Below are 56,904 nucleotides of genomic sequence, written 5' to 3'. Positions count from 1 at the left end.
CCGGGGCGGCCCGGACAGCACCGGCTCGGCCGCCGGGCCGGGATGGGCGCTGGGCAGCAACCGGCTGGCCATCGTCGACATCGACGGCGGCGAGCAGCCGTACCGGCTCGGCGAGCACCTCACCGTGGTCTTCAACGGTGAGATCTACAATCACAACGAGCTGCGGGAACACCTGCGCGGGCTCGGCCACCGGTTCGCCGACCGGTGCGATGGCAACGTCCTGCCCGCGCTGTACCAGGAGTACGGGGAGTCCTTCGTGGACCACCTCGACGGCATGTACGCGATCGCCGTCCTCGACCGCCGTCCCGGCCGGGCGGTCCTGCTGCTGGCCACCGACGACTCCGGCATGAAGCCGCTGTACTACCGCTGGGACCCGGCGCACCGGTCGCTGCACTTCGCGTCGGAGATCCCGGCCCTGCTGGGGTTCCACGCGGTCGGCCGGAGCCGCTGGGACGCCGGCCTGGACGCCTACCTGGCCGGCAAGACCCCGTTCGGCGAGCAGACCATGTTCGCCGAGATCAAGGTCATGCCGCCGGCCACCCGGATGCGGTGCGTGGCCGGCGAGGTGCCGGTGTTCACCCGGCGTGCGGACCCGGGCCCGGAGCCGGTCACCGCCGGGCTCGACGAGGTCGCGGACGAGGTACGCGCCACGATGCGCTCCGAGGTTCGCCGGCTCCTGCACGCCGACGTCCCGGTCTCCGTGATCACGTCCGGTGGGCTGGACTCCGCCCTGGTCACCGCGCTGGCGGCGGAGCGGCAGCCGATCCACTCGTTCACCGTCGCCTACCGCGGGACGTGGCCGTTCGACGAGCGCCGGTACGCCGCCGAGGTGGCGCGCCGGGCCGGCACCACGCACCACGTGGTGGAGATCGACCCGGTGGACTTCCCGGCGCTGGCGCAGACCGTGGTCGCCCATCTCGGGCAGCCGAACGCCGATCCGATCACGCTGAGCTCGTACGCGCTGTTCGCGGCCGTCCGGGAGGCCGGGTTCACGGTGGCGCTGACCGGTGACGCCGCCGACGAGATGTTCGGTGGCTACGACCGGATGCGGGCCGCGACGGGCACCGCCGCGGCCGGTGGCGACTGGCTGACCGGGTACCTCGACGCCCTGGCCGTGCTGCCCGCGGCGCGGCGCCGGGCGCTGTACACCGAGGAGTACCGGCGCCGGCTGGGCGACCGGCCGGGGCTGCCCCGGGAGGCGTACGAGGCGCTGCGCGGGGGTCCGGGTTCGGTGCTGGCCCGGATCAGCGAGTTCGAGCGGCGGTTCCGGTTGCCGGCGTACCACCTGCGACGGGTCGACCACCTCAGCATGGCGAACTCGGTGGAGGCCCGGCTGCCGTTCTGCCAGCCGAGCGTGGTGCGGGCGGCCCGCGGGCTCCCCGACGACCTGCGCATCCGGGGAGACCAGGTGAAGCGGGTGCTGTACGGCGCGGGCCGCGGGCTGGTGCCCCCGTCGGTGCTGAACCGGGCGAAGCAGCCGTTCACGCTGCCGCTGACCGCGATGCTCACCCCCGGGTCCGCGTTGTGGGAGATGACCCGCGACGTACTGAGCCCGGACCGGCTGCGCGACGGCGGGCAGTTGTCCCCCGCCGCCGTGGAGGCGCTGTTCGCGGCGCAGGCCGCCCACCCGGCCGACGAGACCGCGCTGACGCTGTGGGCGCTGACGGTGCACGGGATGTGGCTCGACCTCACGGTCGCACCGCGGCGGGCCGCTTCCCAGGTGGGGGCGACACCGTGATCGGTCATCTCGCCTACGCGACCGGGAGCCCGTGCCCGACGCTGGTCCTGGACGCCCGCGCGATCCCCGACGACCCGGCGGGCACGATCGAACGGGTCACCGCGGCCCGGCGTTACCTGGACGCGGCCGGGGGCGGGCACGTCCTGAAGATCGCCCTGGTCAAGCCGTCCGATCATCCGATGTTCGATCTGGACTACCGGTTCGTGCAGGCGCTGCCCGAGGGGCTCGACCGGTTCGACCCGCGGGGTTCGTGCGGGCACTCGATCCTGGCCGCGGTGATCGCCGCGGAGCGCAGCTCGATGATCCCGAACCTGCGGGCCGGCGGGCGGGTCCGGGTGCGGGTGCTGACCACCGGGGAGAGTGTCATCTGCGAGATGGACCGGGTGGGCCGCTCGGACGCGGAGTGCACGGTGTACTTCATGCCGCCCGAGCAGACCCCGGTCGATCAGTTGCTGCTGACCGGGAAGCCGCGCACGACGCTGGTCACCGGCGGGGACGCGTACGACGTGTCGATGGTCTCGTGCGGTAACCCGTACGTCTTCGTCGATGCCCGTGGTCTCGGTCTGCACACGCCGGAGGCCCTGTTCGGCGCCGGTGCCGAGCTGTTCGGCCTGCTGGGCCGGATCCGCTCGGAGGCGACCGCGCATCTCGGCTGGCCGTCCGGCGGGGTCTTCCCCAAGATCGCCGCGCTGCTGCCCACCGCCGAGGCGATCGCGGTACGGGCGATCTCGGTGCCGTCGTGGCATCCGACCATCGCGCTGACCGGTGCGGTCTGCCTGGCCGCCGCGACGCGGATCCCCGGCACCGTCACGGAGCAGATCGCGCGGGACGCCGGCAGCCCGGACGGCACCATCACCATCGTCACCGCGGGCGGCGTCACCACCGCGTCCGCCACCACGCTGCGGACCGCCGGTCAGACCATGCTGGCCTGGTCGTCGGTCGGCCGGAAAGTCGTGACCTACCAAGGATCGTTCCTGATGGATTCCCCGGCGCACCAGCAATTCGAGGAGATCGCCCGATGCCTGGCCGAAACGGCGAAACCCCTGTGACCGCCCCCATGAGCCTCCCGCCCGTCCTCGTCGAGCAGCTGCGCGAGGCCGCCGAGCACAGCGCGGTGACCGGCGAGCCCGACCCGAAACTGCTGCAGCAGGTACGCGAGTCCGGGCTGCTCGCCACCGCGGTGCCCGCCGAGTTCGGGGGTGCCGGTGGCACAGCGGTGGACGTGAACCGGGTGGTGCGGCTGCTGGCGACCGGCAACCCGTCGCTGGCGATCATCGTGTTCCAGCACTTCGCGGTCTGTTCCCGGATCGCCGAGTGGGGCGACGACGAGCAGCGGGCGGCCCTGCTGCCGAGGCTCGCCGACGGCACCCTGCTGGCCGCCTCGGCCTGGAGCGAGCCCGGTGCCGGCGCCGCCAAGCAGCGGATCAGCACGGTGGGCCGGCGCCGCGACGAGGGCGGCTGGAGCATCACCGGCACGAAGGCGTTCGCCACCGGCGCCACCGTCGCGGACCTCTACCTCGTGCTGGTCCAGACCGGCGACCCCGGGCAGCCCACCGCCGGGTACGGCGCCGCCGGGCAGACGTTCTTCCTCGTCGAGGCCGGCAACCCGGGCCTGGTCGCCGACCTGGGCCTGGACCTGACCGGTATGCGGGGCTCGGCGACCGGGGTGGTGTCGCTGCGCGATTGCGTGGTGCCCGACACCGCCCGGCTCGGCCCGGAGGGCGCGGCGACGCGGATCATCGCCGGGGTCCGCGAGTCGGGGGCGACGCTCGGCGCGGTCGGGGCCGGGATCGCCGAGGCGGCGCTGGAGCTGCTGCTCGAGCACGCGCGCCGGCGGGGCACGATCACCGCGGCGGTGACCCGGCAGCGGCTGGTGGAGCTCGGCACCCGGGTCGAGGCGGTCCGCGCGGTGATCGAGCGGGCCGGTGCCCGGACCGCCGAGGACCCGGGCCTGACGACGTTGCACAGCAAGCTGTACGCGTCGCGGGCGGCGGAGGACATCTGTGCCGAGGTGGCCCGGTCGCTCGGGGCGTCCGGCTACGTCGTGGCGGCGCCGATCAACCGGCTGCTCGCCGATGCCCGCGCGGTGGCGCTGATGGGCCCGACCGACGAGCTGTGCCGGGACCTGGTGGGTGCCGCATGGCTGGGCTGAACGAGAAGGCCGATCTGATCGTCACCGGACGGCGGCTGGTCACCCCCGAGGGCGTACGGGCCGGCCGGGTGGTGATCGGCGGCGGCCGGATCCTCGCCGTCGGCGACGCGCCGGTGCCCGCGGACGCCGGGGTCCCGGTCGTCGACGCCGGGGACGACTACGTCCTGCCCGGGCTGATCGACTCGCACGTGCACTTCCGCACCCCCGGGCTGACCCACAAGGAGGACTGGGCGCACGGCGGCCGGGCGGCGGTCGCGGGTGGGGTCACCACGGTGATGGACATGCCGAACACCGTGCCGCCGACGTTCACCGAGCAGGACGTGCTCGACAAGGCGGCCATGGTGGACGGGCAGTCGCTGGTCGACTTCCGGTTCCACATCGGGGTGGACCCGCAGCGCCCGCAGGAGCTGAAGCACCTGGACCCGGCGATCGCCACCAGCGCGAAGATCTTCATGGCCGGGCACCACACGGCGCCGGCCGTGCTCAACGACCCGGACGCGCTCGCCACCGCGTTCGAGGCCGCCGCCGCCTCCGGGACCCGGCTGGTGCTGCACGCCGAGGACGGCCGGTTGTTCGACCTGCTGGACGGCTGGTGGGGCGAGCCGGACGGCTACCGCGACTACGAGGCCCGCCGGCCGCGCAGCGGAGGGATCACCGCGGTGGCCGCGGTGATCGAGCTGGTCCGCCGGTACGGCACCGCGGCGCACATCCTGCACCTGTCCAGTGCCGAGGAGGCCGACCTGGTGTGCGCGGCGGCCGCGGCCGGGTTGCCGGTCACGTTCGAGGTGACCGGGCACCACCTGTCGTTCACCGACCACGACACCTGCCGCACCGGGGCGCGGACCCGGTTGTCGCCGGCCATCCGGGGCCGGCGGGACCAGGACCGGCTCTGGGAGGCGGTGCGCCACGACCAGGTGGCGACGCTGGGCAGTGACCACGCGCCGCACACCGTGGCGGAGAAGACCCGATCGGTGGCGCAGTCCCCGCCGGGGTTGCCCGGGGTGCAGGAGCTGGCGGTCGCGGTGTGGACCGGGATGCGCCGCCGGTTCCCCGGGGAGCCGGCCGACGACGCGGTCCGCCGTCTGGTGCGCCATCTCGGTTCCGGGCCGGCGGATCTGTTCGGGCTGACCGGCAAGGGACGCCTGGCCGTGGGGGCGGACGCCGACCTGGTGTTCTTCGCCCCGGAGCAGACGTGGATGCTCTCCGCGGCGCAGGTCCGGTCCAAGTGCGGCTGGTCGGCGTACGAGGGCTGGACGATGGGCGGGCGGGTGCGGCGGACGTACCGTCGCGGTGCCCTGGTGTGGGACGCGGAGACCGAGGTCTTCGGTGCCCCCGACGGCCGGTGGGTGCGATGAGCGCGCGGACCGCGATCGTGGCCGGGGGCGGGATCGGCGGGCTGGCGGCGGCGGTGACGTTGCGGCGGGCCGGTTACGCGGTGGTCGTGGTGGAACGGTCGGCGCGGCTGGACGGCGCGGGGGCCGGGCTGCTGCTGTACCCGAACGGGGTGGCGGCGATCGACGCCATCGGTGCCGGGCTGGGCCGGGCGGTCCGCGACGCGGGGTACGTGACCGGGGCGGACGACGTCCGGGTGCTGATGGACGCCCACGGCACGGTCCTGGCCCGGGAGCCGATCGGTGCGCAGCAAGAGCGGCTGGGCCGGCCGCAGATCCCGATCCTGCGGGCGGCGCTGCGGCGCGCGTTGTGGCAGGAGGCGCAGTCGGTGGGCGCCGAGGTGGCGTTCGGTGCGGCGGTCACCGGGTACGAGCGGCGCGGCGAGCGGGTGTCGGTGCGGTTCGCCGACGGGGCGAGCCGGGAGGCCGATCTGCTGGTGGCCGCGGATGGGCTGCGGTCGGTGATCCGGGCGCGGATGCACGACGACGGCCCGCCGGTGTACCGCGGGTACACCTCGGTGCGGGGCTGGTCGGCGAGCCCGGATCCGGCGCTGGGCGCGGTCGTCGCGAGCGGCAGCGGGCTGCAGGTGTTCGTCGCGCCGGTGGGCGGTGGCGGGCACTACTGGACGGCGAAGATCACCGCGACGGCCGGGAGCTGGCCCGCGATGCGGCCCCGGGCGGCCCAGGAGCGGCTGCTGGCGCTGTTGGAGGGCTGGTTCCCGCCGGTGGCCGCGCTGGTGCGCCGCACGGCGGTGGCGGATCTCGCGGTCACCGACATCCACGACCGCGACCCGGTGGACCGGTGGGTGGACGGGCCGGTGGTGCTGATCGGCGACGCCGCGCATCCGATGGTCCCGGCGCTGGGCCAGGGCGCGAACCTGGCCCTGGAGGACGCGGTCGACCTCGGCCGGGCCCTGGTGGACGAGCCCGATCAGGTGGCCGGGCTGCGCCGCTTCGAGCGGGTACGGGTGCCGCGGGCGGCCGAGGTGGTCCTGCGCTCGCGCCGGCAGGGCGACGTGGACCAGGGCGGTGACCGGGACCGCGATCACCGTCGCGACCAGCGGATACGGGTGCTGGCGCGCAAGGACGAGGCGACGTTCGACGTCGTCGGATGGCAGCCGGCACCCGCCGGCGCGCCACAGCAGTGATGACCGAGAGGGAGTTGACCGTGACGGTGTTCGCAGTGGGTCCGATCTGGCGGGACGCGAATGTACGGACCGGCCCGGATCTGTCGAGTCCGATCATCGAGTTGCTGCTGCCGGGTGCGGTGGACGGCTACGACGCGGACGGCTGGACCGTGGGCGAGGAGGTCGTGGAGGGCACGATCGTCAGCTCGGTCTGGCTGCGGCTCGGGGCCGGGCGGTACTGCAGCGCGGTGAACTTCGACCAGGCGAGGGTGGCCGCATTGCCCGCGTCCGCCAAATTCTAATATCCTTTAGACTACTGGGAGGTTTGATGGTCCAGCCCGAGGCGGAGATGGGGTTGATACGGATGCTCGCCGAGGACCTGCGCACCGTCGTCGACCGCGACCCGTCGGTCCACGACCGGGCCGAGGCCCTGCTGCACCCGGCACTTCCGGCACTCTGGACCCACCGGGTCGCCCACCGCCTGCACCGGCGGGGCCTGCGCCGCACGGCGCGGCTGCTCTCGCTTCTCGCCCGCGGCTGGACCGGGGTGGAGCTGCACCCCGGCGCCGTCGTCGGGCGCCGGGTCCTCATCGACCACGGCTCCGGCGTCGTCGTCGGCGAGACCGCCGTCATCGGCTCCGACGTGACGATGTACCACCAGGTCACGCTCGGCGCGCTGGGCTGGTGGCGGGACAACGGCCGCGAGGCCGGCGAGCGCCGCCACCCGATCATCGGCTCGCACGTCGTGCTCGGCGCCAACGCGACGGTGCTCGGCCCGGTGACCGTCGGCGACCGGGCCGTGATCGGCGCCCAGGCCCTGGTGATCCGCGATGTCCTCGCCGACACCCACGCGCTGGCGCCGGCCGCAGTCAGCATGCCCGGGGCCGACCGGCGCTCCGCCGTCGAGCTCATGCGCACCAGCGCCTCCGCGGGGTGCTGGTGATGGCTCCCCCCACGAACGTCACTCTGGAAGAAGGACGTATGCCTGCTCCGAACGTGACCGGCACCGTGCTCGCCCGTCCGCTGATCGCCGACACGATCGCCGACCTGATCGGGCGGACCCCGCTGCTGCGGCTGCCCGCCGGGGACGCGGCGCCCGGCGCCCGGATCCTGGCGAAGCTGGAGTCGGTCAATCCCCTGTCGAGCGTGAAGGACCGGGCGGCGCTGTGGATGATGCGCGCCGCCGAGGAGTCCGGTCAGCTGGTGCCCGGGACCGGGACGGTGATCGAGGCGACGTCCGGCAACACCGGCATCGCCCTCGCGGCGCTGAGCGCGGCCCGGGGCTACCGCTGTGTGATCGTGCTGCCGGACAGCGCCACCGCCGAGCGGATCGGCCTGCTGCGGGCGCTCGGCGCGGAGGTGCACCTCACCCCGAGCGAGCTGCGCTACCAGGGTGCCATCGACAAGGCGGCCGAACTGCACCGCGACACCCCGGGGTCGTGGTTCCCCTGTCAGCACCTGAACATGGACAACGTGCGGGCGCACCGCGAGTCCACCGGCCCGGAGATCTGGGCCGACACCGCCGGACAGGTCGACATCCTGGTCTGCGGGATCGGCACCGGCGGCACGCTGAGCGGCACCGCGGGCTATCTCAAGGAGCACAACCCGCGGTTGCGGGCCGTGGCGGTGGAACCGGCCGGCTCCCCCCTGCTGTCGCAGGGCTGGGCCGGGACCCACGCGATACCGGGTATGAACGGCGGGTTCGTGGCCGACACCACCGACCGCGCGCTGATCGACGAGGTGCTCACCGTCACCGACGACGAGGCGCTCGAGACGGCCCGCGGGCTGGCCAGCGGCTCCGGCGTGCTGGCCGGCATCTCGTCCGGCGCCGCCGTGCACGCCGCGCTGCGGATCGCCCGGCGCCCCGAGAGCGCCGGCGCCACCATCGTCACCATCCTGCCGGACACCGGAGAGCGCTACCTGAGCGTCTGGGCCCCGGCCGTCGCTCCCACCGAGAGAGAGATGACCCCATGAACCCGACCACGGATCTGCACCTCCTGCTCATCGGCGGCACCGACGAGGCCGTCGAGAAGGCCAAGAAGCTCGGCCTCGTCGTGCTCCTGGTCCAGCACCCGACCAAGATCAGTGACCGGCAGCGGGAGCTGGCCGACGTGCTGCACGTCGTCGACTTCACCGACTGGTCGCTGCTGGAACCGATCGCCCGCGAGCTGTACGCCACCCCGGGCTACCGGGTCGCGCTGTCGCTGACCGAACCCGGGCTGGAGCCGGCCGGCCGGATCAACGACCTGTTCCAGCTCGGCGGCACCAGCCAGAAGGTGGCCGGTCTGCTGCGCGACAAGTGGGCCATGCGCCAGCTGCTGAGCGGCACCGGCCGGGCCAGCGTCGCGGCGGAACAGGTGACCGGGATCGACTCGCTCACCGGGTTCGGCGAACGGTACGGGTATCCGTTCATCGTCAAGCCGGCCGACGGCACCGCGAGCATCGGGGTGTTCAAGGTGGAGACCCCGCAGCAGTGCGACGAGGTGTGGCAGAGCGTGTCACGGCTGCGCGGTACGCGTACGGACCGGGTGTCGTCGTTGTTCGTGCTGGGCGACTTCATCGTGGAGCAGTACGTCGAGGGTCCCGAGTTCAGTGTCGAGTCGTTCAGCTTCGCCGGCCGGCACGTGATCATCGCGATCACCGAGAAGTTCGTGTCACCGACGTTCGCCGAGGTCGGGCACACCATGCCGGCCCGGCTGAGCACCGGCACCCGGGACGCGCTGCGCTCGACCGTGCGCGACTTCCTGACCACGGTCGGGCTGCGGGACGGGCTGGGCCACACCGAGCTGCGGATCGGGCCGGACGGGCCGGTGGTGATCGAGGGGCACAACCGCTTCGGCGGGGACGCGCTGCCCGATCTGGTCCGCGGGGCGTACGGCATCGACCAGGCCACCCTCGCGCTGGGCTGGCCGTTCGGCCTGGTGCCGGAGCTGCCCGACGAGCCGGTGGCGCTCGGCGGGGCGGCGACCCGGTTCCTGTTCAGCGAGCCGGGGCGGGTCGAGTCGATCGAGGGGGTGACCCGCGCCCAGGCCGAGCCGGACGTGCTGGTGGTGAAGATGTCGGTGCACCCCGGTGACGAGGTACGGCCGTTGCGCGACAACTGGGACCGGGTCGGGCTGGTCGCGGTGACCGCCGCGGACCCGTCGGCCGCGCTCGAGCGCAGCGCGGAGGTCATCGGCGAGCTGCTGCGGGTCACCGTGACCGGCGATGACGGCGGCACGACGACGGCCTACGCCGCACAGATCAACGACGGAAGCCACAACGTCGAGGTACGCCCGTGAGCGTCCTGATCCTGCACCGTAATCCGCTCGAGCCGTTCCCGTACCACGAGTGGCTCGCCGACTACCCCGGCGACGTGGTGATCCTCGCCGCCCAGGACCGGGTCGAGTACGCCGGGGAACGGGTGCCGGTGGTCGCGCACCCGGGGACCCGGGTGGAGCTGCTGCCCGATTTCTTCGACGGGGATCGGCTGCGGGCCCGCGCGCTGGAACTGGCCGTCGAGCACGGCGTCCGCCACGTCGTGGCGCACCAGGAGGGCGACATCGAGCACGCGGCGTACGTGCGTGCGGCGCTCGGCCTGGACGGCGCGTACCCGGCGGACGTGCTGGGGTTCCGGGACAAGGTCGTGATGAAGGCCCGGCTGCGCGCCGCCGGCATCGGGACCGCCGAGTACGCGATGGTGGGCAACGCGGAGCAGGCGCAGGCGTTCGCGCGGGAGCACGGGTTCCCGGTGGTGCTGAAGAACCGGGACGGGTTCAACTCGATCGGGCTGCGGATCCTGCGCGACGAGGCGGAGCTCGGCCGATGCGCCGAGCAGACCTGGGGCGGCCCGGAGCCGCGCGGCGAGCTGCTGATCGAGACGTTCGTGCCCGGCCGGATGTGTCACGTCGACGGGCTGGTGGCCGGCGGCCGTACGGTCCTGGCCTGGCCCTCGCAGTACCAGTACGACCTGGCGTCGTTCGGCGTCGATCCGGGCGCCCGGGTCGATCTGACCCTGGATCCGGACGATCCGCTGACGCCGCGGCTGCTGGAGCTGACCGGCACCGCGGTGGACGTGCTGCGCGACGGGGCGCCGGGGCGGATGGCCGACCACGCGTTCCACGCCGAGATCTTCCACACCCCCGACGATCGTCTGGTGGTGTGCGAGATCGCGTGCCGTCCAGGTGGGGCCAAGGTGCGGCACGTGCTGGACAGCCTGTTCGGGGTGGACCTGTTCGAGGCCGTGACCCGGCTGCAGGCCGGGCTGCCGGTGCCGGGCCTCGACGGGCTCGCGAGCCCGGGTGAGCGGCCCCGGCCCCGCCGGATGGCCGGGCAGGTCCTGATGATGAAGCGGCCGGGGCTGGTGCGGTCGCTGCCGGAGCCGCCGGGCCTGGCGTGGGTGGAGCGGTTCTGGCGCTACGCCGAGCCGGGCGAGACGATCCCGCCCGCCGCGGGGTCGGCGGACTTCCTGGTCGCGGCCGTCGGCTCGGCACCGGACCGGGCCGAGTGCGAGCGGCGCCTGCGGGCCCTGGGTGACCGATTCCTGACCGAGACCGAGATCGTGGAGCTGGTGTGAGCGAACCGTCGACGACGACATCCGGGTCCCCGACGTCCGGGACCCGGGTGCGGTACATGACCGCCATGGTGGTGGACGCCACCGGGAACGGCCTTTACCTGCCGATCTCGTTGCTGTACTTCCACCACGTGACCGGCCTGCCGCTCACCCAGGTCGGGGCGATCATGACGTCGGCGGCACTGGTCGGGCTGCTCAGCAACCCGGTGGCCGGGACCCTGGTCGACCGCTACGGCGCCCGGGCCGTCGTGGTCGGCGGCTACCTGGTGCGGGCGGCCGGTTTCCTGGTCTATCCGTTCGTGGACTCGCCGGTGCCGATGTTCCTGGCGGTCGCCCTGGTGGCGGTCGGCGACGGGTCGTACCCGCCGTCGATCCAGTCGTTCATCGCCGAGATCACCCAGGGCGCCGGCCGGGACCGGCTGATCGCCGCGCAGCGCAGTCTGCGCAACGCCGGGCTCGGGGTGGGCGGCCTGCTGGCCAGTGCCGCGCTCGCGCTGGGCAACGCCGCCTACCAGGTGATCGTGCTGGTCAGCGCCGCGGCGTTCGTGGCCGCGGCGGCGCTGATCCACAGCATCGGCTCCGCCCGGCCGGCCCACGGCACGGGCCCACGGCCCCGGGGTGGCTACCAGCTGGTGTTCCGGGACCGGACGTTCGTCAAGCTGACGCTGGCCAACGTGCCCACGGCGTTCGGGTACATGGCGCTGTCGGTGAGCCTGCCGGTCTACGTGACACAGGAACTGCACCACAGCACGTCGGTGGTGGGCCTGCTGTACGCGGTCAACACCGTGGGCATCGCGTTGCTGCAGATCCCGGTGACCCGGGTGCTCACGCGCTACCGGCGTACCCGGGCTGCCGCTCTGGGGATCTCGGTGCTGTCGTTGTCGTTCCTGCTGTTCGCCGCGCTGGGCGCGGCGGCCGGCGGCCAGGTGGCGCTGGCCGGGGCGTTCGTCGGGACGGCGCTGTTCACCCTGGGCGAGCTGATGCACGGCGCGACCGCGTCGGCGCTGGTGTCGAACGCGGCCCCGGAGGCCACCCGGGGCCGGTACATGGCGGTGTACCAGCTGTCGTGGTCGTTGCCGACGGCGCTGGCCCCGGCGGTGCTGACCGCGTTGCTGAGCCTGTCGGCGGTCGCGTTGTGGCTGACGCTGGCGGCCGGTGCGGCGGTGTCCGCGCTGGCGCTGGTGCGGTTGGAGCGGCGGCTGCCGGAACACGCGGTGCATCCGGGCACGACGGCGCCGGCCCCGCGCGATCGTACGGTTCAGGCCTGAGCACCGCCGGTCTCGGTCGGGTTGTCGTGCCGCAGCCACTGGGTCATGCCGCCGGTGAGCGGGTGCGCGTCGATGCCGTGCGCCCGCAGGAACCGGACGGTGTCCGGGGACAGCACGCAGTAGGGCCCGTGGCAGTACGCGATGACCTCGCGGTCGCCGGGCAGGCCGCCCATCCAGCCGGCGACCTCCGCGGCGGGCACGGACACGGCTCCGGGGATGTGGCCCAGGGAGTACTCCCGCGCGGAGCGGACGTCGATGACGATGACGCCGGGGTCGCTCAGCCGGTCGCGGAGCTCGTCGGCGGTGACCGGTTCCAGCTCGCTCATGTCGCCCAGCAGGTCGGTGACCGCGGACCGCAGGTCGGCCAGGCGCACCTCGGCGCAGGTCTGCAGCGCGGCGATCAGCAGGAAGACGTCGCGGCCGGCGAGTTTGTAGTACGACCGGGTGCCCTGCCGGCGGACGCTGACGAGGTTGCTGGCGCGCAGCACCTGCAACTGCGCCGAGGTGTTCTTGAGCCCGACGCCGGCCGCCCGGGCGAGGCCCTCGACGTCCTGCTCCCCCTCGCCGAGCAGGTCGAGCAGGCGCAGCCGGACCGGGCTGGCCAGCACCTTGCCGACCCGCGCTACCTGCTGGTAGATGTCCCACTTGGTGCCGTCGCCCATCGGATCAGTCTAGGGCTCCGGGTTTCTCGAGCAGGCGGGCGAGGCGCAGGGCCAGCTGGATCTCAAGGGCGCGGGCCGGGCGCTGCCAGTCGGCGCCGAGCAGTTCCTTGACCCGGTCGAGGCGGCGGGCCACGGTGTTGGGGTGCACGTGCAGGGACTCGGCGGCACCGCTGAGGCTGCCGTCGGCGGCGTAGTAACCCTCCAGGGTCGCGACGAGGTCGGTGAGCCGGCGCCGGTCGTAGTCGGCCACCGGGCCGATGACCGAGCCGACGAAGGAGTCGACACCCTGGCGGCCGGAGAGCAGCAGGCTGAGGAAACCGAGCTCCTCGGTGGAGGCACCGCGGCCGGTCAGGTCGAGCGCCTTCATGGCGCGCAGGCAGCGGACCGCGCCGGCGTACGTCTCGGCGATCTCGGCGGCGCCGATGCCGGGGCCGGCCACCGCGGCGGTGACCGGGCAGCCGAGGAACGCGGTGGCCTCGGCGGAGATCGTCCGGGCCAGGGCGGCCGGGTCCTCGGTGCCGGGCAGGAGCATGACGACGTCGTCCTCGTGGACGCCGGCGAGCCCGGCGACGCGGTGGACGCGGGCCGCGGCCCAGGCGGTGGCCCGGGTGGGTGCGACGCCCTCGGGTCGCAGGGTGGCGACCATGTGCGGCCGGGCGAGGTCGAGCTCCAGGCGGACGGCCTGCCGGGCGAGGCGGTGGGCGCCACCGGGGGCGGCGGTGAGCAGGTCGCTGAGGAACTCGCGGCGGATGTGCTCGTCGGTCGCGCCGCCGCCCTGCTGCAGCAGGACCGCGGCGGCCTGGGCGATGAGCGGGAGCATCTGGCGGTCCTCGGCGTCGAGGGGTTCCCGGGTGCGCACGTCCATGGTGGCGAGCCGCTGGTCGCCGGCCATGACGGGCACGGTCCAGGCGCGGTCGCCGGTGGCGACGGGCGAGCGGCCGGTGACCGGCGGCGGGCCGTCGGGGTGTTCCCCGGTGGCGAGGGTGCTCGCGGTGGCGATGACGGTCGTGTCCGCGGCGTACAGCGTGACGGTGCCGCCGAGCCGGCGGGCGGCCTCGGTGACCAGGCTCTGCGGTCCCCCGCCGCGGACGACCAGGTCGATGAAGTCGTAGTGGGTGGAGCGCAGTTCCCGCACGGAGATCAGGTCGGCGACCGTGCGGGCGGTGGTGTTCTCCAGGCCGTACAGCCGGTCCAGGGTGTGGTCGAGGATCTGGATCTTCTCGATCGCCGCGCCGGCGAGGTCCGCGAGCGAGGCCAGCAGCGCGCACTCGTGGGCGGTGAAGGTGCGGATCCGGCGGTCGGCGAGGTACAGCACGCCGAACGGGCGCTTGCCGAAGTCATCGTTGTCATCGCCGATCCGGACGGCGATCAGCGCGTGCAGGTCCTCGGTGCAGACCAGGCCGGCGAGGGCGTTGCCGGGGCCGGCCTCCGGGGTGCGCTGGCTGTCGGAGATCCATCGCGGGCCCGGGTTGCGCAGCGCGGAGGCGCCGAGGAAGTCCTGGCCGCGCAGTGTGGTGCCGGCGTCGAGGTCGGCGACGAACCCGTCGACCACCTGCACGGTCATGCCCTGACCGGCCTCGTCCGGCACGGTGACGAAGGCCATCGCGGTGCCGAGCATCCGGCGGGCGTGCCGCACCAGGACGGCCAGCAGGCTCTTGAGGTCGGCGGGGGTGGCCAGGTCGCGGGCGGCGTCGAGCAGGGCCGACAGCTTGGGATCGCCGAACGTGAGGCCGAGATCCGGGTAGGTGTGGGTGGACATGCCTGTGGGAACCCCCGAGACCGAACAGATGACCCCTGGCTAGCAATCTAACTTACTAGCAATCTGCACGGTACACGCTAACCGACCCACTGTGGACGGTCAATTACTCAGGGCAACGCTACAGGTACGCTCGCGACAGTCCAAGGGCACCGGACCTGACGGATCAACCGGCCGGGCTTTGACCCCCTCCCGGCACCGTCGCCACGATGTGCTCATGGCTGCGAACGACACCACACCACTGTTCGAATCTCGCGCCGACATCCACGTCAACGCCACCCCCGACGATGTGTACGCCGTGGTCAGCGACCTGCCACGGTGCGGCGAATGGAGCTCCGAGTGCACCGGCGGCAGCTGGGTGGACGGCACGCCGGCCACGGTCGGCGCGGTGTTCCGGGGCGAGAATCTCAGAACCGACGACGTGGTCAGCTGGGCCCCCGTGGTGCGCGGGACCTGGCGCACCGAGTCCGAGATCATCGCCGCCGAGCCCGGCCGGGCGATTCGCTGGGCCGTGCGCGACAGCACCGGGCGGGCCCAGGACAGCGTCTGGTCGTACGAGATCGAGCCGGCCGACGGTGGTTCGCTGCTGGTGCACCACTTCCGGATGGGCACCCCGACCGAGGGCATCGGCAAGATCACCGCCGGGATGTCCCCCGCCGAGTACCGGCGCTTCGTCACCGAGTGGGGCGAGAAGGTCGCCGCCGACCTGCGGGAGACGCTGAGCCGGGTCCGGACCGTCATCGAGAAGTCCGTGTAGGGGGGCCGGTCATGCTGCTGCAACGCGTCGCCAACCGGGGCATCGCCCTCGGCACGCTGTTCGACCGGGCCGCCGCCCGGCACCCCGGCAACGAGATCATCCTGGACCACGACCTGGACGTGGCCCCGGAGCTGGGCCGGCGGCTGCCCGTCGGGGTGGTCGCCGACCTGGTCGCGGACCTGGCGTCGCGGCTGTCCGCGGCGGGCGTGCGGCCCGGCGACCACGTCGTGGTGCACAAGTCGAACAGCTTCGACATCACGCTGCTGGCCTGCGCGCTGATCCGGATCGGGGCGGTGCCGGCCCTGCTGTCACCGATGCTCGACGGCGCCACCGTGGCCGAGCTGATCCGCCGGATGGACCGGCCGTTCCTGCTCACCGACCAGGCGAAGATCGACACCGCCCTGCCGGACACGGTCTTCGACACCACCGCCGGGGTGCTGCTGGCCGCCGGCGACGACCCGCGGGCGGTGGCGCTGCCCGCGATGACCGGCGTCGCCCGGGTCCCCGCGGTCACCGCGCCGGTGGGCCACCCGGTCCTCATCACCCACACGTCGGGCACCACCGGACTGCCCAAACTGGCCGTGCACACCGGATTCACGCTGCAGGCCCGGTACCGCCCGCAGGCCTCGGTGGCCGCCCTGGTGCGCTGCCGGCGGCCGGTGGCCATCCACGTGTCGTTCGTGCACTCGCGCCTGTACACCGCGCTGGCCATCACCCTGCTGCGCGGCTTCCCGCTGCTGGTGCTCGCCGACGACGACCCGGAGCAGGCCGCCGAGCTGTTCCTCACGCACCGCCCCGGCGTGCTCGAGGCGCACCCCAACACGTTCATCCGCTGGGAACGCCTCGCCGCCGACCCGCGCCGCCCGCTGGCCCCGGTCCGCTACTTCAGCAGCACGTTCGACGCCATCCATCCGCGTACGGTCCGGCGCATGCTGGGCGCCTCCGAGCACCGTTTCCCGGTGTTCGGCCAGCTCTACGGCCAGAGCGAGGTCGGCCCGGTGGTGGCCCGGGCGTTCACCCGGCACCGGCGGGCCGACGCCGACGGCCGGTGCGTCGGGATGCCGTTCCCCGGCATGACCGGCCTGCGGGTCGTCAGCCGCGACGGGCGGGCGCCGAGCGTGCGCTCCCCCGGCTTCATCGAGGTCCGCACCGACGGACGGGTGCTGACCTACCTGGGTGAGTCGCGGCGCTACGACGCGCAGCGCGACGGCTCGTGGTGGCGGATGGGCGACGTCGGGTACCGCACCCGGTGGGGCTGCCTGCACCTGCTCGACCGCGAGGTGGACGAGATCAGCGGCTTCGGCAGCACGCTGGCGGTCGAGGACGCGCTGTTCTCCCGGATCGACGACCTGGCCGAGGTGATCATCGTGCCCGGGCCGGACGGCACCGCGGTGCCGGTGATCTGCACCGAGGACGACCGGCCGCTGGACCGCGACCGGTGGCGGCGGGCGACCGCCACCCTGCCGCCGATGGCCGAACCGGTGCAGTGGAAGCACGCCGACCTGCCGCAGACCGCGACCACCAAGATCAAACGGCTCGAGCTGGCCCGGCTGCTCGGCCCCGGGCACGAGCCCGGATGAACGACACGATCGTCGTCGCGGGCGGCGGGATCGGTGGTCTTGCCGCCGCCCTCGCGCTCGGGCGGCGCGGCCACCGGGTGGTGGTCCTCGAACGCAACGCGGAATTCTCCGAGCTGGGCGCCGGCATCCAGCTCGCCCCGAACGGGCTGCACGCGCTGGACCGGCTCGGGGTCGGCGACGCGGTCCGCGCCGCCGCGACCCCGATGCGCGAACTGCGGTTCATGGACGGTGTCACCGGCGAGCACGTGACCAGCCTGCCGCTCACCGGGCAGTACCGGCGCCGGTTCGGCCGGCCGTACGTGGTGGTGCACCGCGCCGATCTGCACCGGCAGCTGCTCGACGCGTGCCGGGCCATGCCCGGGATCGAGCTCCGGGCCGGCCTGCCGGTCACCGGGTACACCCAGACCGGCAGCTCCGCCACGGTCCGGCTCGACGGCGGCGGCACGGTCACCGGGGCCGCGGTGATCGGTGCCGACGGGATCCACTCGCGGATCCGCCGGCAGCTCGTCGCGGACGGCGAGCCCCGGATCTCGGGGATCACGGTGTACCGCACGGTGCTGTCCATGGCGCACGTGCCGGCCGGCATCCGGCGCGACGCGGTCACCTGGTGGGCCGGGCCGAAGTGCCACTTCGTGCACTACCCCATCGCGGGCGGCCGGTTGCTCAACATGGCGGCCAGTCACGACGACGGCGCCACCACGGCGGTCACCGGTGTGCCCGCGAGCACCGCCCTGGTTCAGGAACGGCTGGCGCCGCTGACGGGCGTACACCATCTGCTCGGTCTCGGCCGTGACTGGCGGTCCTGGACGCTCGTCGACCGGGAGCCGGTGGACCGGTGGGCCGACGGGCGGGTGGTGCTGCTGGGCGACGCGGCCCATCCGATGCTGCACTACGCCGCACAGGGCGCGTGCCAGGCGCTGGAGGACGCGGTGGTGCTGGGTGAGCTGCTGGAGCCCGGTTCCGGGTCGGTCGCCGAATGCCTCGAGACCTTCAATCTGCAACGCCGGGAGCGTACGGCCGCCGTGCAGCGCGTCTCCCGCGACAGCATCCGGCTGTGGCATCCCGCCGGCCCGGAAGCCGCGGCCCGCAACCGGATGCTGAAGGCGATGACGGCCGGGCAGTTGCACGACGCGGTGGCGTGGATGCACGGCGTCCGCGAGTTCGGCGCACAACGGAGCGGAGCCGCACGATGACCGGGCAGGACCTGCAGATCTGCATCGTCGGGGCGGGCCCGCGAGGGCTGTCCGTGCTGGAGCGGTTGTGCGCGCAGGAGCGTCACGACCCCCGGACGGCGTCGCTGACCGTGCACGTGGTGGACCCGGCGCTGCCGGGGGCCGGCGCGGTGTGGCGCGGTGACCAGTCGGCGATGCTGCTGACGAACACGGTGGCGTCGCAGATCACCGTCTACACCGACCGCAGCTCGCGGATCGACGGGCCGATCGAGCCCGGTCCGAGCCTGTACGACTGGGCCCGCGGTCTCGCGCTGCTCGGGCCGCTGGGGACCGACGACGCGGCCACGGTCGCCGAGGCGCAGCGCCTCGGCCCGGACGACTACCCGAGCCGGGCGTTCCACGGCCGGTACCTGGCCGACAGCTTCCGGCGGATCGTGGACGGCGCCCCGGAGCACGTCCGGGTCGTCGTGCACCGCTCCCGCGCGGTCGCCGTCGCCGACACCAGCGGGGTGCCGGGCGGGCCACAGGGGGTGCGGCTGGCCGACGGCACCCGGCTGCACCAGCTCGACGCCGTGGTGCTCGCGCTGGGCCACACCCCGGCGCTGCCCCGGCCCCGGCAGGCGCGGGCGGAGAGCCTGGCCCGGGTGCACAAGCTCACGTACCTCACCCAGGCGAACCCCGCCGACGTGGACCTGAGCGTCGTGCGCCCGGGTGCGCCGGTGCTGCTGCGCGGGCTGGGCCTGAACTTCTTCGACTACCTCGCGCTGCTCACGTCGGGGCGGGACGGCCGTTTCGAACGGTCCGGCGCTCGGCTGGTGTACCACCCGAGCGGCCGGGAGCCACATCTGTTCGCCACGTCGCGGCGCGGGGTGCCGTCGCACTCGCGCGGCGAGAACGAGAAGGGCCCGTTCGGCCGGCACACCCCGCGACTGCTCACGCCGGAGGCCGTCGCCGCGTTGCAACGACGGCGGGCCGACGGTGAGCTGCTGCGGTTCGGCACCGACGTGTGGCCGCTGATCGCCGCCGAGGTGGAAGGCGTCTACTACGCCACCCTGTTGGGCCGCGAGGACGTGGCCGGGCGCTACGCCGCCGCGGATCCGGCCGGGCGGGTGGCCTTGCTGGACGCGTACGCGATCCCGGAACCGCAGCGGTGGGACTGGGAACGGCTGGCCCAGCCGTACCGGGGCCGGACGTTCACCGACCGGGCCGACTTCCGGTCCTGGGTGCTGGACTACCTGGCCCGCGACGTGGAACAGGCCCGGGCCGGGAACCTGAGCGGGCCGGTCAAGGCCGCCCTGGACGTGCTGCGCGACCTGCGCAACGAGATCCGGCAGGTGGTCGACCACGGCGGGCTCGACGGGGCGTCCTACCGCGACGAGCTCACCTCCTGGTACACGCCGCTGAACGCGTTCCTGTCCATCGGGCCGCCGGTCGCACGGATCGAGGAGACGATGGCGCTGCTCGAGGCGGGGGTGCTGGAGCTGATCGGCCCGGGCACCCAGATCATGATCGACACGGACCGGCCCGCGTTCGTGGCGCACTCGCAGCTCGTGCCCGGCCCGCCGATCCGCGCCGAGGTGCTCATCGAGGCCCGGTTGCACGACGTCGACCTGCGCAACACGGCGGACCCGCTGCTGCGGCACATGCTCGACACGGGACAGTGCCGGCCGTACCGGATCCCGTGCTCCGACGGCGGGGTCCACGAGACCGGCGGGATGGCGGTGACCCGGCGGCCGTACCGGGTGATCGACGCCAACGACCAGGCCCATCCGCGCCGCTTCGCATACGGGGTCCCGACCGAGACGGTGCACTGGGTGACCGCGGCGGGGATCCGGCCCGGCGTGGATTCGGTGACCCTGGCCGACGCCGACGCGATCGCGGCCACCGTGCGGGCGCTGACCCCGGCGGCGGCGGTCCCGGCGGCCCGCGACGTCAGCGGGGTGATCATATGACCGGGCCGGTGGAGGACCTGACCGACAGCGGGCTGTTGTCGCCGGTGCGCGCCGGCACCGCGGTCGAGGCGGTGACCGGTGACCGGGCGTGGCTGCAGGCGATGCTCGACGCCGAGGCCGCTCTCGCCCGGGCCCAGGCCCGGCTGGGCACGCTCCCCCGGACGGCCGCGGAGGTCATCACCCGGGCCGCGCGGGCCGACGACTTCGATCTTCGCGGGCTCGCGGTGGCCGCCCGGGAGACCGCAAACCCGGTGGTCGCGATGGTGCGGGAGCTGACCCGGGCGGTGGCCACGCTGGACCCGGCCGCGGCGGAATACGTGCACCGCGGCTCCACCAGCCAGGACATCATGGACACCGGGGCGATGCTGGTCACCGGCCGCGCCCTCGACCTGATCACCGGATCGCTGGACCGGGTCGCCGCGGCCCTGGGGGCGCTGGCCCGCGAGCACCGGGACACCGCCATGGCCGGGCGCACGCTGGGCCTGCACGCGGTGCCGACCACGTTCGGGCTCAAGGTGGCGGGCTGGCGCGAACAGGTCGTCGAGGCGGGACGGCGGACCGCGGCGCTGCGCGCGGCCCTGCCGGTGTCGCTCGGTGGTGCGGCGGGAACGCTCGCGGGCTACCTCGAGTACGCGGCGGTCGACAGCGCCGGTCCGCACCCCGACGGTCCGCACCCGGACGGTTCGGACCCCGACGGTCCGGACCCCGACGGTCCGCATCCGGACGGTTCGGACCCCGACGGTCCGAACCCGGACCGTTCGCACCCGGACCGTTCGCGTTCGGACCGTTCGCATTCGGACGGTTCGCATTCGGACGGTTCGTATCCGGACCGGCTCGTGGACGCGTTCGCGGCGGAGACCGGGCTGCGCCGGCCGGTGCTGCCGTGGCACACGCTGCGGGCGCCGGTCGCCGACGTGGGGTCGGTGCTCGCGTTCGTCACCGGGGTGCTCGGCAAGATCGCCGTGGATGTGCTGGCGCTGAGCCGTACCGAGGTCGGTGAGGTGGTCGAGCCGGCCGCGGCGGGCCGGGGTGCGTCCTCGGCGATGCCGCACAAGCGCAACCCGGTGCTGGCCACGCTGATCCGCAGCGCCGCGCTGCAGGTGCCGTTGCTGGCCGCCGGCCTGGCGCAGGCGCTGCTCAGCGACGACGAGCGGGCCGCCGGGGTGTGGCAGTCGGAGTGGTCGCCGCTGCGCGAGTGCCTGCGGCTGAGCGCCGGCGCGGCCGAGACGGCGGTGCAGCTGGCCGAAGGGCTCGGGGCCCGGCCGGAACGGATGCGGGCGAACCTGGCGCTGACCCGGGGACAGGTGGTGTCCGAGCGGGTGGTGGCGGTGCTGACGCCGCTGCTGGGCCGGGCGGTCACCCGGGAGCTGCTCGACCGGGCGTCGCACGAGGCGGCCCGCTCCGGCCGGGACCTGTCGGCGGTCCTGGCGGAGAGCCCGGAACTCACCGGTCGCTGCACCCCCGCCGAGCTCGCCGCGTGGTGCGATCCGGCGCGGTACCTGGGTGCGGCGCCGCACCTGGTCGACCGGGCGCTCGGGTGAGGCCGGGCGGCCCCACCCGTACGCGGCGGCTCAATCGGTCCGGTTCAGGTAGGCGGTGGCCCGCCGCTCGAACTCCTGCGGGGACACGTCCTCGATGTGGGTGGCGAGCGTCCATCGGTGCCCGTACGGGTCGGTGATCTGCCCGGTGCGGTCGCCGAAGAAGTGGTCCTGGACCGGCCGTTCGGGGGTCGCACCGGCCCGCACCGCGGCGGCGAACATGGTGTCGACGTCGTCGACGAACAGGTAGAGCGTGACCGGGGTGCCGCCGACGGTCTTGGGACCGGGCAGGCCGGGGCCCTCGTCGGACAACCAGAGGATGGTGCCGCCGATCCGGATCTGGGCGTGCACGATCGTGCCGGTCGGGGTGGTGAACCGGGACATCTCCTCGGCCCCGAACGCCCGGGTGTAGAAGTCGATCGCCTCGCTCGCCCCGGCGACGGACAGGTACGCGGTCAGTTCCGCGTGGCCGTCCGGGATTCTGCTGACCATGGGTGTCGTGTCTCCTAGCGTGTCAGTCGGACAAGCGGGTCAGTCGGACCAGCGGGTCAGTCGGTCGAGGGCGTCGAGGAAGCGCAGCAGCTCGGCCTCGGTGCCGAGGGAGACGCGCAGATGGCCGGGGAAGCCGAACATGGCCGTGTTGCGCACGAGGATGCCGTACCGCGCGGCGAGGGTGTCCTGCAGTCCGCCGGCGTCGTCGACCTCGACGGCGACGAAATTCGTCAGCGACGGGACGTAGCGGTAACCGCGCCGGTCGAGCTCGGCGCAGAACCAGCGGCGGCGCTGGGCCCCGGCGGCCCGGACGGTGCCGAGGAATTCCTGGTCGGCGAGAGCGGCGACGGCCGCCGCCTGAGCGACCCGGTTCACGCTGAACGGCAGGACGCTGAGGGTACGGCGGATCTCGGCGATGAGATCGGCCCGGCCGACGGCGTACCCGATGCGCAGGGCGGCCAGTCCGTACGCCTTGGAGAACGTCCGCAGGGCGACCACCGGGGCCCCGCGGTCCAGGAAGTCGCGGGTCTGCGGCAGCCGGGGGTCGCTGAACTCCTGGTAGGCCTCGTCGACGATCAGCGGCACCTCGCCGGCGTGCGCCGCGGTGATCAGTGCGGCCAGGCCGTCGCGGGTGAGCGCGGTGCCGGCCGGGTTGTGCGGGTTGCACACGTATCCGATGCCGTGGCCGGGCAGTTCGTTCGCGAACGCGGTGGCGTCGGTGGTGGCTCCGGCGAGGGGCAGTTCCACGGCGCCGCGGTCGATGCGTTCCAGCACGGCCCGGTATCCGGGGAACGTGCCGGCGGTGACCAGGCCGGGGCGGGTGAGGTCGCCGAGGGACAGCGCGGTGGCGAGGACCAGTTCGTCGCTGCCGTTGGCCACGGCGATCTGGTCGGGGGCCACGTCCCAGTGCCGGGCGAGGGCCGCGACGAGGCTCTCGCGTTCCGGTGCCGGGTACCGGTTGACCCGCTCCAGGGCGGTGGTCGCCGCGGCCACGGCGGCGGGGCTGGCGCCGTACGGGCTCTCGCTCAGATGCAGGCGCACGAGGGTGTCCGCGTCGGGCACGCTGGTGTTGTAGACCCGGGGTTGCGGGCGGACGGGCGCGCTCACCGCCCACCTCCCACCAGCACACCGAAGCAGTAGCTGCCGACGGTGGCCTCCTTGGTGACGAAGCAGTGTTCGCTGCCGGCCGGGATGCGCATGACCGCGGGTGAGGTGAGCTCGTGCCGCACCCCGTCGAGGTGGACCTCGATGCGGGCCTGCCCGGGTTCGGGCGAGATCAGCAGGTAGATCTCGTCGACGTCGTGGGTGTGCGGCGCGGCGACCGGCTTGTCGACGAGGGTGCTGAGTTCGCCGCCGGCGAGCTGGACGGGCAGGCCGCCGAACATGTCCGCGGTGAGGTAGAAGGGCGCGGGCTGGTGGTGCCCGGCCACCGCGAGTGGGATGGGCAGCCGGGTGACGATCTCCGCGACGGCCGGCGAATCCGCCTCGATCACGGTGTCTCCAGGACGAAGAGGTAGGTGTGGGGCGCGCCGAACGGCACGGTCCGGCGCAGGCGCAGCCCGCCCTGGGCAAAGAGCTGTTCGTACGCCTCGCGGGTGTAGATCGGCACTCCCATCAGGGCATGGGCGAGCTCGAAGCCGCTGGAGAAGATCGGCAGGGTCGGTGCGGTGCCGGCCGGGCGCACGGTGGTGTCGCCGAGCAGGAACGTGTGCGCGTTCGGGAAGGCCGCGCGCAGCCGGGGCACGACCTGGTCGCGGCGCGCCGGGTCGACCAGCAGGTCGTGCAGGAACATGAAGCTCATGACCACGTCGGCCTCGTCGGCGCCGTCGACGTGGTGGCCGTTGAACAGGATGTCGAGGACGTCCGCGCAGACGGGTTCGACGGTGCCGGTCAGGCCGTGGCGTTCGACGGTGTCGGCGGCGAGCTCGGTGGCGGCCTTGCTGATGTCGACGCCGATCCCCCGGCTCCCGGGGCGGGCCTTCACCAGCCGGGAGACCCGTTCGCTGACCCCGGCGCCGAGGTCGACCAGCGTGCTGAAGTCGAGGCCGGCGATCTGCTCGTCGAGGATGTGCCGCATGAGCGCGGTGTCGGCCTGGGCCGAGCCGAGCGCGATCATCGCCTCGTCGCGGTACAGGTCGACACCGAAGCTGCGGTCGCCCCGGGCGAGGGCGGCGGCGTTGGCGAACACGTCGTGGTATCCACCGACGCCCCAGGTGAAGAAGCCGAGGGCGCGGCGCAGGTCCTTGGCCAGCGGGGTGGCCCGGACCCGGCCGTCGCCGGTGTGCAGGTACCCGAACGACTCCGCGCCACGGACGAGCGCGGTGACGACGGTGGGGTCGAGGTTGTCGCGGGTGCACAGCTCGAGGATGTCGAGGGAGCCGTCGTTCTCGAGCGCGGTGAACGCACCGAGGCGTTCCAGCGCGTGCAGCACGTGCGCGCAGATGAAGCCGTTGAACGCGGTGTCCGGGTTCAACGGGGTGCGCGCTTCGCCTTGCCATGGTGCGGTGGGTGCGTCCAGCGTGGACAAGCGTCTACCCCTCTCTCTGAGGATGCGACGGTGGGCGGCGGGCAGGTGCCCGCCGGCCGCGGGCGTGGTGGGTTCAGGCGTCGAGCCTGGCCAGGTTGGTGGCCACCGAGTACGGGGTGAGGTCGACCGTGGGGTTGTTCTCGAGGTACAGGTCGCGGATGATCTGGCCGGCGACGGGCGCCTGCGCGATGCCGTGCCCGGTGAACCCGGCGGCGTAGAAGATCCGCTCGTGTTCCCCGCCGCCCTTGCCGATGACCGCGGAGCGGGTCGGGGTGACGTCGAGGGTGCCGGTCCAGGCGCTGTGCAGCTTGACGTTCTCCAGGCGGGGGTACCACTTGGGCAGCTCGTCGACGGCGGCCCGGAACCAGATGTCGCGCATGCCGTCCTGCTTGGAGATGCGCTCGAGGCCGACCAGGAACGACCGGCCGAGCCCCATGGTCTTGAGGCCGGAGACGGGGTGGAACGTGAACGGGATCGCGTCGAGGTCGCCCTCGTCGATGAGCGGGTCGGTGCGCAGCAGCTCGGCGAACTGGCCCCACACCGGCAGGTCCAGGCCGGCGAGCTTGCCGACGTCACCGCTCCACGGCCCGGCCGCGATGACGACCGCCTGGCCGGTGAAGTCGCCCTCGGTGGTACTGACCAGGCCGCTGCCCGCGTCGATCCCGGTGACGGTGACGCCGGTGTGCAGCCGGGCACCGTGCTTGCGGGCGGCCTCGGCGTACCCGCGGACCACGGCCTCGGGCTTGACCCGGTAGGTGTGCGGGTTCCAGACGGCCGCGACGACCTTGGCCGGGTCGAGCCACGGGTTGTGCTCGACGGCCTGGGCGGCGGTGAGCAGCTTCAGGTCGGCGCCGGCCTCGTGGTGGTCGGGCAGTTCCGCCTCGATCTCCGCGGCCTGCTGCGCGCTGGTCAGCACGGTGAGCAGGCCGAGGTTCGCCAGGCCGGGGTCGACGCCGGTGTTCGCCTCGAACGACTCGAACTCGCTGAGGCTGCGGGCGGCCAGCTCGGAGTCGTGCGGCTTGCGCGGGAAATAGGTACGGAACGCGCGGGCGGTCTGCGACGTGGTGGCCGCGCCGAGCTCGTTCTTCTCGAGCAGGATCACGTCGATACCGGCCTGCGCGCAGTGGTACGCGATGGACGTACCGATCACGCCGCCGCCGATGATCAGCAGTTCTGCCGTGTTCTTCTGCTCAGACATTCGCACTCCTGTTGACGGTCGGGCGGTAGGTCCAGGTGTCACCGGCGAGGTCCCACGGGAACAGCTGAAGATTCCAGGCACCGAGGGCGTTGACATACGTCGCCATCTGTCCCATCAGGGCTAAAAAATCCTCGCGGGTGGTGATGTCGTCGAGGGCCGCGACGACGTCCTCGGTGATTTCCCACAGCGTGTTCAGGCCGCAGTAACCGAGGAATTCGGTCGGCTTGACCAACAGGATCCGGGCCATGTCGATCAGCGACGCCAGGGTGATGTCGGTGAGGCGGGCGGCGCGGACGAGACCGGTGTACGACACGTATCCCAGCGGCCGGGTCTCGCCGTTGACGGCGACCAGCGTGGTCAGCACCGAGCCCTTGGTCCCGGCCCCGGACGGGAACCGCCCGGCGTGCACGTCGACGAGTTCGTCGGTCGGGTCGACGAGCACCCGCTCGGTCTCCGCGGCGATCCGGGCGATCAGCTCGCCGACCCGGCCGGCCTGTGCCGGCAGGAGCCGCACGCCGTGCCCGGCGGGGCCTTCGACCCGGCGGACCTGGGCGATGACGGGTGCGCCGTTGCCGTGCACGGCGTCCCAGATCATCTGCCCGATCTTCGGCAGCGAGTCGACGTCCTCGGGCACGACCATGCCGATGGGCGCGGCCGGCATGGGCTCGGTCAGCTCGCCGTACTTGACGGTCAGGTGCTGCACCGCTGAGCAGAAGACCGTGCCGTTGGGCTGGATCTGGCGATCGACGCGGTGGTCGGCCACGGCGTGCAGCAGGTCGTGGGCGGGGGCCACCTGGTAGAAGCAGTCGCCGGCGACGAGGGCGTGGCCCTGCAGGGTCCGGTAGGGCAGCGACGCCCACAACGGCTCGACGAGTTCGGCGTTGCGGGTGTCGTCGAGGTTGATCCGGATCTTGGCACCGATGGATTCCCAGGCGATCTCGATTTGGCGCATTATGCCGCTACCTCGTTTCATTTATCGGACACGGGGAGCATGCCGTTACGAATGATGCTAGGAGAATGGGACACGGAACCGTCCGGGAAGATTGGGCACTCTGTCAGATCGACAATTCTTTGTCACGTCGCCCGGCTCAATCATTCGTTTTCCGGGCACGACGAATAGCGACGTGCCGTGGTCGCTTCCGGTGCTATCGCGCGGGGACGGTCACCGCGACGGGCAGGATCGTGGTCTCGCGCAGGGCGCCGGCCGCGTCGGGGTGGGCGGCGAGCCGGTTCTGCAGCAGGGCCCCGATGGCCGCGCTGCCGAGGACGGAGCCGATCTGGCGGGTGGTGTTGAAGACCCCGGACGCGGCGCCGGCCAGGCCCGGGTCGAGGTCACGGACGGCGAGACCGGCCATGAGGACGAACACGCAGCCGATGCCGAGCCCGGTGACGATCAGGAACGGCACGAGCCGCCAGGGGTTCGCGCCGGCACCCGCCTGGGACGCGACGCCGGTGAGGCCGGTGGCGTACCCGGTCAGACCGAGCACGACCAGGGGTTTCGCGCCGATGCGGTCGGAGAGCCGGCCGACGATCGGCGAGGCCACCCCGGAGGCCAGCGATGCCACCGCCAGCACGGTGCCCGCCCGGGACGGCGCCATACCCAGCACCGTCTGCAGATAGATGGTCAGTGGCAGGGCGAGGCCGATCATGGCGAAACCGAAGCAGGCCATGACGACGGTGGCGACGGTGAAGTTCCGGTCGGCGAACAACCGGGCCGGGATGAGGGGCTCGCGGTCCGCCACCCGTTGCAGCGCCACGAACGCGGCCAGCAGCAGCACCCCGGCGGCGAGCACCAGCGGGATCGTGACCGGGCCGGCGACGGTGCCCCAGTCGTAGCGCTCGCCCTCCAGCAGGCCGAAACTGATGGCCAGCAGCGCGAGGCAGATCAGGACCGTACCGGGCAGGTCGAAGCGGTGGTGGGCGCCAGGCCGGGGGTCCGGGGCGTGGATCAGGGTGAGGACCACGACGACGGCGCCGATCGGCAGGTTGACCAGGAAGATCCACCGCCAGCCCAGGCTGTCGACGAGGACGCCGCCGAGCAGCGGCCCGGTCACGGTGGACAGTGCCGCGACCATGCCCCACACCCCGAGGGCGGTGCCCCGGCGGTCCGGCGGGAACAGCATCGTGATGAACGCGAACGTCTGCGGGCCGAGAACGGCGGCACCGACCCCGGCCAGGGCCCGGGCCGCGATGAGCTCGTGCACGGTGGTGGCCGCGCCGCACAGGCCGGAGGCGACGGTGAACAGCACCAGGCCGGCCAGATAGAGCCGCTTCGGACCGAACCGGTCACCGAGACGACCGGCCGCGATCATCGGTACGGCCAGCGCGAGCAGGTACGCGTTGACGACCCACAGCACCTCGTCGAAGCCGGCGCCGAGACCGGCCTGCACGGCGGGGACGGCCACGTTGACGATCGAGGTGTCGAGCAGCGTCATGAAGAAGCCGGCGCACAGGATGCCCAGCACACTCCAGGGGGTGCTCCGCATCCCCGTCACGCCAGGGCGAAGGGCGTGAGGTCGAGACCGGGATCCCGGCCCAGGTGCAGGTCCCGGATGATCTGGCCGGTGACCGGCGCCTGGCTGAGGTCGTGACCGGTGAAGCCGGCGGCGACCAGGATCCGCTCGTGCGCGCCGGGCGCCCGGCCGATGAGGGCGGTGGCGGACGCGGTGGCTTCCAGACTGCCGGTCCAGGCGCTGTGCAGGGCGACGTCCCGGAGCCGCGGGTAGCGCGCGGCGAGCTCGGCGCCGGCCTCCTTGAACCACACCTCGCGCATGGACGGCAGCTGGGAGAAGCGTTCGAGGCCGACCAGGAACGCCGGGCCGATCCCCATCGCCTTGAGCCCGGCGGCGGGATGGAACGTGAAGGGCGCGCCGACGTCGGCGGCACCACCGATCTCGGCGGTGCGGAACAGCTCCGCGAACTGTTCCCACACCGGCAGTTCGAGGCCGGCGAGCGCGGCGAGGGCACCGCTGCCGGACCCGGCCGCGATGACGATCGTCTCCGCGGTGATGTCGCCCGCCGTGGTGGCGACCAGGCCGGAGCCGCTGTCGATGCCGGTCACGGTCGCGCCGGTGAGCACCCGGGCGCCGTGCCGCAGCGCACCCTCGGAGTAACCCCGCACGACCTCGTCCGCCCGGAGCCGGATCATCTGCGGGCACAGGATGCCCACCTCGACGCCGGCCGGGTCCAGCCAGCGATTGCGGGCGACGACCTGCTCGGCGGTGAGCAGTTCGAGCTGTACGCCGGCGGCGCGCTGGGCGGGCAGCTCGGCTTCCAGATCGGCGGCCTCCCGGGGGGTGGCGGCCACCACGAGCATGTCGGTCCGGGTGAGGGCGAGGTCGACGCCGGTGGTGGCCGCGAACTCCCGGAACCCGGTCAGGCTGCGAGCCACCAGTTCGGAGTCGTGGACCTTGCCGGGGAAGTAGGTGCGGAACGCGCCCGCGGTCTGGGTCGCGGTGGCCGTCGCCTGGGCGTCCGGCTCCAGCAGGACGGTGCCGATTCCGGCCTCGGCGGCGTGGTACGCGATGGACGCGCCGATCACGCCGGCACCGATGATCAGTAACTCCGTGGTCCTCGGGTGCTCGGGCATGCGTACCTCCGTGGGTGGGGTGTCATCAGCGGCCGGCGGTGCGGTAGGCGCCGTCCCGGTCCCAGCGGCCGGCCATGGCGGGTGGTGCGACGGTGCCGGTGAGGGCCTCCACGGCGTGGGCGGCCGAGGCGAGGGTGACGTGGCGGTGCCAGCCGGGGAACGACCGGCCGCTGTAGTCCCAGATCCCGACCCGCTCGGACAGCACGTCGAGGTCACGGTCGGCCCGGATCAGCAGTTTCGTCACGCTCAGGGCGGTGCTGACCGGTGTCGCGGGGGCGGCGGTGAGCCACAGCTCCTCGTCGCCGTCGTGGCCGAGCTCATTGATCGCCATCAGGCGCAGGGCGGGGAGGCGGTCGCCGGGCTCCAGCGGGGACCGGACGTCGACACTCGACACCAGGTGCGGGATCGCCACCCCGCCGTCGAGGTGCAGGACCGGGCGCCGGCGTGACCGCGCGGCCTGGGCGATCTCCCGGGCCGGGGCGGGCCCGCCGGTACGGTCGCCGGCCGTCTCCGTGCCGATGACCGACAGCGGCAGGCCGGGCGGGATCCGGACGAACGTCTGCACGTTCGCCCGCAGGATGCTCAGCTGGGTGGCGTGCTCCAGCGCGCGGCCGTCGAGCACCACCGGCGTGCCCCCGGACCCGGTCTCGCCGAACACGTCCCGGCAGGCCTGCGCCCCGCCCTCGTCGAGCGTCTCGGCGCGCACCCCGTCCGGGACCCCCGACCGGGCCCGGCGCAGATCGTCGTCGATCCACTGCTGGGACATCCGCAGCCGCCAGCTCACCGGGAAGCTGCCCCGGCCGGAGACCGCGATGACACCGATGGCCTCCTGGGCGTGCACCACCTTGCGGCGGGTGCGGCAGAACCGGCGGTCCACCCCGACGGTCTGCAGGCCGCCCTTCGGGATCACCACCGAGCGGATCACCCAGGCCTCGGGCGTGGTCATCCGCATCACGTGCCGGGTGAGGGCGGCCCGGACGGGCTCCCAGTCCCATGTGGAGTCGCTGATGAAATGGTGCAGGCGCTGGTCGGTGCCGGCCCCACCGAGGAACGCGGCGATGTTCCTGATGGTCTTGCGGCCGTGGGTGCCCAGCAGGCCGCGCAGGTACTGCCGGGCCCGAAGCCGCTGGTCGCGGCGGACCAGGGAGACGAAAAGGTCGTCACACAGGTCGTTGAAGACGGAGGCGACCATCGAGGTCGAGGCCACCGCCGGACGGTACGGCCAGGGCGGCACCGGTTCGCGATCGGCCAGGGCGGTGCGTCGGATTCCGGGTTGCATGACTCTCCCCGATTCTTGCGGCCGCCGTTCGGGCGGCGCTACGGGCGCTGGTAGAGGCGCAGGAAAGCGGTGACGCCGCTGGTCACGAGTGCGGTGACCTGCTCCTCGTCGAGCGTGATGGCGTGGTGGAACGAGTGCTGGGCCACACTGACGAAGGTCAGCAGGTTGAAGTGCAGGGCGGCGGTCGCGGCGTCGTCGATGTCGAGCAGCCCGCGGTCGGCGATCGCGTCGAGGTGGCGGGCGAGTTCGCGCTGGAACGCGCGGGGCCCGGCGTCCTGCCAGGCCTCCAGCACGGCGGGTGAGAGCCGCGCGGCCTCCGCCTGGATCGTGCGCACGAGCGCGAAGTGACCGGCGAACGCGGTGGGCGAGGTCGCCCATTCCAGGGCGAACGCGGTGAGGTCCTCGCGCAGGTCGAGGATCTTGCGCAGATGCCGGTCGGCGATCCGGTTGTGGGTCTCGGCGACCTGCGCGGACCCTTCGAGGATGACGGACAGGAACAGTTGTTCCTTGTCGATGAAATGGTTGTAGACGGTGCGTTTGGAGACCCCGGCCTCGGCGGCGATGGTGTCGACACCGGCCCCGCTGTATCCCGCACGCCCGAAGACCGCACGGGCCGCCTGCGAGATGGCCCGGCGTTTGTCGGGCTGCCCGCTGTATGTCTTCTGCGGCAACGGATCCGTGATGTCCATGATGGCCTTCCGGCGGCGGTGGGGACGCTCCGGACGTTACACTCGCGAGTGTAAGTAGGCAACCGCTCAGTGCAACGGGTAGACCCACTTGACGAAGTGACCGGCGGACGGTTGCCGTACGGTCCGGCGGCTACGAGGCTGAGGACGCACCCTGTCCTGACCGCCGCCGGAAGGACCACCCGATGACGCACGACAAGCTGTCGACCGCCCCCTCCGCCGCTGCTGATCTGCGCGCGGCGTTCCGCAGGCACGCCGCCGGCGTCGCGATCATCACCGCGACCGGCGGGCCGGGCCCCGTCGGCTTCACCGCCTCATCGGTGGCCTCGGTCTCCACCGACCCGCCCCTGCTGTCGTTCAACGTGTCCCGGACCGCCTCGTGCTGGCCGGCCCTCAGCCGCTCGGCCCACGTCGGCGTACACGTCCTCGGCCGGGACCAGATCGACCTCGCGGCACTGTTCGCCCAGCCGGGCGCCGACCGTTTCGGCCCGGGCACGGCATGGCACCACGGACCGTACGGGGTGCCGCAGCTCCCGGGCTGCGCGGCGTTCCTCGTCGCCGCGGTCCACCGGCGTATCGAGGCCGGCGACCATGTCGTCGTCCTCGCCCGGGTCCTGCACGGCACCAGCGCCGGGGACGCGCCCGACCCCCTGATCCGGCACGACGGCCGTTACCTGTCCGGCCTGCACGATCCGGCCCACTCACCTCGGGGGATGGGATGAGTGGGCCGGACCGGGTCCTGTGACGGCGGCTCCGACCAGGCCGCCGCCTGTTCCGGGCCGCGCCTGCTACCGGGGGTTCGGGGCCGGGGCCGTCGTGGACTTGTCCGGTGTCGCCTGCCCCGGCACCGTGGCGCCGCCCGCGCCGCCATCGCCCCTGGGGCCGCCAGGAGCCCCGGGGCCTGCGGGACCGCCGGGACCGCCGGGACCGCCGGGGCCTCCGGGCGGGGGTTGGGGAGCGACGAAGTCCTTGGCGCGGATGAGGGCCAGGGCCAGCGTTCCGCCGACCACCGCGAGGACGCCGCTGGTCAGCAGGAGGTCGTTCAGGGCCGCCGCGAAACTGGCCTGGATCGCGTCACCCACCTGAGCGCGCAGCTGCTCGGGCGCGGCGGCGACGGCCCCGCCCGGGTCGCCCGTGCGGACCGCCGCGGCGATGGGATCCACCGGCACCCCGGCGCCGGAGAGCCGGTCGGTCAGGGAGCTGTGCAGTGACGAGGTGAAGATCGACCCGTACAGCGCGATGCCGACGGCGATGCCGACCTGGCGGAAGGTCTGGTTGACCCCGGACGCCATGCCGGCGCGCTGCACCGGGACGACACCGATCGCGGTGGAGGCCAGCGGGGGGTTGACCATGCCGGCGCCGAAACCGGAGACGATGAAGCCGGGGATGAGGTGGGTCCAGTGCGAGCCCGCGTCGACGCCGCGCATCAGGATCAGGCCGATCCCGACCAGGATCAGGCCGGGGCCGATCAGCCACCGGGTGGGCAGCCGGCTCATCAGGCGACCGGCGGCCATCGCGGCGACGAGGGTGGCACCGGAGCTGACCAGCAGGCGCAGACCGGTCTCCATCGGGCTGTAACCGAGCGCGTTCTGCAGGTAGAGCACGATGTAGAGGAACATCGCGAACAGTGACGCGTTCATGGTGAACGCCGCGATGGAGCCGCCGAGGAACGTCGGCGTCCGCAGCAGGGACAGGTCGAACATCGGCTCGGCCACCCGGGACTCCACGACGCCGAACGCCGCCAGGAACAGCGCGGCCAGCACGAAGCACAGGATGACGCCCTGCTCGCCCCACGTCGTGTCGCTGGCTCTGATCAGGGCGTAGACGAGGCTGAACAGGCCCAGGGTCAGGGTGAGGACGCCCGGCCAGTCGATGCGGGAGGCCCGGGGTGCGCGGGATTCGTCGACCGAGCGCAGGGTGGCGACGATCGCGGCGATCCCGATCGGCAGGTTGACCAGGAAGATCCCGCGCCAGCTGATGCCGCTGGTGATCAGGCCACCGAAGACCGGGCCGAGCGCGGTGGCGACACCGGCGACCGCGCCCCAGACCCCGAACGCGGTGCCGCGGTCCCGCCCGCGGAAGGTGCTGGCGAGCAGCGCCAGGGAGGTGGCGAACAGGATCGCGCCGCCGATGCCCTGGATCGCCCGGGACCCGATCAGCATCGCCTGGTCCTGGGCGACACCGCAGAGCAGCGAGCCCGCGGTGAAGACGGTGAGACCGATGAGGAACAGCCGCCGCCGCCCGTACTGATCGGCCAGTGATCCGGCGGTGAGCAGGAGGACCGCGAGGCTCAGGGCGTACGCGTCGGTGGTCCATTGCAGGGCGCTGAAGCTCGCGTCGAGTTCGTGCTGGATGTCGGGCAGCGCGACCACGACGATCGTGACGTCGAGCAGCAGCATGAACGTCGCGGCACTGACCACCGCGAGCGTCCACCATTGGCGTTTCATGGGTCCGGCGCCTCCTATAGCAGGTGTGAGCCTCACTACCATGCTAGCATGCTAGCATGGTCAGGCCCGAAGTCAGACAGTTCAACGTGTACCTGCCGGTGGAGCTCATCAGACAGGTCAAGCACCATGCCGTCGAGCACGAGCTATCGCTGTCGGCACTGGTCGCCGACGCCCTGCGCGCCTACCTCGACGAGGCCGGGGGCACCGAGCAGAAATGAGACGGCCCGGAGTCAGACGGCGCCGCTTTCCGTAGGCCCGCTTTTCATCGGCCCGCTTGTCATCGGCCCGCTTGTCATCGGCCCGCTTGTCATCGGCCCGCTTGTCATCGGCCCGCTTTCCAGGGGCCATCGCGGGCTGAGCAGCACGCGACTGCCGCGACCCAGCTCCCCGTCCTCCATCCGCCGGTGCACCCGCGCCGCGTCCCGCAACGGCCGGATCTCCGTCGTGCGCGCCTTCAGCCTGCCCGCGACCAGCAGCCGGTTGATCGTGGACGCCGCGCCGGCCAGCTCGGCCGTGGTGGCATGCGAGATGACGAAGCCGCGGACCGAGCAGTCCTTCATGTACAACTGCCCGGCCGGCAGCACCGGCTGCGTCCGCGCCCCGGCGAGCACCACGATCCGGCCCCGGCGCGCCAGCAGCCCCACGGCCGTGACCAGGTCGTTGCGCCCGGACGTGTCGAGGACGATGTCGACCCCGTCCGGCTGAGCGGCCATGATGAGCTCCGGCAGACACGGATCGGCATAGTCGAAGACCTCCGCCGCCCCGAGCCCCCGGCAGTATCCGGCGTCGGCCCCGGCCGCCGTCGCGATCACCCGGGCCCCCGCGTCGACGGCCAGCGTCACCAGCGCACTGCCGACGTTGCCCGCGGCACCGGCCACGACGACGGTGTCCCCGGCCCGCACACCACCGTGGGTGACCAGCGCGAGGTAGGCGGTGCCGGCCGGATGGACCACGGCCGCCGCGACGAACGGATCAACCCCCGGCGGCAGATGATAGAGCCGGTCACCGGCCACCACGGCCTGCTCGGCGGCGGCGCCCTGCCGGCCCCCGTGGCCCAGGCTGTTGCACCACACCGGATCCCCCGGCGCGAACCCCGGCGCCCGTGACTCGGCCACGATCCCGACCAGGTCCCGGCTGACCACGAACGGGAACGACACCGCGGTGGCGAACAACCCGGACCGTACGAACGTGTCGACCGGATTGACGGTCGTGGCGACGACATCGACCAGCACATCGGTCGGTCCCGGACGGGGCGCGGCCACCTCGCCGTACCGGATGTTCTCCGGCGGGCCGAGCCGGTCGACGAAGGCTGCATGCACCCGCCCATCCTCCGGTCCCCGGCCCGCGAACCCCACCGCGGACGGCCTTGTCCGTCAACTCCACCGGTCCTAAAGTTCGGCGTATGAGTCCCCACCAGCCACAGTGAGCGACAACCCGCTCGTAGCGCGCAGCCACGACTCGACAACCTGGTCCACCGGCCTCGGCCTGGTCGGTGACGCCGCCGACATCACCAACGGCATCCGCGACAACAGCTGGGTCGACAGCACCCTCGGCGGCGTCGGCGCCTCCCTCGACATGCTCTCCCTGGCCGTCGACCCGCTCGGCACCCTAGTCTCCTGGGGCGTGTCCTGGCTCATGGAGCACGTCAAGCCGCTCAAGGACGCCCTCGACTGGCTGGCCGGCAACGCCGACGAGGTAGCCGCCCACGCCGCCACCTGGTCGAACGTCGCAGCCTTCACCGACCAGGCCCGCCAGGACTACACGGACCGCCTCCGCACCGAGGTCGCCGGCTGGTTCGGCCCGTCCGGCGACGCCTACCGCGAACACGCCACCACCCACCTGCAGACCCTCGAGGGCCTGGCCACGGCAGCACAGGGAATCTCGTACGCGGTGGAGGGCGCCGGCTTGCTGGTCGCCCTCGTCCGCGGCATCGTCCGCGACCTGATAGCCGAGTTCATCGGCACCCTCGCCGCCCGGCTCCCCCAGTGGCTCGCCGAGGAAGGCCTCACCCTCGGCCTCGCCACCCCGGTCGTGATCAGCCAGGTGACCACCCTGGTCGCCAAGTGGGCCAACCGGATCCAGCACTTCGTCCGAGGCCTGCTCACCAGCCTCCGCCGGCTGCATCCCATGCTCGACAAGCTGGCCGAGGTCATCACCGCACTGGGCGGGCGCAACCGCGACCTGGCGCGCACCGACCCGAACGAGTTCCGGCCCTACTTCCCGCGTGGGTCAGAATTCGGCGGCCTCGGGGAGGGCTTCACCGAGGAAGCCGCCAACGCGTACCGCCGTATCCGAACCAGCCCCGGGGACAGCGCCCTGGTCGCCGCGAACACCGGCTTCGACCCACGGATCGTCGAGGGCATGCGCCAGAACCTGTTCGTCCAGCAGCATGACATCTCCATCGGCCCGAACCAGGTGGAGCGCGGCTACTTCACCCCGGACGACCGGATCGCCGGCCTGTGGGACGACGCGGCCCGGGGGACGTTGAGCCCGAGGGACCGGGCGCAGCTCCGCAACCTCATGGCCCACGAGTACGTCGAGAACAAACTGATGGAGGCCGGGATCCCGTTCCGGCCCTCCCACCCGGACGCGTTCCGCGAGGACGGTTCCCGGCTCGTCAGCCGTGACCACCCGGGAGCCCACGACCTGGCACCGCACGAATGGAGGCCGAAGGACCCGCTCGGTCACTGGCGGGCGCTCGGCCTCGACAGCTCCGGGATCCAGTTCGCCGACGATCTCTCGAACCTGGATGACGTCGTCGACGCCGCTCTGCGAGGATTGGGCCGATGACACCCGACGAAGCCGTACGCGCCATGGCCGCCCGCCTGAGCGCCGTCGACTGGGAGCGCAAGGGCGACCGGTCCTGGTCGAAGGCCGCCCTGCTGAACGAGTATTTCCGTCGGGCCGCGCGCTGGGCGCAGGCTTACGAATGCGACACCCGCGTCCCGTTCTACGACATCGCACTGTGCGTCAATCCGAACATCCGCGCCGATCCCGACCTCGTGGCCGAGACGCTCGACAACGTGGAGGACGGCGGCTGGAACGTCACCCACGTGACGCCGTTCATCCTCCACTGGGCGGCGCTCAGCTCGGCGCCGGGCGTGGATCTTCCCGCCGACCTGGAAGATCCCTTCGAGCCCCTGATCATGCTCTTCGAACGCGGCGGCGGCTTCCACACCGAGAACGGCGAAGTCAACCTCGAGTGGCTCGCGGTGCCCATGTCGACCTGGCGCGACCGTGCGGGAAAATCACCGATGGCAAGCTTCGCCGCCCAGGACCTGGACGAGATCGACCGTGCCGACTCGGTCGCCCAGTTCGGTTACGTGATGGGCCCCGACGGCCTCCCCGCCGAACTCAGCTCCGACTCATGAACGTACGCATGGGCACGCTTCCGGTGTCCGTCACCAGTCGTGGAGGGTGCCGTCGGTCAGGCGGTTGATGGGCAGGGACGCCGGCTTGTACGGGTATCGGGCCGCCTCCTGCTCGTTGATGTCCACGCCGAGGCCGGGGTCCTCACCGGGGTGGAGGTAGCCGTCGGCGTAGTGCCAGGAGTGCGGGAAGACGTCGTCGGCCTCGGGTGGGAAGCCCATGTATTCCTGGAGGCCGAAGTTGGGGATGGCGATGTCGAGGTGCAGGGCCGCGGCCATGCAGACCGGGGACAGGTCGGTCGCGCCGTGGGAGCCGCTCCGGACGTGGTGCAGGGCGGCCAGGTCGAAGATGCGGCGCAGGTGGGTGATGCCGCCGGCGTGCACGACCGTGGCCCGGATGTAGTCGACGAGCTGCTCGCGGATGAGGGTTTCGCAGTCCCAGATGGAGTTGAAGACCTCCCCGACCGCGATCGGCGTCGTGGTGTGCTGCCGGATGAGGCGGAAACCTTCCTGCAGTTCGGCCGGGACCGGGTCCTCGATCCAGGTCAGCGCGTACGGTTCGAGGCTCTTTCCCAATCGCGCCGCCTCGATCGGGGTGAGGCGGTGGTGGACGTCGTGCAGCAGTCGCAGGTCCGGGCCGAATTCGTCGCGGACCCGGGCGAACACCGTCGGCACATTGGTGAGGTATCGCGGGGTGGACCACACGTTCTCGGTGGGGATCGCCGCGTCGGCGGGCTCGTATCGTTCGTCGGGGCTGACGCCGTAGGTGGACGCCATTCCGGGGACCCCGGTCTGCACACGCACCGCTTTGTAGCCACGGTCCACGTATCGGGCGACCTCGGTGAGGACTTCCTCGGTGGTTTCGGCGCTCGCGTGCCCGTACACGGTGACGCCCTCGCGGGACCGGCCGCCCAGCAGTTGATAGACGGGGAGCCCGGCCACCTTTCCTTTGATGTCCCACAATGCGGTGTCGACCGCGGCGATGGCGGTCATCGTGACCGGGCCGCGCCGCCAGTAGGCGCCTTTGTAGAGGTATTGCCAGGTGTCCTCGATGCGGGCCGGGTCCCGGCCGATCAGCGTCGGGATCACGTGTTCGCTGAGATAGGCAGCGACGGCGAGTTCGCGGCCGTTGAGGGTGGCGTCGCCGACGCCGGTGACCCCGCCGTCGGAGGTGATGATCTTCAGGGTGACGAACGTGCGGCCGGGGCTGCTGATGATGACCCGGGCGTCGACGATTTTCATTCCGGCTCCTCTTTGACACGGGCGACGAGCTGGGTCGGGTTGACGAAGCGCAGCGCGGTGACCAGCAGGATCAGCATCATGGTGGTGTAGATGACGGCCATCGCGTCGACGGATTGCTGGGCGCGGATCCCGGCGGCGGACATGGAGTAGTAAAGGGCCACGACGAGGGTCTGGGAATCGGGGCCGGCGGTCAGGAATGTCAGTTCGAACATGCCGACCGTGCGGACCAGGACCAGGATCGAAGCGGCGAGGATCCCGGGTACCAGCAGGGGTGCCAGAATCCGCGCGAAGACCTGCCACGTGCGGGCGCCGCACATCCGCGCGGCCCGTTCGATGGCGGGATCGACCTGTTCGATGAACGGTGTCATGGTGAGGATGACGAACGGGATCGACGGGACGAGATTGGCGAGCACGACGCCGGAGAGGTGCCCGGCGAGGTCGTATTTGTAGAGCACCGTCGCGAGCGGGATGCCGTAGGTCATCGGGGGCATCAGGATGGGCAGCAGGAACAGCAGATAGAGCAGCCGCCGGCCGGGGAAGGTGCTGCGGGCCAATGCGTAGGCGGCGGGCACCCCGACGAGCACGGAGATCCCGACGACGAGCACCGCCGTTTCGACGGTCACCACGAGGACGTCCAACAGGGCGAATTCTTTCCACGCGGTGCCGTACCACCGGGTGGTCCATTCCTGGGGCAGCCAGGTGTCGAACCAGCGTTCGCCGAACGAGCTGATCAGCACGGAACCGACCAGGCCGGCGAGGATGACGAAGAAGAACACCACCGCGCCCCAGACCAGCCACGCCCCCGGTGTCGCGACGAGACGTCTCATCCTTTGCCTCCCGTCGATCCGGTGTAGAGCAACGAGCGCAGGCCGAGCACCACGCCGACGACGGCGAGCTCGACGACGCCCATGACGATGGCGATGGCGCTGGCGAGCGGGTAGTCGTAGGCCTCGTACGCGGCGTGGTAGGCGGCGATGGAGATGACCCGGGTGGTGCCGGCCGGGTCACCGACCAGGACCGCGGACGGGAAGACGCTGAACGCGAGCACGAACGTGAGGCAGAACGTGGTGGCCAGCCCGGGTGCGAGCAGCGGCAGCGTGATCCGGGTGAAGCGTTGCCACCAGCCGGCGCCGAGGGTGGCCGCGGCGCGTTCCAGCGTCGGGTCGATGCCGGACAGATAGGACAGGATCAGCAGGAACGCGAACGGGAAACCGGTGATGACCAGGGACAGGAACACCCCCCAGTAGTTGTTGGTGAGCCGGACCGGGTCGTCGATCAGGCCGGCGGAGATCAGCGTGCGGTTGAACCAGCCGGCCGGGCCGAGGAAGTTGAGCAGGCCTTCCGCGGTGAGCACGGTGCCGAGCGTGATCGGGATGACCAGCAGGGTGGTCACGGTGCGTTTCCCGCGAAACCGCCCGCGCATCCGGTAGGCGATGGGCACGGACGCGGCGACGTTCAGCAGGGCGGCGGGCAACGCGAGCAGCAGGGTGGTCGCGATGGTGTCGCGCTGATAGGTGTCCGTGAAGAACGTCCGGTACGCGGTGAGCGGCCCCCCTTCGAGCGGCTGGAACGACAGGCCGAGCCCGTACGCGAACGGGTAGACGAACAGCGCGACGACGCTGAGCAGGGCCGGCAGCAGGAGCAGGAGTTGCCGGTCGATGCCACGTTCGGCGAGGCGGTGCCGTCGTGCGGAGGGAGCAGCGGCGGTCATGAGGCGGCGAACACGAGGACGCGGGCCGGGTCGGCGTGCACGGTGACCTTGTCGCCGGGGTGGGGACGTTCGGTCGCGCGCAGGTGCAACGCCATCCCTTCATCGGTACGGGCTTCCACCGCGAGTTCGCGTCCCTGGTATTCGACGACCTCGACGGTGACGGGTATCCCGCCGTCGCCGGCGCGCAGGTCCTCGGTGCGGATCCCGGCGACCACCGCGTCGCCGGTGGTCAGGGGTCCGACCGCGGTGCCGTGCAGCGTCAGGCCGTGGCCCGCGACGGTGACGTCGGTGCCGGTGATCGCGGTGACCGTCATGGGCAGCAGGTTGCGGTAGCCCATGAAGTCGGCGACGTGCCGGTTGACCGGGCGGGTGTGCAGTTCCTCCGGGGTGCCGATCTGCTGCACGTGCCCGTCGCGGAGCACGACGAGGCGGTCGGCCATCGACAGCGCCTCCTCCTGGTCGTGGGTGACGTAGACGGTGGTCAGGCCCAGGCTCTGATGCAGCCGGCGGATCTCGGTACGCATCTCGAGGCGCAGCTTCGCGTCGAGGTTGGACAGTGGCTCGTCCATCAGCACCAGGGCCGGTTCGAGGACCACGGCGCGGGCGATCGCCACGCGCTGCTGCTGGCCCCCGGAGAGTTGACCGGGCAGTTTCGCGGCGTGGTCGCTCAGGCGTACCAGATCGATGGCCTCGTCCGTGCGTCGTCTGACCTCTGCCCGGGGCAGGCCGCGCATCTTCAGGCCGAACGCGATGTTGCCGCGCACCGTGAGGTGCGGGAACAGCGCGTAGCTCTGGAACACCATGCCGAAACCGCGGCGTTCCGGGGCGACGGTGTCGAGGCGGCGCTCGTCCTGCCAGATGCTGCCGGCGGTCAGCGGGAGCAGCCCGGCCAGGCAGTTCAGGGCGGTGGATTTCCCGCAGCCGGACGGGCCGAGCAACGCGATGAACTCGCCGCGGCGGATCGTCAGGGACAGCCCGCTCAGCGCGTCCTTGCCGGCGAACCGGCGGGTCACCCCGTCGAGGCGCAGCTCGGCGAAGTCGCTCACTTCTTCACCTTGGCGCCGCCGACCTCGCGATCCCACCGGTCGAACGCCGCGACCAGGGCCTTCGCGTCCAGCGGGGTCTCGAGCGGGTGACCGGCGATGAGCACGTCGTACTCGGGGCGGCCGTACTCGGCGAGCGCGTCCTGACTGTCCTGCGGGGCCATGCTCAGGGGCACGTCCTTGACCGCCGGGCCGGGGTAGAAGTAACCCTTGTCGTACGCCTTGGCCTGTTGTGCCGGGGTGAGCATGTCCTGCACGAGGTTGAGCACCGCGGCCTGCCGCTCGACCGGCACGCCCTTGGGGATGACGGCGTAATGCGCATCGGTGACCCAGTGGAAGCCCTCGAGTGTGCCGACCGCGGCTTCCTTGGGCACGGTGCCGAGCACCCGCGGGTTGATGTCCCACCCGGTCGTCGACACGATGATCTTCGCGGAGCCGTTGGCCAGGCTCTTCATCGTCTCCGACGTGCTCGACGGGTACAACGTGACGTACTTGTTCAGCTCGCCCAGGTAGGCCCACGTCTTGGCCCAGCCGTTGACCGGGTCTCTCGGGTCGGTGTCACCCAGCAGATACGGCAACCCCATCAGGAACGTACGGCCGGGGCCCGAGTTGGCGGGACGGGCGTACTGGACCGCACCGGGGTTGGCTTTCGCGTACTCGAGGAGTTCCTGTGCGGTCTTCGGCGGGGCCGGCACCTTCGCCGGCAGGTATTCGATCAGCGGCCCCGACGGGTAGTAGGTGACCGTCACGCCGTATTCACCGGCCAGCTTCTGCATCGCCGCGGCACCGGGCAGGTAGTTCGCCATGCCGGGCAGCCGGGCCGCGTGTGTGGGCAGCAACGGTATCCACAGGCCCTGGTCGATGCCGGCGGCGAGCCCGTCGACGCCGGTCAGCACCAGGTCGATGCCGACCCGGTTGGCACCCTGCTGCGCCTTGATCTTGCCGACCAGCTCCGGCGCGGTCGCCTTGGTGTAGGTGACCTTGCCGATCTGGTCGCTGTGCGCGGCGACGAACGAGTCGATCATCGGCTGGGTCAGCTGCAGGTTCCCGGCGACGTCGAGGATGTTGACGGTGACCGCTGCACCGGGTTTCTCCGGCACCGGGCCGTCGGTCGCTCCCCCGCCCGGCGTGTCGGGAGCCCCACAACCGGCGACGAGCAACAGTACGGCGAGAGCGAGTCTTGTTCTCATGACGGGAACCCCTATCGGTTGGCGGGGCCGGTGGAGCCCCGGACCATCAGCTGGGTGGGCAGATCGCGGCGCAGCACCCCGGGTCGCCCGGGGTCGGAGATCAGGCGCAGGAGCAGGTCGACCGCGGCCCGGCCGGCCAGTTCCTTGGGCAGCGCGACGGTGGTCAGGGCCGGGTGCGACATCGCGGCGAACGCGATGTCGTCGAAGCCGAGCACGCTGATCCGGGCGGGCACCGCGACCCCGCGGGCGGCGAACCGGTGCAGCAGCCCGAGCGCGACCAGGTCGTTGTAACCGATCACGGCGGTGACCGACGCCGCGAGCACCCGGTCCGCGGCGGACACCCCGCCCTCGAACTGCGGGCTCACGTTGCCGATCTCGACCAGATCGACGCCGGCGGTCTCACTGACCATCCGCAGGGTGCGGGTGCGTTCCCGGTTCGCCCACGACCCGCGCGGCCCGGCGACGTACGCGATCCGCCGGTGACCGAGCGCGGTCAGGTGCCCGACCGCCTGCCGCATCCCGTCCGGGAAGTCCGGCGTCACCGACGGCACCCGGGCGATCCGGCGGTTGACGAGCACGATCGGCGTGTCCCCGGCCAGCGAGCGCAACTCGTCGTCACTCATCCGCGGCGAGCACAGCAACAGCCCGTCGACCTGCTGGGACAGTTTGCGCACGAGCCCGGCCTCGGCGGCGGAGTCCTCGTCGGCGTCGGCCAGGAACACGGCGAGGTCGGCCTCGTGCGCCCGGGCCTGCACGCCCTTGACCACGCTGGGGAAGAACGGGTTGCCGAGGTCGGGGACGAGCAGCCCGATGTTGCCGGTCCGCCCGGTGATCAGCCCCCGCGCCGCCCGGTTGGGGTGGTACCCGAGGTCGCCGGCGGCCCGCAGCACCCGCTCCCGGGTGGCCGGATGGACGAGCTCGGGCAGGGTGAGGGCCCGGGTCACGGTGGACGCGGAGACCCCGGCCACCCGGGCCACGTCCTTGATCGTCACCGCCACATCGACCCCCGTGGTTGTGTTACCGGTACATGTGAAATCCATTTCAGACGAATGTCAAGGCATCGATCATCATCTGTGCATCAGGCGTGGTTCCCGCCCTGCAATCGTTTGCGGCCCGGTACCGTGACGGTCATGCCGACCATCGCCCTGCTACCCAGCGCCCTGCTCGGGCCGGCCGTCTGGGAACCGGTGCGGGCGGAGCTGGCCGCCGCCGGCCACGACGTGATCACCGCGAGCGTGGACGGGACCTCCGTGACGGACGTCCTGGACGGGTATCTGGCGAGCCTGCCGGCCGGGCGCGACTACCTGCTCGTGCCGCACAGCAACGCCGGCCTGTACGTGCCCGGCATCGCGGCGCGGCGCTCGGTGACCGGGCTCGTGTTCGTCGACGCGATCCTGCCGCCCGCCACCGGGGCCGTCCCGGTGGCCGGCGAGGGGTTGCTCGGGATGCTGAGCGGCCGGGCCGATGACGACGGGGCGCTGCCGGTCTGGACGTCGTGGTGGCCCGAGGAGGACGTGGCCGCGCTGTTCCCGTCGCCGGAGGCCCGGGCCCGGGTGTCCGCGGAGCAGCGGCGACTCCCCCTGACGTACTTCCAGGAGTCCGTGACCGTGGCCCCCGGCTGGGACGACGTGCCCGCCTCCTACCTCGGGTTCGGTGACACGTACGAGCCGGAACGTCAGGAGGCCGAGGGCCGGGGCTGGCGTACCGCGGTCCTGAACGGCAACCACCTGCACATGCTGTCCGCGCCCGGTGCGGTCGCCCACGCGATCCTGTCCACTACAGATCTGTACAGATACCGCGCAAGCTGACGTCCCGTATTCTCGCCGGACCGCCCCGATCGGATTACCCGCACTCCGGAGTCGCGTGGCCAGGACACCTCCGGGGCCGGGTCGCTCGTACGGGTAATTGACGAGGATTTCAGTGACGTCAATTCTGTGTGAGTTCCGAAACCTGATCTACGACGAGCAATTTCCCGGCGCCGGGCAATGGCGCGGAAATGCCGTGACGAGATATGTCGGAGGCTCGCAGGATGAAGCGCACCACCGGTTCGGCGACGGCCGTGGGCGGCCACACGGTCCGTGGTCGCATCATCCGGATCGTCGCCCCACCGCTCGCCGCCATGGTGGTGCTGCTCACCGTCTTCTCCGCCGGCGAGATCACCCGTTTCCGCGCGGCCACGGCGGCCGAGAGCCGGGTCACCGTCATCCTCGCGCTGCAGAGCCTCGTCCAGGAGCTGCAGAACGAACGTGGGGTGACGGTGGCCCTGCTCGGTGGCAGCGACGAGTTCAGCGCCCAGCTCCGCCCGGCCCGTGAACAGGTGGACAACCGGCGGCTCGCGGTGCGGTCCTTGTTGGACGGTGGCGGCGAGCTGGAGGACCAGGCCGCCGCATCGGTCGGCGCGCTGGACGGCCTGACCGAGGTGCGCGGCCGCACGGACACCCGCGTGGCCGATCCGGACGACACCTTCGACTTCTACACCACTCTGATCGAGGAGCTGTCCGACAACACCCGGCACCTGGCCATCGTCAGTGACGACGAGCTGCGGCGCGGCGCGGAGTCGGTCGAGCAGCTGGTCGAGATCAGGGAAGCCACCGCGCAGGAACGGGTCTTCCTGCGCGAGGTGTTCACCAACGGCGGCTTCCGCGACGGCGAGTTCTCCGAGTTCCTCGCCATCGTCGCCGCCCGGGACCTGTTCCTGACCGAGCTCGGCGAGTTCGCCACCCCGGCGACGGCGGCGGACATGCAGACGCTGCTCGCCTCCGGCAACGCGGTGAAGGCCCGGGCCCTGGAACAGGCGGCCCTGGGCTCGGGTGACGGCGAACAGCTGCGGCTGAGCCCCGACGCCCTGTGGTCCGAACTGGCCACGGTCCTCGACGACCTGACCCAGCTCGCCCAGCGGGTCGGTGACGGCGCCCGGCACCGGGCGCAGGTGCTGCGGGAACAGGCGACGGTCCGTACCGGGGCGCTGGCGGTGGTCGTCCTGCTCTGCCTTGCCGGGTCGCTCTACCTGGCGACAGCCGGGACGAAGTCGCTCGCCGGGCCGCTGGCGATGCTCGCCGCCGAGGCGAACCGGCTGGCCCGCGAGCGCCTGCCGGAGGCGGTCCGCCGGGCCGCGGCCGGTGACCCGGCGGGACCACCGGAGCCGGTGCCGGTGACCCCCGGCGCGACCAGCGAGATCCGGCAGGTCGCCGACGCGTTCGACCGGGTCCGGGAGACGGCGTACGGTCTCGCGACCGAACAGGCACAGCTGCGGCTGAGCAGCACGGAGTCCCTCGCGAACCTGGGCCGGCGCAACCAGAACCTGCTGCGGCGGCAACTCGGCTTCATCACCCACCTCGAGCGGGAGGAATCGGATCCGGCCGGGCTGGCCAACCTGTTCGAGCTGGACCACCTCGCCACCCGGATGCGCCGCAACGCGGAGAGCCTGCTGGTGCTGGTGGGCGCCGCCAGCCCACGCCAGTGGACCCGCAACCTGCCCCTGACCGACGTGATCCGCGCCGCGGTGTCGGAGGTCGAGGAGTACCGCCGGGTGGTCCTGCGCCGGATGGACGACACGCTCGTGCAGGGCTGGGTCGCCAGTGGTCTGGCGCACCTGCTCGCCGAGCTGATCGAGAACGGCCTGACGTTCTCCCCGCCGGACGTGGAGGTCGAGGTGCACGGGCGCCTGCTCGACGGCCGCTACCTGATCGCGATCTGTGACCAGGGCGTGGGGATGTCCGACGACGACCTGCGCGATGCCAACGAGCGGTTGCGTGGCGACGGTGACTTCCTGACCGCCCCCGCCCGGTTCCTGGGCCACTACGTGGTCGGCCGGCTCGCCGCCGAGATGGGCGCCCAGGTGCAGCTGGCCACGTCGCCGGTCACCGGCGTCACCGCCCGGGTCCACCTGCCCGCCGAGATCCTCGCCGAACCGGCACCGGTCGCCGCCCCGGTCCGGTCGCGGCCACTGGAGGTCGACTACATCGTGCTGGACGACAAACCGGCCGTGCCGGCCGCGCCCGAACCCGCCGGTGACGGTGAGCGCACCCCCAACGGGCTACGCAGACGCCTGCCCCGCGAACGCCGTCCCACCCCCGTGCCGGCATCGCCCCAGCGGGCCTCGGAGCAGCGGGCCTCGGAGCAGCGGGCCTCCGGGCACGGCGGGACGGTCACCGACTCGCCGGCCGAGGTGGGCAATCGGCTGGCGGCCCTGCGCGACGGCATGCGCCGTGGCACCACCGACCGTTCAGCGCCACCGTTCAGCACCATCGGAGGAAACCCATGAGCGCGGAAGCCCCGCCCCTCGACCGGCATCAGCTCAACTGGCTGCTGGGCAATTTCGTCCACCAGACCGCCGGGGCCCGCGATGTCGTGGCGGTGTCCTCGGACGGACTGCTGATCGCCGTCTCCGACGGCCTGCCCCGGGCCGACGCGGACCAACTCGCCGCCATCGTGTCGAGCATGGCCGGTCTGGCCCGCAGCGCGTCGCGCCGCTACGACTTCGACGGCCTCAAACTCATCATGATCGAGATGCGCCGCGGCTTCCTGGTCATCGCGGTCATCGCCGGCGGCAGTTGTCTCGGCGTGGTGGTCGGTGGCGACAGCGACCCCGGCCTCGTCGGCTACGAGATCTCACTGCTGGCCGAGCGGTTCGGCGACCTGCTGACCCCCGCGCTGATCTCCGACTCGAGGCGGAACCTGCCACGATGACCACGCCATGGTGGCAGCCGGGTGGACAGAGCGTCGACGAGGAACCCATGGTCCGGCCGTTCATGCTCACCGGCGGCCGGACCCAGCCGGTGCACGACGGACTGCGGATCGAGACGCAACTGCACGCCGCCCCGGCCGCCCTGTCCGCACCGCTGCGGTTCGAGTCGCGGCGCATCGTCGAGCTGTGCCAGTCACCGAGGTCGATCGCCGACCTGTCGTCGACGCTCGGTGCGCCGCTGGGTGTCGTACGTGTGATCGTCGCCGACTTGATAGCCGAGGGATACGTCCTCGTGGGCGAGGCACCCGACGAGCTCTCCACCGCATTGATCGAGAGGATCAGAGACCGTGTCCGGGCGCTCTAGCACGATGGCGGCACCGCCGCCGGTCGCCGTCAAAATCGTCGTCAGCGGCGGTTTCGGCGTCGGCAAGACCACGTTCGTCGGCGCCGTCTCCGAGATCGAGCCCCTGGTGACCGAGGCCGAGATGACGGAACGGTCGATCGGGATCGACGACACGTCAGCGGTGACCGGCAAGACGACGACCACGGTGGCGCTCGACTTCGGCCGCATCACTCTCGACGACGCACTGTTGCTCTACCTGTTCGGCACCCCGGGCCAGGACCGGTTCGCGTTCCTCTGGGACGACCTCGTCGACGGCGCGCTCGGGGCGATCGTGCTCGTCGACACCCGCCGGATCGAGGACTGTTTCCCGGCCATCGACTACTTCGAGGTGCACGACATCCCGTTCATCATCGGCGTCAACGCGTTCGACGACGCCCGCCGTTTCGACCTTGCCGAGATCCGCGACGCTCTCGGCGTACCGGACGCTCTCCCGATGGTCGAGTGCGACGCCAGACACCGCGATTCGGTCAAGGCCGTCCTGGTCGCCCTCACCGAACGCGTTCTCGTACGAAGGCAGGCCCGGCTATCGGGTTGAGCGATCGCTCAAGGGCCCCTATCCTGTGCTTGAGCGACCGCTCAACAGAACCCCGATCGGTCGCCGGTGACAGGAGGAGCAACGGTGAAGGTCGTCATTTCCGGCGGAACCGGACAGGTGGGCACGGTCCTGGACCGAGCACTGACCGGCGACGGCCACGACGTCGTGGTGCTGACCCGCTCACCCACCCGCTCACCCGGCGGCGAACGCCAGGTCTTCTGGGACGGCTCGACGCTCGGCGACTGGGCCGCGGAGATCGACGGCAGCGACGTCGTCATCAACCTGGCCGGTCGCAGCGTGAGCTGCCGGTACACCGCCGAGAACCTCGAGGCCATGATGAACTCACGGGTCGGGTCGGCCCAGGTGGTCGGCGACGCCATCGCCCGCGCGGCCCGGCCACCGCGGGTGTGGCTGCAGATGAGCACCGCCACGATCTACGCACACCGCTTCGACGCACCGAACGACGAGCACGACGGCCTGATCGGTGGCACCGAACACGGGGTGCCCGACTACTGGGCGTACAGCGTCAAGATCGCCCAGAACTGGGAAGCGGCCCAGCAACAGGCGGTGACTCCCCACACCCGCAAGGTAGCGCTGCGGTCGGCGATGGTGATGAGCCCGGACCGTGGCGGCGTGTTCGACGTGCTGAGCCGGCTCGCCCGATTCGGCCTCGGCGGACCGGTCGCGGGCGGCCGGCAGTACATATCGTGGATCCACGACCACGACTTCGTCCGCGCCATTCTTTTCCTGATCGAACACGACGACCTCGCCGGGCCGGTGAACCTGGCCGCGCCCGGCCCGCTGCCGCAGCGGGAGTTCATGCGAGACCTGCGCCAGGCCTGGCGGATGCCGTTCGGTCTGCCGGCCACCAGAGGCATGGCCGAGCTCGGCGCGTTCGCCCTCCGATCGGACACCGAACTCCTGTTGAAGAGCCGCCGCGTCATCCCGGGCCGCCTCACCGCCGCCGGCTTCACCTTCGATCACCCCCAATGGCAACCGGCCGCCACGGACCTGGTGGCACGGCGCCGCCGCTGAGGGGGCAGCGGACCTCCTCGGCCCGCGGCGAAGGGCCGGTGGTGGGCCGTCCCCCACTCCCCTCGGTGTTCCCGGCCGCTGCATACGTTCGTCGCCTCGATCGACTGCACGGCCCTGCCCGAGGAGCTGGCCGACCCGCCTCTGACTGCGGACGACCACCTTCTGCTACTCGGCGACCCGCAGACCAACCGGAATCGGGGCATCACCGTATACGTGCCCGCCGGTGGGCTCGGCTGATTGCCACCCTTTGCTCCGGATGACCCGCCCGTGCGGGCTAGCCCTGGTCGGGCCAGGTGACACCCTTGTTGCGGCAGAGGCAGAACGGGTGGCCGACGGGGTCGGTGTAGACACGCCAGCCGTAGCCGTCCACGCCGATGGAGTCCTGGTGCAAGGTTGCGCCGAGGGCCAGGATGCGGCTCTGTTCGGCCTCGATGTCGTCGACCTCGAAGTCGAGGTGGAACTGTTTGGGGTGCTCGCTGTCAGGCCAGCGCGGGGCGCGGTAGTCCGCCACCGGGTTGAAGGCCAGCTCGATCTCACCGAACCGGATGCCGGCCCAGCTCTCGTGGCTGTCCGCTTTGACCGGATGACCCGTCACCTCGGCATAGAACGCCGCGAGCCTCATCGCGTCCGGGCAGTCGATGATGACATCGGTGAATCGGAGCATTCAGCGATCCTGCCACAGGTCACCGGCGCCGAGGGGGACGCAGCCCCGGAACCCTGTCGTCATCGTGACGAGGGCAATACGATCGGCGGCATGGCCGAACCCGCCGGCACCAGCGAAAGCAAGCCACGGGCACTTCTCGTGGCGCTCGCCACGACGGTGATCACTTCGATCACTTCCGTCGTTCTCCAGATGGTCACCATCGCCGAGGTCCGCCACCAGAGCACCGTGTCCAAGCAAGAGGACCTCGCAAAGCTCGACGAAGCTCGCCGAGAAATGATCAAAACGGACAACACCGGAGCCGTCAGCGACGCGGACGCCCTCTACCTCATGATCGGAAGCCCTGGGGCGTACAACCAGACCGAGGCGGAGAACCGCTTCACGTCCATCCGGTCCGAGTTCTGCCGCGAGACCCGCAAGTGTTGAGCCGGCCTGCATGGACGCGGTTGAGAAATATGAGTGTTTCGATATCTTGCGGCTGTCGGCGCCGCCCTGTTCTCCTACGGTCAGCCGTGAATCGGCGTTGACCCTAGGAGTACCCATGAGACTCAGAACGGTGAAGGCAGGACCTGCCCTAGCTGTTTTCGTCGCGGCGGCGGTGGCGTTCAGCGCCCTGCCGGCGGCCGCCTCGACCGGCGTGCGCTCGGCCGGCTCATCCGCGCCGGCGGGCACCGCCGCCCTGCTGGCGGCCCCACCGACCGTCAGTGTCGCCAACGTCAACGCCCACCTGCAGCAGCTGCAGACGTTCGCCACCAACAACGGCGGCAACCGGGCCACCGGCACGGCGGGGCACACCGCGACGACGACGTACCTGCAGCAGAAACTGCAGGCGGCCGGTTACACCGTCACCGTGCAGACGTGCACCACGTGCAGCGGCTCCGCGAAGAACATCATCGCCGACTGGCCGGGCGGCAACACCAGCAACACGTACATGTTCGGCGCCCACTCCGACGGCGTGTCGGCCGGGCCGGGCATCAACGACGACGGCTCCGGCACGGCCAGTCTCCTCGAGGCCGCGCTGGTGCTGGCCGCGAACAATCCGACCATGACCAACCACGTACGGTTCGGCTGGTGGGCCGGTGAGGAGCAGGGGCTGATCGGCTCCAAGTTCTATGTGAACTCGCTGACCACGGCCCAGAAGTCCGCGATCAAGGCGTACGGCACGTTCGACATGATCGCTTCCACCAACGGTGGCTACTTCGTGACCGGCACCGACGCGGTCGCCGTGAAGCTGCGTGAGTACTTCACCTCGATCAGCGTGCCCACCGAGACGTCGACCGAGTGCTGCAGCGACGACGGCTCGTTCCGCAACGCCGGCATCCCGGCGTCGATCAACTCGACCGGGGCGAGTTACACGAAGACCAGCGCCCAGGTGACCAAGTGGGGTGGCACCGCCGGCGCGGCCTACGACCCGTGCTACCACAAGGCCTGCGACACGTACCCGTCGAACGTCAACAGCACTTCCCTGGGCCGCTGGGCCAACGCCGAGTTGTACTCCGTCTGGACGCTCACCACGGGCACGGCGACGGCCAACGACTTCTCGGTGTCGCTGAGCTCGAGCACCGGCGCGGTGAACCCGGGTTCCTCGGCCACGACCACGGTGGCCACCGCCACCACCTCCGGCAGCGCGCAGACCGTCGCGCTGACGAGCTCGGGCGCGCCCGCCGGGGTCTCGGTGAGCTTCAGCCCGGCGTCGGTCACGTCCGGCGGGTCGTCGACCATGACCGTCGCGACCACCACGGCCGCCGCGGCCGGTGCCTACACCATCACGGTGACGGGTACGGGCTCCGCGACCCACAGCGTTTCGTACACGCTGACGGTCAACGGGACCGGCAGTTGCACCGGCGCCGGCCAGAAGCTCGGCAATCCCGGCTTCGAGACCGCGACGACACCGTGGACCGCCACGTCCGGGGTCATCGGCGCGAACACCGGTGACGGAGCGCCGCGGACCGGCACCCGTGACGCGTACCTCAACGGTTACGGTTCGGCCCACACCGACACCCTGTCGCAGTCGGTCACCCTGCCCGCCGGTTGCAGCGCGTACACGCTGTCGTTCTATCTGAAGATCGGCACCGCGGAGACGACCACCACCACGCAGTACGACAAGCTGACCGTGAAGGCCGGCACCACCACGTTGCAGGTGTTCTCCAACCTCAACGCCAGCGGGTACACGCTGCGCTCGTACAACCTGGCCGCGTTCGCCGGGCAGACCGTCACCCTCACGTTCACCGGCGTCGAGGACTCCGGCCTGAAGACGTCGTTCGTCATCGACGACACCGCACTCACCGTCAGCTGACGGTCACCGGGGCGCGCCCGGCGATCCCCCGTCCGAGCGCGCCCCGGCGCCGCTGCGGTCATCCGCCCGGCTGCCGTTGTGGGAACGCGGGTCCTGACGCACCGCCAGGTGCAAGTGGCGCAAGGACAGCAGTGCCGAGCGGATCTCCTGCAGGTAGCGCTCCGGGGCGAGTGCGTCCGGGGCGAGCGGGATCGTGGTCCGGGCCGGGTCGAAGCCGATGGTGTCGATCCCGCAGCCGTAGCGCAGCGCGATCATCCGGATGGCGTCGCTGTGCTGGAACGGTACGTAGATCGGGGACGTGACGACCAGGATCCGGTCGGCGGGGCCCAGGTCGGCCCGGCGGGCCCAGAACTCGTACGTGTCAGCGGTGTTGGCCCTTCGCCTGCCGGGGTCGCTGGAGGGTGCCGCGAGGACCTGTCCGGTGGGCAGGCCGGGTGCCCGATAGGTGCGGACCTGCCATGATCGATGGGTGACCGGGCCGGGGGAGGACTCCTTCTCGGCGGTTTCGCCGTAACCGAATCCGGCGCGGACACCGGCGTCCATCGCGTCGGCCTCGTGGCCGTGGCCGGTCAGGGCCGGCAGGGTGGTCTCCGCCGCGGTCAGCGGGCGGAAACTGCCGAGCGCCGCGACCGCGGGGGTGGTGACGGTGCCGTCGCGGATCAGGCGGGCGGCGAATTCGGTGCGTTGCAGGCAGGCACGCCCGAGACCGCCGAGGATCAGGACATGCTCGTACGACCGGCGCGCCGGCGGGTCCGCGGCCACCAGGTGCAACGCGGTGGCGGCCTCGGTGATCAGGGCGGTGGTGGCCTGGTCGAAGGCCGGGGCCTCGACCTGGTCACGTTCGGCGTTGCCGCGGCGGCGGAAGTCCCAGTGTTCGGCGGAGAACGCGTCCAGCCAGGTCAGCAGCTCGTCCGGGCCGGCGTCCGGGAGCGCGGCGCCGAAGCGCGACACCAGGGCTCGTACGGGTGCGGAGGTGATCCAGTCCTCAATGGCCGCGGCGATCGTGGCGCGGTGCGGGTCAGGCTCACAGGCCGGCAGCGGGACGGCCGCGAAGCTGACCATTTCTCTCCTTCAGCAGGATTCGGGCACGGCTCACCAGGATAGGCGGGGTCAGGACGGGCAACTTCCCTGCCTCCGCGGTTGCCCGATCGATATGGACAACAGGTGAACTCGACCAGTAGGAAGGAGCTTCACCAGGCAAGGAGTTTCAGTGCGGCAACGGAACACCGGGGCGTTCGAACGCGGCAAGTCCCCCACCCCGCGACCGGATGACCGCGAGACGGCCACCGTCGTCCCCCCGAGCGGTGCGCTGACTCCCACCAACGCGCTGACTCCCACCAACGCGCTGGCCCTGCAGCGCACGGCGGGCAACGCCGCGGTCAACGCGCTCGTCGCCCGGCAGCCGGTGGCGATCCAGCGGGCGGTGGTCAGCGTCGGCAACGTCTCGTTCGCCAACATCAACAGCGGTGACGCGGCGTTCGCGGCCAAGGCCGACCGTATCCTGCAGCTGCTGTCCGCCAACCCGAGCATCACCACGTTCCTGAACGGGCGCGCGGCCACGATCACGCTGGAACACCGGGTCACCGAAACCCCGGCGGAGGTCATCGACCGGGGCACCGGCCCGGTCGACGTGCGGCTCGCCGCGTTCTACTTCGAGGACTACGACGTGGGCTACATCGCCGGGATGCTCGCCCACGAGTTCGGCATCCACCCCATGGCGGCCACCAACGACACCCTCGAGATCGAGGAGTTCCTGCGCGACGGCGATCATCAGGTGCCGGGCCTGGACGAGGGCCGCACGATGAACGCGAGCACCGCCAAGCAGGCCGACCACATCATGGGTGTGCTGCCGATCAGCCCCCGCTACAAGATCTACAAGAATCTCGCGCTGGAGATGGCCAAGCAGCTGCTCGACCAGACGTTCGCGAACCCCGAGGCGGCCCCGGCCGCTGACGTCACCGGCCTGCTGGACTGCTTCCTCATGGACGTCGCCTCGATCGCGGCCACCAACGACAACCGGCTCGCCGGGGCCGGCCTGAGCGACGCCGCGGCGACCGCCCGCGCCGACATCGCCAGGGTCTACAACCACTACCTCACCCTGATCACCGACGACCCCGGCCTGAACGCGCTGGTCGTCCCGTGGCTGCCCGGCCAGAAGACACCGAAGGCCGTCACGGACGACTTCCTCCTGCTGGGCAGGCGGGTCATCGCGGCGGGCGCGAACAAGTACAACTACTTCCACAAGTCGAGCATCTCCAACCGCTGACCGCGACACCGCGCTGCTGCGCGGGGAGAGCGACCGTCATCCGGGCAGGGGCGCTCCCGGGTCGCTCAGGGCGGTGGAGAGCAGGTCCACGTAGCGCCGGGCCCAGGCGGCCACGGTCGGTTCGTCGAACAGGGCCAGGACGTAGCCGATCTGGAGCTGGATGGCTCCGTCCGCCCGGGGCTGGAGTTCCCAGGCCTGGTCGCCGCGGCCGCCGGACAGCTCGATGGGCCGGGCCGGGGCCGGGGCGAGGTCCGGGAGCCGCAGTTCCGCGTCGCCCTCGTCGAGCATCGCGAAGTACACCCGTTCCGGTGCGGTGAAGGGTTCGCCGAGCGCGAGGGTCTGGGCCCGGGACGGCACCGACTGCATGGCCAGCATCTGCCAGGTCGCCTCCGTCGCCCGGGCCACGAGGTCGTCGAAGCTCATCGCCCCGGCGGTCGGGATCACCAGCCAGGCGGCATTGGCGAAGACGCCGACCACCCGGTCGAAGCGGGCGTCGGGACGGTTCGCGACGGTGGAGTTGAGCGGGATCGTGTCCGCGCCGGTCAGCTGGTGGGCCAGCCAGGCGAACGCGGCCGCCAGCACCGCGTACGGCGTGCTGGTCCGTTCCCCCGCGTAAGCCGTCACCCGCCGCATCAGCTCGACCGGCAGCAGCGCGTGGTGCACCGCGCCGGCCCGGGACACGACCTCGGTGCGGGGCCGGTCGGCCGGTAGCGCGAGTGGGCGCAGTCCGGGGCTGACCCGCGAGACCCACGATGCCAGCAGCGCACGTGTCTCGTCCCGGGCGAGGTATTCGCGTTCCCACGTCGCGTAGTCGATGAAGTCGGCGCCGAGCACCGGCAGCACCGGGGAGTCCCCGGTCAGCGCCGCGCGGTACAGCTCGCTGAGGTCCTCGGCCAGCACGCCGAGCGACCAGCCGTCGCAGATCCCGTGGTGGACCGCGAGCAGCAGCTCACCGGAGCGCAGGGCGGCCCGGAATCCCGGTTCGTCGTCGAGCGCGAACGGCCGGGCCGCCCACTCCGCGGCGGTGCCGTCCCACTGTTCCAGCCGGACCGGCCGGGGCCGCAGCACCTCCTGCAGCACCACGCCGTCACGTTCGGCGTACCGGGTCCGCAGGGCCGGGTGCCGTTCGGTCAGGCCGGTCAGCGCGGTCTCCATCGCCGCCCGGTCCAGCCGGCCGCGCAGCGTGAAGCCCACCGCGATGGTCAGCGCGCTGGGCACGTCGGTGGCCAGCGTCGCCGCCCGCTGCCGGGCCTGCACCACCGCGGCCGGCGCGACCCGGACGACATCGCCGACATCGCCGGCGTCCAGCTGCCGGGCCATCGCGCGGATCGTCGGCGCGCTCAGGAATTCCTGGATCCCGGGTGCCCGGCCGAACTCGGCGCGGACCCGGTTGAGCAGCCGGACCGCCGCCAGCGAGTGCCCGCCGGCGGCGAAGAACGTCTGATCAAGACCGATGTGGGTACGTCCGGTCTCCGCGCACCACATCGCCAGCAGCCGCCGCTCCACCTCGGTCCCGGCGACGACTCCGGCCGAGGGCTGGGCCGGGGACGGCAGCGCGGCCCGGTCGAGTTTGCCGTTGCCGGTCACCGGCAGCTCGGGCAGCAGCACCCACGCGGACGGGACCATGTACCCGGGCAGCGCCCCGGCCAGGGCCGCCGCCAGGAACTCCGGTGTCACCGAGTCCGTGGCGGGCACGACGTACCCGATCAGTGCGGTCTCCCCGGCATGGTCCGGCCCGCTGTGCACGACCGCCTCCCGCACCCCCGGCACGCCCCGCAACCGGGCCTCGACCTCACCCGGCTCGACCCGGTAGCCCCGGATCTGCACCTGCTCGTCGTTGCGGTGCAGGAACTCCAGCTGGCCGTCGCCGCGCCACCGGCCGACGTCACCCGTGCGGTACGCCGGCCCGTACCGGTCGTGGGTCAGGAACCGCTGTTTCGTCTCCTCGGGCGCGCCCAGGTAGCCGTCGCTGAGTTGCGCGCCCCCGATGTACAGCTCACCGGGGACGCCCGGCGGGACCGGTTCGCCGTGCGCGTCCAGGACCCGTACCCACGTCCCGGCGACCGGACGGCCGATCGGTGGCGGACCGTCCGCGCCGGGCGCCACGCGGGCGGTGGTGCAGGCGACCGTGGTCTCGGTGGGGCCGTAGATGTTCATCAGCGCGAACGGCAGCTCCGCCGGGCCGCCGTGCCGCAGCCGGTCGCCGCCGACCACGAGGTGCCGCAGCGCGGTGGGTTCCGCGGACCAGTCGAGGTCGAGCAGCAGCTCCCCCATCGGCGTCGGGAGCATGGTGACCGTGATCCGGTTGTCGATCAGCCAGCGGCGCAGCGCGACCGGGTCGAGGCGGACCTCGTCGGGCACCGGGTGCAGGCTCGCGCCGGTCCGCACCGCGGGCCACACCTCCACGCAGGACGCGTCGAAGCCGGGGCTGCAGTACCAGCTGATCCGGTCCGCAGCGGTGATCTCCAGGTCGCGGATCCACCAGGCGACGGTGTTCGCGATCGCCCGGTGCGAGATCCGGCAGCCCTTGGGCCGGCCGGTCGACCCCGACGTGTAGAGCACATACGCGGTGTCATCAAGGTCAGGAACCACCATCTCCGGTAC

General features: G+C 72.0%; 52 protein-coding genes and 1 pseudogene (2 of these 53 running past the window's edge). 30 read left to right on the top strand and 23 right to left on the bottom strand.

Features of this window, described 5'->3' with window-relative positions; translation table 11 throughout:
* The 11 genes in view from asnB to ACIA6A_RS08125 are tightly spaced (at most 38 nt apart) and all read left to right on the top strand, a layout consistent with a single transcriptional unit that may run on beyond the window.
* A protein-coding gene (asnB, locus tag ACIA6A_RS08175) for an asparagine synthase (glutamine-hydrolyzing) (RefSeq protein ID WP_396096767.1) crosses the window boundary here: on the top strand, positions 1–1,738 show its 3' portion. It extends 74 nt beyond the left edge of the window; 1,738 of the gene's 1,812 nt are visible here — the last part of the coding sequence; the start codon falls outside the window, past its left edge; its stop codon occupies positions 1,736–1,738.
* Complete coding sequence (locus tag ACIA6A_RS08170) at positions 1,735–2,787, top strand: PrpF domain-containing protein (RefSeq protein WP_396096766.1); 1,053 nt, start codon at positions 1,735–1,737, stop codon at positions 2,785–2,787. The genes asnB and ACIA6A_RS08170 overlap by 4 nt, the downstream gene beginning before the upstream one ends.
* Before the next feature lie 8 nt (positions 2,788–2,795).
* The gene (locus tag ACIA6A_RS08165) at positions 2,796–3,890 is read left to right on the top strand and encodes an acyl-CoA dehydrogenase family protein (protein WP_396096765.1); all 1,095 of its coding nucleotides are present in this window, start codon (positions 2,796–2,798) and stop codon (positions 3,888–3,890) included.
* Positions 3,878–5,245, top strand: coding sequence for a dihydroorotase family protein (locus tag ACIA6A_RS08160; RefSeq protein ID WP_396096764.1), 1,368 nt, complete (start codon positions 3,878–3,880; stop codon positions 5,243–5,245). The genes ACIA6A_RS08165 and ACIA6A_RS08160 overlap by 13 nt, the downstream gene beginning before the upstream one ends.
* Positions 5,242–6,429, top strand: a complete 1,188-nt coding sequence (locus ACIA6A_RS08155) for an FAD-dependent oxidoreductase (protein ID WP_396096763.1) — start codon at positions 5,242–5,244, stop codon at positions 6,427–6,429. Before ACIA6A_RS08160 ends, ACIA6A_RS08155 begins: the two co-directional genes overlap by 4 nt.
* Positions 6,430–6,449: 20 nt before the next feature.
* Positions 6,450–6,710 (top strand): hypothetical protein, encoded by a 261-nt coding sequence (locus tag ACIA6A_RS08150; protein WP_396096762.1) that lies wholly within the window; start codon positions 6,450–6,452, stop codon positions 6,708–6,710.
* A gap of 26 nt (positions 6,711–6,736) precedes the next feature.
* Positions 6,737–7,351: a serine O-acetyltransferase EpsC gene (gene epsC / locus ACIA6A_RS08145; RefSeq protein ID WP_396096760.1), complete on the top strand. Its 615-nt coding sequence runs from the start codon at positions 6,737–6,739 to the stop codon at positions 7,349–7,351.
* 38 nt (positions 7,352–7,389) lie between these two features.
* A complete protein-coding gene (gene cysK, locus ACIA6A_RS08140; RefSeq protein WP_396096759.1) occupies positions 7,390–8,382 on the top strand; it encodes a cysteine synthase A in 993 nt (330 codons plus the stop codon).
* Positions 8,379–9,689 carry an ATP-grasp domain-containing protein gene (locus tag ACIA6A_RS08135; RefSeq protein ID WP_396096758.1) on the top strand — a complete coding sequence of 437 codons (1,311 nt, stop codon included), beginning with the start codon at positions 8,379–8,381 and terminating at the stop codon, positions 9,687–9,689. Before cysK ends, ACIA6A_RS08135 begins: the two co-directional genes overlap by 4 nt.
* Positions 9,686–10,963, top strand: coding sequence for an acetyl-CoA carboxylase biotin carboxylase subunit family protein (locus tag ACIA6A_RS08130; RefSeq protein ID WP_396096757.1), 1,278 nt, complete (start codon positions 9,686–9,688; stop codon positions 10,961–10,963). Before ACIA6A_RS08135 ends, ACIA6A_RS08130 begins: the two co-directional genes overlap by 4 nt.
* Entirely contained in the window at positions 10,960–12,228 is a 1,269-nt protein-coding gene (locus tag ACIA6A_RS08125) for an MFS transporter (protein WP_396096756.1), read from the top strand. The genes ACIA6A_RS08130 and ACIA6A_RS08125 overlap by 4 nt, the downstream gene beginning before the upstream one ends.
* Here the strand turns inward: ACIA6A_RS08125 and ACIA6A_RS08120 are convergent.
* Both ACIA6A_RS08120 and ACIA6A_RS08115 read right to left on the bottom strand, forming a co-directional pair.
* A complete protein-coding gene (locus ACIA6A_RS08120) occupies positions 12,219–12,890 on the bottom strand; it encodes an ArsR/SmtB family transcription factor (RefSeq protein WP_396096755.1) in 672 nt (223 codons plus the stop codon). The two genes, ACIA6A_RS08125 and ACIA6A_RS08120, sit on opposite strands and share 10 nt — an antisense overlap.
* Positions 12,891–12,894: 4 nt before the next feature.
* Positions 12,895–14,649, bottom strand: coding sequence for a helix-turn-helix domain-containing protein (locus ACIA6A_RS08115; RefSeq protein WP_396096754.1), 1,755 nt, complete (start codon positions 14,647–14,649; stop codon positions 12,895–12,897).
* Positions 14,650–14,863: 214 nt separating this feature from the next.
* Between ACIA6A_RS08115 and ACIA6A_RS08110 the strand changes: the two genes are divergently transcribed.
* Genes ACIA6A_RS08110 through ACIA6A_RS08090 form a run of 5 tightly spaced genes read left to right on the top strand, consistent with a single transcriptional unit; the run spans position 14,864 to position 21,648 of the window.
* On the top strand, positions 14,864–15,403 hold the full coding sequence (locus ACIA6A_RS08110; protein ID WP_396096753.1) for an SRPBCC family protein: 540 nt from the start codon (positions 14,864–14,866) through the stop codon (positions 15,401–15,403).
* 11 nt (positions 15,404–15,414) lie between these two features.
* Positions 15,415–16,983 (top strand): class I adenylate-forming enzyme family protein, encoded by a 1,569-nt coding sequence (locus tag ACIA6A_RS08105; RefSeq protein ID WP_396096752.1) that lies wholly within the window; start codon positions 15,415–15,417, stop codon positions 16,981–16,983.
* Positions 16,980–18,176: an FAD-dependent monooxygenase gene (locus ACIA6A_RS08100; protein ID WP_396096751.1), complete on the top strand. Its 1,197-nt coding sequence runs from the start codon at positions 16,980–16,982 to the stop codon at positions 18,174–18,176. Before ACIA6A_RS08105 ends, ACIA6A_RS08100 begins: the two co-directional genes overlap by 4 nt.
* Positions 18,173–20,107: an FAD/NAD(P)-binding protein gene (locus ACIA6A_RS08095; protein ID WP_396096749.1), complete on the top strand. Its 1,935-nt coding sequence runs from the start codon at positions 18,173–18,175 to the stop codon at positions 20,105–20,107. Before ACIA6A_RS08100 ends, ACIA6A_RS08095 begins: the two co-directional genes overlap by 4 nt.
* The gene (locus ACIA6A_RS08090; protein ID WP_396096747.1) at positions 20,104–21,648 is read left to right on the top strand and encodes a lyase family protein; all 1,545 of its coding nucleotides are present in this window, start codon (positions 20,104–20,106) and stop codon (positions 21,646–21,648) included. Before ACIA6A_RS08095 ends, ACIA6A_RS08090 begins: the two co-directional genes overlap by 4 nt.
* A gap of 30 nt (positions 21,649–21,678) precedes the next feature.
* On the opposite strand, the gene ACIA6A_RS08085 is transcribed toward ACIA6A_RS08090, so the two are convergent.
* From ACIA6A_RS08085 to ACIA6A_RS08040, 10 genes are all read right to left on the bottom strand, one after another.
* Positions 21,679–22,137, bottom strand: a complete 459-nt coding sequence (locus ACIA6A_RS08085) for a VOC family protein (protein ID WP_396096746.1) — start codon at positions 22,135–22,137, stop codon at positions 21,679–21,681.
* Between the two features lie 39 nt (positions 22,138–22,176).
* A complete protein-coding gene (locus ACIA6A_RS08080) occupies positions 22,177–23,244 on the bottom strand; it encodes a pyridoxal phosphate-dependent aminotransferase (RefSeq protein WP_396096745.1) in 1,068 nt (355 codons plus the stop codon).
* Positions 23,241–23,630 carry a cupin domain-containing protein gene (locus tag ACIA6A_RS08075; protein ID WP_396096744.1) on the bottom strand — a complete coding sequence of 130 codons (390 nt, stop codon included), beginning with the start codon at positions 23,628–23,630 and terminating at the stop codon, positions 23,241–23,243. The genes ACIA6A_RS08080 and ACIA6A_RS08075 overlap by 4 nt, the downstream gene beginning before the upstream one ends.
* On the bottom strand, positions 23,627–24,664 hold the full coding sequence (locus ACIA6A_RS08070; RefSeq protein ID WP_396096743.1) for an SAM-dependent methyltransferase: 1,038 nt from the start codon (positions 24,662–24,664) through the stop codon (positions 23,627–23,629). Before ACIA6A_RS08070 ends, ACIA6A_RS08075 begins: the two co-directional genes overlap by 4 nt.
* A 73-nt stretch (positions 24,665–24,737) precedes the next feature.
* Entirely contained in the window at positions 24,738–25,862 is a 1,125-nt protein-coding gene (locus tag ACIA6A_RS08065; RefSeq protein ID WP_396096742.1) for an NAD(P)/FAD-dependent oxidoreductase, read from the bottom strand.
* Positions 25,855–26,814: a hypothetical protein gene (locus ACIA6A_RS08060; RefSeq protein ID WP_396096741.1), complete on the bottom strand. Its 960-nt coding sequence runs from the start codon at positions 26,812–26,814 to the stop codon at positions 25,855–25,857. Before ACIA6A_RS08060 ends, ACIA6A_RS08065 begins: the two co-directional genes overlap by 8 nt.
* A 193-nt stretch (positions 26,815–27,007) precedes the next feature.
* Entirely contained in the window at positions 27,008–28,348 is a 1,341-nt protein-coding gene (locus tag ACIA6A_RS08055) for a DHA2 family efflux MFS transporter permease subunit (protein WP_396096740.1), read from the bottom strand.
* Positions 28,349–28,353: 5 nt separating this feature from the next.
* Complete coding sequence (locus ACIA6A_RS08050) at positions 28,354–29,451, bottom strand: NAD(P)/FAD-dependent oxidoreductase (RefSeq protein ID WP_396096738.1); 1,098 nt, start codon at positions 29,449–29,451, stop codon at positions 28,354–28,356.
* Between the two features lie 25 nt (positions 29,452–29,476).
* Positions 29,477–30,730 (bottom strand): IS701 family transposase, encoded by a 1,254-nt coding sequence (locus ACIA6A_RS08045; protein WP_396096737.1) that lies wholly within the window; start codon positions 30,728–30,730, stop codon positions 29,477–29,479.
* A 38-nt stretch (positions 30,731–30,768) separates the two neighbouring features.
* A complete protein-coding gene (locus tag ACIA6A_RS08040) occupies positions 30,769–31,419 on the bottom strand; it encodes a TetR/AcrR family transcriptional regulator (protein WP_396096736.1) in 651 nt (216 codons plus the stop codon).
* A gap of 182 nt (positions 31,420–31,601) precedes the next feature.
* Here ACIA6A_RS08040 and ACIA6A_RS08035 point away from each other — a divergent pair, with 182 nt between their 5' ends.
* Entirely contained in the window at positions 31,602–32,138 is a 537-nt protein-coding gene (locus ACIA6A_RS08035; protein ID WP_396096735.1) for a flavin reductase family protein, read from the top strand.
* Between the two features lie 66 nt (positions 32,139–32,204).
* Here ACIA6A_RS08035 and ACIA6A_RS08030 read toward each other — a convergent pair whose 3' ends face one another.
* Positions 32,205–33,863: an MFS transporter gene (locus tag ACIA6A_RS08030; protein WP_396096734.1), complete on the bottom strand. Its 1,659-nt coding sequence runs from the start codon at positions 33,861–33,863 to the stop codon at positions 32,205–32,207.
* 56 nt (positions 33,864–33,919) lie between these two features.
* Here ACIA6A_RS08030 and ACIA6A_RS08025 point away from each other — a divergent pair, with 56 nt between their 5' ends.
* Entirely contained in the window at positions 33,920–34,081 is a 162-nt protein-coding gene (locus tag ACIA6A_RS08025; protein ID WP_396096733.1) for a ribbon-helix-helix protein, CopG family, read from the top strand.
* A 56-nt stretch (positions 34,082–34,137) separates the two neighbouring features.
* Positions 34,138–34,221 (top strand): hypothetical protein, encoded by an 84-nt coding sequence (locus ACIA6A_RS08020; protein ID WP_396097611.1) that lies wholly within the window; start codon positions 34,138–34,140, stop codon positions 34,219–34,221.
* Positions 34,222–34,258: 37 nt separating this feature from the next.
* Here ACIA6A_RS08020 and ACIA6A_RS08015 read toward each other — a convergent pair.
* Positions 34,259–35,095: pseudogene (locus tag ACIA6A_RS08015) on the bottom strand (NADPH:quinone reductase); the annotation flags it as partial.
* Positions 35,096–35,285: 190 nt separating this feature from the next.
* Between ACIA6A_RS08015 and ACIA6A_RS08010 the strand changes: the two are divergent.
* Together ACIA6A_RS08010 and ACIA6A_RS08005 are read left to right on the top strand one after the other, a co-directional pair.
* Complete coding sequence (locus tag ACIA6A_RS08010) at positions 35,286–36,653, top strand: hypothetical protein (protein WP_396096732.1); 1,368 nt, start codon at positions 35,286–35,288, stop codon at positions 36,651–36,653.
* On the top strand, positions 36,650–37,234 hold the full coding sequence (locus ACIA6A_RS08005) for a hypothetical protein (protein ID WP_396096731.1): 585 nt from the start codon (positions 36,650–36,652) through the stop codon (positions 37,232–37,234). Before ACIA6A_RS08010 ends, ACIA6A_RS08005 begins: the two co-directional genes overlap by 4 nt.
* A gap of 30 nt (positions 37,235–37,264) precedes the next feature.
* Here the strand turns inward: ACIA6A_RS08005 and manD are convergent, their stop codons facing one another.
* From manD to ACIA6A_RS07975, 6 genes are read right to left on the bottom strand one after another with little or no spacing between them, the layout of a single operon-like run.
* Positions 37,265–38,473 carry a D-mannonate dehydratase ManD gene (gene manD / locus ACIA6A_RS08000; protein ID WP_396096730.1) on the bottom strand — a complete coding sequence of 403 codons (1,209 nt, stop codon included), beginning with the start codon at positions 38,471–38,473 and terminating at the stop codon, positions 37,265–37,267.
* Positions 38,470–39,300: an ABC transporter permease gene (locus tag ACIA6A_RS07995; protein ID WP_396096729.1), complete on the bottom strand. Its 831-nt coding sequence runs from the start codon at positions 39,298–39,300 to the stop codon at positions 38,470–38,472. Before ACIA6A_RS07995 ends, manD begins: the two co-directional genes overlap by 4 nt.
* Positions 39,297–40,184 (bottom strand): ABC transporter permease, encoded by an 888-nt coding sequence (locus ACIA6A_RS07990; RefSeq protein ID WP_396096728.1) that lies wholly within the window; start codon positions 40,182–40,184, stop codon positions 39,297–39,299. Before ACIA6A_RS07990 ends, ACIA6A_RS07995 begins: the two co-directional genes overlap by 4 nt.
* Complete coding sequence (locus ACIA6A_RS07985) at positions 40,181–41,230, bottom strand: ABC transporter ATP-binding protein (RefSeq protein WP_396096727.1); 1,050 nt, start codon at positions 41,228–41,230, stop codon at positions 40,181–40,183. The genes ACIA6A_RS07990 and ACIA6A_RS07985 overlap by 4 nt, the downstream gene beginning before the upstream one ends.
* Positions 41,227–42,417, bottom strand: coding sequence for an extracellular solute-binding protein (locus tag ACIA6A_RS07980; protein ID WP_396096726.1), 1,191 nt, complete (start codon positions 42,415–42,417; stop codon positions 41,227–41,229). The genes ACIA6A_RS07985 and ACIA6A_RS07980 overlap by 4 nt, the downstream gene beginning before the upstream one ends.
* Before the next feature lie 11 nt (positions 42,418–42,428).
* The gene (locus tag ACIA6A_RS07975) at positions 42,429–43,409 is read right to left on the bottom strand and encodes a LacI family DNA-binding transcriptional regulator (protein WP_396096725.1); all 981 of its coding nucleotides are present in this window, start codon (positions 43,407–43,409) and stop codon (positions 42,429–42,431) included.
* A 138-nt stretch (positions 43,410–43,547) separates the two neighbouring features.
* Here ACIA6A_RS07975 and ACIA6A_RS07970 point away from each other — a divergent pair, with 138 nt between their 5' ends.
* The 6 genes from ACIA6A_RS07970 (at position 43,548) to ACIA6A_RS07945 (ending at position 49,077) form a co-directional block, all read left to right on the top strand.
* Positions 43,548–44,225 (top strand): hypothetical protein, encoded by a 678-nt coding sequence (locus ACIA6A_RS07970; RefSeq protein ID WP_396096724.1) that lies wholly within the window; start codon positions 43,548–43,550, stop codon positions 44,223–44,225.
* Positions 44,226–44,446: 221 nt separating this feature from the next.
* Entirely contained in the window at positions 44,447–46,681 is a 2,235-nt protein-coding gene (locus tag ACIA6A_RS07965; RefSeq protein ID WP_396096723.1) for a nitrate- and nitrite sensing domain-containing protein, read from the top strand.
* Complete coding sequence (locus tag ACIA6A_RS07960; protein ID WP_396096722.1) at positions 46,678–47,106, top strand: roadblock/LC7 domain-containing protein; 429 nt, start codon at positions 46,678–46,680, stop codon at positions 47,104–47,106. The genes ACIA6A_RS07965 and ACIA6A_RS07960 overlap by 4 nt, the downstream gene beginning before the upstream one ends.
* Positions 47,103–47,468: a DUF742 domain-containing protein gene (locus tag ACIA6A_RS07955; RefSeq protein WP_396096721.1), complete on the top strand. Its 366-nt coding sequence runs from the start codon at positions 47,103–47,105 to the stop codon at positions 47,466–47,468. Before ACIA6A_RS07960 ends, ACIA6A_RS07955 begins: the two co-directional genes overlap by 4 nt.
* Positions 47,469–47,472: 4 nt before the next feature.
* Positions 47,473–48,042, top strand: a complete 570-nt coding sequence (locus ACIA6A_RS07950) for a GTP-binding protein (protein ID WP_396097610.1) — start codon at positions 47,473–47,475, stop codon at positions 48,040–48,042.
* A gap of 84 nt (positions 48,043–48,126) precedes the next feature.
* A complete protein-coding gene (locus tag ACIA6A_RS07945; protein ID WP_396096720.1) occupies positions 48,127–49,077 on the top strand; it encodes a TIGR01777 family oxidoreductase in 951 nt (316 codons plus the stop codon).
* Between the two features lie 274 nt (positions 49,078–49,351).
* Here ACIA6A_RS07945 and ACIA6A_RS07940 read toward each other — a convergent pair whose 3' ends face one another.
* The gene (locus tag ACIA6A_RS07940) at positions 49,352–49,741 is read right to left on the bottom strand and encodes a VOC family protein (protein ID WP_396096719.1); all 390 of its coding nucleotides are present in this window, start codon (positions 49,739–49,741) and stop codon (positions 49,352–49,354) included.
* A 90-nt stretch (positions 49,742–49,831) separates the two neighbouring features.
* Here ACIA6A_RS07940 and ACIA6A_RS07935 point away from each other — a divergent pair, with 90 nt between their 5' ends.
* Together ACIA6A_RS07935 and ACIA6A_RS07930 are read left to right on the top strand one after the other, a co-directional pair.
* Positions 49,832–50,164: a hypothetical protein gene (locus ACIA6A_RS07935; protein ID WP_396096718.1), complete on the top strand. Its 333-nt coding sequence runs from the start codon at positions 49,832–49,834 to the stop codon at positions 50,162–50,164.
* 115 nt (positions 50,165–50,279) lie between these two features.
* Complete coding sequence (locus ACIA6A_RS07930) at positions 50,280–52,034, top strand: M20/M25/M40 family metallo-hydrolase (protein ID WP_396096717.1); 1,755 nt, start codon at positions 50,280–50,282, stop codon at positions 52,032–52,034.
* A gap of 3 nt (positions 52,035–52,037) precedes the next feature.
* On the opposite strand, the gene ACIA6A_RS07925 is transcribed toward ACIA6A_RS07930, so the two are convergent.
* Positions 52,038–53,096: a hypothetical protein gene (locus tag ACIA6A_RS07925; protein ID WP_396096716.1), complete on the bottom strand. Its 1,059-nt coding sequence runs from the start codon at positions 53,094–53,096 to the stop codon at positions 52,038–52,040.
* A 148-nt stretch (positions 53,097–53,244) separates the two neighbouring features.
* Here ACIA6A_RS07925 and ACIA6A_RS07920 point away from each other — a divergent pair, with 148 nt between their 5' ends.
* Positions 53,245–54,300 (top strand): hypothetical protein, encoded by a 1,056-nt coding sequence (locus tag ACIA6A_RS07920; protein WP_396096715.1) that lies wholly within the window; start codon positions 53,245–53,247, stop codon positions 54,298–54,300.
* Between the two features lie 36 nt (positions 54,301–54,336).
* Here the strand turns inward: ACIA6A_RS07920 and ACIA6A_RS07915 are convergent, their stop codons facing one another.
* Positions 54,337–56,904: the 3' portion of an amino acid adenylation domain-containing protein gene (locus tag ACIA6A_RS07915; RefSeq protein WP_396096714.1), read on the bottom strand. It continues 11,667 nt past the right edge of the window; the window shows 2,568 of its 14,235 coding nt (coding positions 11,668–14,235); its start codon lies off the right edge, out of view; its stop codon occupies positions 54,337–54,339.

This window comes from Actinoplanes sp. NPDC051494 (genome assembly GCF_044454705.1).
Lineage (GTDB): Bacteria > Actinomycetota > Actinomycetes > Mycobacteriales > Micromonosporaceae > Actinoplanes.
This window is presented reverse-complemented; position numbering and strand designations above follow the sequence as displayed.

Coding starts and splice junctions, on each gene's coding strand:
- ACIA6A_RS08165 (WP_396096765.1), top strand. CDS start 2,796: ATGAGCCTCCCGCCCGTCCTCGTCGAGCAGCTGCGCGAGGCCGCCGAG.
- ACIA6A_RS08160 (WP_396096764.1), top strand. CDS start 3,878: ATGGCTGGGCTGAACGAGAAGGCCGATCTGATCGTCACCGGACGGCGG.
- ACIA6A_RS08155 (WP_396096763.1), top strand. CDS start 5,242: ATGAGCGCGCGGACCGCGATCGTGGCCGGGGGCGGGATCGGCGGGCTG.
- epsC (WP_396096760.1), top strand. CDS start 6,737: ATGGTCCAGCCCGAGGCGGAGATGGGGTTGATACGGATGCTCGCCGAG.
- cysK (WP_396096759.1), top strand. CDS start 7,390: ATGCCTGCTCCGAACGTGACCGGCACCGTGCTCGCCCGTCCGCTGATC.
- ACIA6A_RS08135 (WP_396096758.1), top strand. CDS start 8,379: ATGAACCCGACCACGGATCTGCACCTCCTGCTCATCGGCGGCACCGAC.
- ACIA6A_RS08120 (WP_396096755.1), bottom strand. CDS start 12,890: ATGGGCGACGGCACCAAGTGGGACATCTACCAGCAGGTAGCGCGGGTC.
- ACIA6A_RS08115 (WP_396096754.1), bottom strand. CDS start 14,649: ATGTCCACCCACACCTACCCGGATCTCGGCCTCACGTTCGGCGATCCC.
- ACIA6A_RS08110 (WP_396096753.1), top strand. CDS start 14,864: ATGGCTGCGAACGACACCACACCACTGTTCGAATCTCGCGCCGACATC.
- ACIA6A_RS08105 (WP_396096752.1), top strand. CDS start 15,415: ATGCTGCTGCAACGCGTCGCCAACCGGGGCATCGCCCTCGGCACGCTG.
- ACIA6A_RS08100 (WP_396096751.1), top strand. CDS start 16,980: ATGAACGACACGATCGTCGTCGCGGGCGGCGGGATCGGTGGTCTTGCC.
- ACIA6A_RS08095 (WP_396096749.1), top strand. CDS start 18,173: ATGACCGGGCAGGACCTGCAGATCTGCATCGTCGGGGCGGGCCCGCGA.
- ACIA6A_RS08090 (WP_396096747.1), top strand. CDS start 20,104: ATGACCGGGCCGGTGGAGGACCTGACCGACAGCGGGCTGTTGTCGCCG.
- ACIA6A_RS08085 (WP_396096746.1), bottom strand. CDS start 22,137: ATGGTCAGCAGAATCCCGGACGGCCACGCGGAACTGACCGCGTACCTG.
- ACIA6A_RS08065 (WP_396096742.1), bottom strand. CDS start 25,862: ATGTCTGAGCAGAAGAACACGGCAGAACTGCTGATCATCGGCGGCGGC.
- ACIA6A_RS08060 (WP_396096741.1), bottom strand. CDS start 26,814: ATGCGCCAAATCGAGATCGCCTGGGAATCCATCGGTGCCAAGATCCGG.
- ACIA6A_RS08055 (WP_396096740.1), bottom strand. CDS start 28,348: ATGCGGAGCACCCCCTGGAGTGTGCTGGGCATCCTGTGCGCCGGCTTC.
- ACIA6A_RS08050 (WP_396096738.1), bottom strand. CDS start 29,451: ATGCCCGAGCACCCGAGGACCACGGAGTTACTGATCATCGGTGCCGGC.
- ACIA6A_RS08045 (WP_396096737.1), bottom strand. CDS start 30,730: ATGCAACCCGGAATCCGACGCACCGCCCTGGCCGATCGCGAACCGGTG.
- ACIA6A_RS08040 (WP_396096736.1), bottom strand. CDS start 31,419: ATGGACATCACGGATCCGTTGCCGCAGAAGACATACAGCGGGCAGCCC.
- ACIA6A_RS08035 (WP_396096735.1), top strand. CDS start 31,602: ATGACGCACGACAAGCTGTCGACCGCCCCCTCCGCCGCTGCTGATCTG.
- ACIA6A_RS08030 (WP_396096734.1), bottom strand. CDS start 33,863: ATGAAACGCCAATGGTGGACGCTCGCGGTGGTCAGTGCCGCGACGTTC.
- ACIA6A_RS08025 (WP_396096733.1), top strand. CDS start 33,920: ATGGTCAGGCCCGAAGTCAGACAGTTCAACGTGTACCTGCCGGTGGAG.
- ACIA6A_RS08005 (WP_396096731.1), top strand. CDS start 36,650: ATGACACCCGACGAAGCCGTACGCGCCATGGCCGCCCGCCTGAGCGCC.
- manD (WP_396096730.1), bottom strand. CDS start 38,473: ATGAAAATCGTCGACGCCCGGGTCATCATCAGCAGCCCCGGCCGCACG.
- ACIA6A_RS07995 (WP_396096729.1), bottom strand. CDS start 39,300: ATGAGACGTCTCGTCGCGACACCGGGGGCGTGGCTGGTCTGGGGCGCG.
- ACIA6A_RS07990 (WP_396096728.1), bottom strand. CDS start 40,184: ATGACCGCCGCTGCTCCCTCCGCACGACGGCACCGCCTCGCCGAACGT.
- ACIA6A_RS07980 (WP_396096726.1), bottom strand. CDS start 42,417: ATGAGAACAAGACTCGCTCTCGCCGTACTGTTGCTCGTCGCCGGTTGT.
- ACIA6A_RS07970 (WP_396096724.1), top strand. CDS start 43,548: ATGCCGACCATCGCCCTGCTACCCAGCGCCCTGCTCGGGCCGGCCGTC.
- ACIA6A_RS07965 (WP_396096723.1), top strand. CDS start 44,447: ATGAAGCGCACCACCGGTTCGGCGACGGCCGTGGGCGGCCACACGGTC.
- ACIA6A_RS07960 (WP_396096722.1), top strand. CDS start 46,678: ATGAGCGCGGAAGCCCCGCCCCTCGACCGGCATCAGCTCAACTGGCTG.
- ACIA6A_RS07955 (WP_396096721.1), top strand. CDS start 47,103: ATGACCACGCCATGGTGGCAGCCGGGTGGACAGAGCGTCGACGAGGAA.
- ACIA6A_RS07950 (WP_396097610.1), top strand. CDS start 47,473: ATGGCGGCACCGCCGCCGGTCGCCGTCAAAATCGTCGTCAGCGGCGGT.
- ACIA6A_RS07940 (WP_396096719.1), bottom strand. CDS start 49,741: ATGCTCCGATTCACCGATGTCATCATCGACTGCCCGGACGCGATGAGG.
- ACIA6A_RS07935 (WP_396096718.1), top strand. CDS start 49,832: ATGGCCGAACCCGCCGGCACCAGCGAAAGCAAGCCACGGGCACTTCTC.
- ACIA6A_RS07930 (WP_396096717.1), top strand. CDS start 50,280: ATGAGACTCAGAACGGTGAAGGCAGGACCTGCCCTAGCTGTTTTCGTC.
- ACIA6A_RS07925 (WP_396096716.1), bottom strand. CDS start 53,096: ATGGTCAGCTTCGCGGCCGTCCCGCTGCCGGCCTGTGAGCCTGACCCG.